Raw genomic sequence first — 57125 nt, 5'->3', positions numbered from 1 at the left:
TCGGCCGCCGACTATCAGGGCGGCGACGCGGCGTGGTTCGACTGGGACGCGCTGGTGGCGGATGCCGCACCCGCGGAGCCGGTTCCGGTGGCCGCGACGGACCCCCTGTACATCCTGTACACGTCCGGCACCACCGGGAAGCCGAAGGGCGTGATCCGCGACAACGGCGGGCACGCGGTCGCGCTCACGTGGTCGATGCGCAACATCTACGACATCGGGCCGGGCGACGTGTGGTGGACCGCGTCCGACGTCGGCTGGGTGGTCGGCCACTCGTACATCGTCTACGGGCCGCTCCTCGTCGGTGCCACGTCCGTGCTCTACGAGGGCAAGCCGGTCGGGACCCCCGATGCGGGGGCGTTCTGGCGGGTGATCTCCGATCACAGGGTGGCGGCCCTGTTCACGGCACCGACCGCGATCCGCGCGGTGCGCAAGGCCGATCCCGATGCGAAAGAGATCGAGAAGTACGACATCTCCTCACTGAAGACGCTGTTCGCGGCGGGCGAGCGCCTCGACCCCGACACGTACGCGTGGGCCACCCGCGTCCTCGACCGGCCCGTCGTCGACCACTGGTGGCAGACCGAGACGGGCTGGGCGATCTGCGCCAACCTGCGCGGGCTCGAACCGATGCCGCTGAAGGCCGGATCCCCCACCGTCCCGGTCCCCGGGTACCGGGTAGGCGTCGTCGACGGGCAGGGGAACGCGGTTCCGGCGGGGGCCGAGGGCAACATCGTGATCGGCCTGCCCCTGCCTCCGGGGACGCTGGCCGGGTTGTGGCGCGACCCGGAGCGGTACGTGAAGTCCTACCTGGCCACGTTCGAGGGCTACTACCTCACCGGCGACTCCGGGTACATCGACGAGGACGGGTACGTGTTCGTCCTCGGGCGCAGCGACGACGTCATCAACGTTGCCGGACATCGGCTTTCGACCGGCAGCATGGAGGCCGTCGTCGCCGGGCACTCCGCGGTGGCCGAGTGCGCGGTGGTCGGGATCCGCGACGAACTCAAGGGGCAGCGGCCCAGCGGTTACGTGGTGCTCAAGGCCGGCGTCGACATCGACCCCGAGACGCTCCGCACCGAACTGGTCGCGATGGTGCGCGACCAGATCGGGGCCGTCGCCACGTTCCGCGACGTGACGGTCGTGCAGGCGCTGCCCAAGACCCGCTCCGGCAAGATCCTGCGCAAGACCATGCGGCAGATCGCCGATCACGAGGAGTACACGGTGCCCTCCACCATCGAGGACGTCGCCGTCCTCGACGCGCTGAAGAAGCAGTTGGGCGGCTGACCGCTCAGACCCGCACGGCCGAGTCGAGTGCCTGATCCACCAGCACCCCGACGCGGTCCGCTTCGAGGGGGTCGAGGTCGAACAGGATGCGGTAGACGATCGGCGCCACCACGTGGTCGATCACGTGCTCGACCACGCTCTGACCACGCGAGCCGGCCGGCTCCCCGCGTCCGAGGATCGTCTCGATCTGGGTGCGGCAGAACGTCGCGCACTGGAGCGGATTGGTGTCGCCGCTCATCACGACGTCACGCAGCGCCGACCGCCCCACCGGCGAGGACATCTCCTCGAGGTACTCCTGTGCCCAGGCGACGAGGTCGCCTCGCACACTGCCGGTTTCACGCGGGGGCGCGTCGGGGCGCAGTCGCTCGATCGCGACGTCCGCGAACACCTCGGTGATGTCGCCCCAGCGCCGGTAGATGGTCGACGGGGTGACCCCGGCGTCGGCGGCGATCATCGGGACGGTGATCTCTGCTCGGTCGCGCTCGTCGAGGAGCTTGCGGGTGGACGCGTGCACCGCCTGCTGGATGCGGGCGCTGCGCCCACCGGGGCGTGGACCTGGAGCCGGACTCATGACCCCATGCTAACGCAAAGCTGTTGCATTAAGAATGACCGCGGCGTAGCGTCCATTAACGCAAACCTTTTGCTTTAACGTTCTCCGGGAGTACGCCCATGCCGACCCTTGCACCCGAAGCACCACCGACCTCTCGACCCGCGCTGCGCCGCGGCGCCGCCTTCACCCTCGTCGCGGTCGTGATCGCCACCCTCCTCGGCGCGTCCGCCGCACCGACACCGCTGTACGAGCTGTACCAGTCGAACTGGGGCTTCTCCTCGCTGCAGTCGACGCTGGTCTTCGGCATCTACGCCGTGAGCCTGCTGCTCGCACTGCTCACCGTGGGAGCCCTGTCGGACTACGTCGGCCGGCGCCCCGTCCTGATCACCGCGCTCGCGTTCGAGGCGGTCTCGATGATCATGTTCGCGACCGCCGAAGGCATCGGACTGCTGCTGCTCGCCCGGGTGGTGCAGGGATTCGCGACCGGCGCCGCGATCAGCGCCCTCGGTTCCACCCTCCTCGACCTCGAACGCACACCGGGACGCGGCGCCACCGTCAACAGCATCGCGCCCACCGCCGGTCTCGCGCTGGGCGCCATCGGATCGAGCCTGATCAGCGAGCACCTTCCCCGGCCCACCAGCACCGTGTTCCTGGTGCTCCTCGTGCTGTTCGTCGTCGAGATCCTCGGCATCTGGGCGGCACCCGAGACGGCGGTCCGGCAGAAGGGCGCGCTGGCGTCGATGCGACCGGCGCTCGCGGTCCCGTCCACCGCACGGAGAATGCTCGTCGCCACGGGACCGTGCCTGATCGCCGTCTGGGCGCTCGGCGGCTTCTACCTGTCGCTCGGACCGTCACTCGCCCGCAACGCCCTCGATGTGCACACGTCGCTGATCGGCGCAATCATGGTCGCGACGCTCACCGGGACCGGTGCACTCGCGGTGTTCCTGCTGCGCAACGTCGCGGCACGGCGCGTCCTGGTCGTCGGAGCGGCGGCCCTCGTCGCCGGTGTCGCCGTCACCCTGATCGGTGCCGAAACATCCTCGGCACCCTTGATTCTCGCGGGAACCGCGGTCGCGGGCATCGGATTCGGCGCCGGCTTCCAGGGCACCATCCGCACCGTCATGCCGCTCGCCGAACCGCACGAGCGGGCGGGACTGCTGTCGAGCATCTACGTGATCGCCTACCTCGCCAACAGCGTTCCCGCGCTGGTCGCCGGATACCTCGTCGGGCAGGTCGGGCTCGTCGACACCACCCGCATCTACGGCGGACTCGTCATCGTCCTCGCCGCGGCGGCCCTCCTGCGCAAAGCGCCCGTGAGTACTTCTTAACCGCCCGCGGTTAACAAGTACTCACGGGGTCTTGATCTCGCCGTACCTCGCCAGCGCCTCCTGGCGTTCGTGGGCGTGGTCGACGATCGGCGGCGGATAGTCTTCGGGGCGGCCGTCTTTCAGGGCGTGGACGGCCTTCCCGGAGATCCGGCGCAGTTCGGGCACCCACCGCCGCACGTATTCGCCGTCGGGGTCGAACTTCTCCCCCTGTGTCGTCGGGTTGAACACCCGGAAGTACGGCGACGCGTCCGTCCCCGAGCCCGCCGTCCACTGCCAGCCGTGCTGGTTGTTCGCCAGGTCGCCGTCGACGAGTTGGTTCATGAAGTAGCGGGCGCCCCGCCACCACGGCAGGTGCAGATCTTTGACGAAGAACGACGCGACGATCATCCGCACCCGGTTGTGCATCCAGCCTTCGGCTTTCAGCTGACGCATCCCGGCATCGACGATCGGGAACCCCGTCCGGCCCTCGCACCACGCCGTGTACGCCTCCTCGGCGTCGGGTCCGCTGTCGTAGCGGATCTGGTCGAAGCGGCGGTCGTAGTTGCCCCGTGCGCTGTCGGGGCGCTGGAAGAGGATGTCGGCGTAGAAGTCCCGCCACGCGAGCTGCCGCCGGTACTGCTCGGCGCTCTTGCTGCGGCGGCGGGCGAGATCGCGGAGCATCGTCCGCGGATGAATGTTGCCGTACTTCAGGTACACCGACATCCGGCTGGTCGCGTCGAGCCCGGGACGATCCCGCGCGTCCTCGTACCCGGCGAGGTCGTCCTCGCAGAACTCCGCCCACCGTTCCAGCGCCGCCGCCTCCCCCGCGGCGTACCCGTCGGATTCGGGTTCGGGGATCTGCACCCGCCGCGTCTTCACGTCGTCCGGGTCCATCCACTCCACCGTCCCGGGACCGGTGTCGATCGGCGCGCGCCACCCGTGCTCGAGCCACTGCCGGAAGTACGGGGTGAACACGCGGTACGGTTCCCCGTCCGCCTTGGTCACCCGGCCGGGCGCCACGGCATACGGCGAACCGGTGGCCACCAGGTCGATTTGCTCGGCGACGGCGGCATCCCGCTCGCGACCGTAGGGTCCGTAGTCGGCGCTGACGTGCACTTCTTCGGCCGACACCTTCTTCGCGATCCGCGGAACCACGTCGACGGGATCGCCCTTCACCACCAGCAACCGGCCGTCGAGTTGGTCGTCCAGTGCGGCGAGGCTGCGGAACAGGAAGTCCCGGCGGGCACCGCCCGACGTGGTCAGCAGCCGGTCGTCGAGCACGAACAGGCCGAGTGCACGCGCCCCCGACTCGGCGACCGTGTGGAGCGTCGGCAAGTCGCCGAGGCGGAGGTCGCGGCGGAACCAGACGAGTGCGGTGTCCATACCTGCCACGGTAACGAAGCGCGGGCCGCTCAGTTGGTGGAGCGGGCCGAAGACAGCACCGACAGGTACGGGGCATCGATGTCGTAGTGCGTGAACGCGGACAGCGCCGCGCGGGCGAACGTCCGCTGCACCGCCCACTGCCTGCCGGGCTTGGTCCGCGCGGTGATCCGCAGCGTGACCGATTCCGCAGTCACCGAGTTCACGCCCAGCAGTTCCGGGGGTTCGAGCACGTCGGCCGCGATCGCGTCGCCCTTGGCCGCCTCGGTGACCGCCTCCAGCGCCACCTCGCACGCCCGCTGCACGTTGGCGGCGTGCGCGATCGGCAGATCGACCACCGCGACGGCGTACCCCTGACTCATGTTGCCGACCCGCACGATCTCACCGTTGCGGCAGTACCAGAGCGTGCCGTTGACGTCGCGGATCGTGGTGACCCGCAGACCCACCGTCTCCACCGTTCCCACGGCCTCGCCGAGGTCGACGACGTCGCCGACCCCGTACTGGTCCTCGAGCAGCATGAAGATTCCCGACAGGAAATCCCGGACCAGATTCTGGGCACCGAACCCGAGTGCGACACCGATCACACCGGCGGACGCGATGAACGGCGCGACGTTGACGCCGAGGACGGCGAGCACCTGGAGCACCATCCAGACGAGCACCACGATCGACACCGTCGACTTGAGCACCGACCCGATGGTCCGGGCGCGTTGCGCGCGACGCTCGTTGACCATGGCTTCCTTGACGCCGCGCGGGGCGCGCTCCCGCAGAGGCCGGAGCATGGCCGGCTTGTCCGAGGGCTCCCGGGGACGTGTCATCCGTTCGATCATCCGGTGCAACGCGAATCGCAGTACGAGCGCCAGGACGACGTAGGCCGCGATCTCGGCCGGCCGGTGAATCAGCCAGTCACGGTTGGTTTCGGTCAGTTCGAATGCCTGCAGCGAAGGAAACATCCCCAACGAGTGTACGGACGAGACACGCTCTCACAACTGCCATCCGCACGCTCTGTGGTCGCGCCCACGGCACAATGCAGGAGTGACCGTCACCGACTCAGCCAGTGTCCTCGTGGTCGACGACGACGAGGACGTGCGGACGTCCCTCGAACGCGGCCTGCGCCTGTCCGGATTCACCGTCCTCACCGCCGTCGACGGCGCCGACGCACTGCGGGTGGTCAGCGAACAACGTCCGGACGCGATGGTGCTCGACATGAACATGCCGGTCATCGACGGCACCGGCGTCGTCACTGCGCTGCGCGCGATGAGCAATGACATCCCGATCTGTGTGCTCAGCGCCCGCGACACCGTCGACGACCGCATCTCGGGTCTGGAGTCGGGCGCCGACGACTACCTGGTCAAGCCGTTCGTCCTCGCCGAACTGATCGCCCGGATCCGGGCGATGCTGCGCAGGCGCGGCACGACCGCCGCGGCGCCGGCCGACTCGCCCGCGTCCCCGCCGATCCGCATCGGTGCGCTCGAGATCCGGCTGTCCGAACGGCGGGTCTTCATCGCGGGCGGGGAGATGACGCTGACCAAGCGGGAGTTCGAACTTCTCGAGGTTCTCGCCCGCAACGTCGGCATCGTCCTGAGCCGTGAGCGGCTCCTCGAACTGGTGTGGGGATACGACTTCGTCGCCGACACAAACGTGGTGGACGTCTTCGTCGGCTACCTGCGGCGCAAGTTCGAGGTCGGTGGTCAGCCGCGCCTCCTGCACACGGTCCGCGGAGTGGGGTTCGTGCTGCGGGAACCGTCGTGAAACGGTCGTTCTCCCTCCGGACCCGTGTGGCCGCCGCGACGGCGCTCGGGGCGACGATCATCGTCGTCGCGCTCGGCATCCTGGTGTCGCTGGCGATCAACCGGAACAACCTGGCGCAACTCGACCGGCGGCTGGAGACGGCCTCGGATGTCCTGGTGCCCAACGCGGCCACCGCCGGGCTGTTCCTCGGGGCGCTGGGCGACAAGGGCGCGTTCGCGATCACGATCCGTTCGGCAGACGGCGACACCGTGCTCGTCAGCACCCCCACCCAGCTGCCCGAACTCGACCCCGGCTCGCAGACGGTGCGGATCGACGACACCTGGTACCGGGCCTACACCGCGACCGTGCCTCTCCTCGGCACCCGGATCTCCCTGGCCGTGCCGTACGCCGAGGCGCAGGACGTGACGTCCGAGCAGCAACGGCAGGTGGCCCTGGTGGGGGTCCTCGCCGTCGCCGCCGCCAGCGGCCTCGGGTGGCTGTTCGGCGGTCGTGCGGTGCGACCCCTGGTCGACCTGACCGGCCGCATCGTGCGCCGCGAACCGAAACTGACACCCACGTCCTCCGGCGTCCGGGAGGCGGACGAACTGGCGTCCGCCGCCGAGTCAATGCTGCGCGACGTCGCCGAGGCGCAGGACGCGACGACCGCCGCGCTCGCGACCGCCCGCGACTTCGCCGCCGTGTCCGCGCACGAACTCCGCACACCGCTCACCGCGATGCGGACCGACCTCGAGGTCCTCACCACTCTCGACCTGACGCCGGAACAGCAGCACGAGATCCTCCGCGACCTCGCCCGCTCACAAGCCCGGGTGGAATCGACGCTGTCCGACCTCGAGCGCCTCGCCCGCGGCGAACTGTCCACCGACAAGGACTTCGTGGACTGCGACCTCGTCGACATCAGCGACCTCGCCGCGGAGGAGGCGATGCGTCACAATCCCGGCCTGCATGTGACCGTCGACGCGGCCCCCGTGACGGTCCGCGGCATGCCCGGCGGACTGCGCCTCACCCTGGACAACGCCATCAAGAACGCGGTCCGGCACGGCGGCGCCACCGCGGTGACGATCACACTGAGAGCAGCCGACGGCATCACCACCGTCGTCGTCGACGACAACGGTTCCGGGGTGCCCGAGGCTGAGCGGACCGCCGTGTTCGAACGGTTCCACCGCGGTTCCAACGCGACGAAGAGCGGATCGGGCCTGGGCCTCGCGCTCGTCGCCCAGCAGGCCGCATTGCACAACGGCAGCGCACGTTTCGAGGTCAGCCCGCTCGGCGGCGCAAGGCTCGTCGTGGAATTGCACACCGACACGACCCGGAAAGCGGAAAGCCCCGCCTCACCCTGAGGTGATGCGGGGCCTTCGGACCGCGGAGACTATTCCTTCACGTCCAGCAGGTCGATCATGAACACCAGCGTCTTGCCGGACAGCTGGTGTCCGGCGCCGGCGGGACCGTAGGCGAGCTCCGGCGGGATGGTGAGCTGACGACGTCCGCCCACCTTCATGCCGGGGATGCCGTCCTGCCAGCCCTTGATGAGGCCGCGCAGCGGGAACTGGATGGACTCGCCACGGCTCCAGGAGGAGTCGAACTCCTCGCCGGACTCGAACTCGACGCCGACGTAGTGCACCTCGACGGTGCCACCGGGGACGGCCTCGGCGCCGTCTCCGACCACCACGTCCTTGACCACCAGGTCGGTCGGGGCAGGTCCCTCTTGGAACTCGATCTCAGGCTTGGTCATGTGTCCTCCTCGATGAGGGCTCTATGGTTCGGCACAGGTGTTCGCGATCAGCGACCTGTGACGTCCTTGTAGTCACGCTCGGTGTAGCCGGTGTAGATCTGGCGCGGACGGCCGATCTTCGTAGCGGGATCTTCGTGCATCTCGCGCCAGTGTGCAATCCACCCGGGCAAGCGGCCCATGGCGAACAAAACGGTGAACATGCGAGTGGGGAAGCCCATCGCGCGGTAGATCAGACCCGTGTAGAAGTCGACGTTCGGGTACAGCTTGCGCTCGACGAAGTAGTCGTCGGTCAGCGCCGCCTCTTCGAGAGCCATCGCGATGTCGAGCAGTTCGTCGTCGCCGCCGAGCTTGTCGAGGATGGTGTGCGCCGTCTGCTTGACGATCGCCGCGCGCGGGTCGTAGTTGCGGTAGACGCGGTGCCCGAAGCCCATGAGCTTCACGCCGTCTTCCTTGTTCTTGACCTTGCGGACGAAGTCGCCTGCGTTGCTGCCGCTGGCCTTGATCTCGTCGAGCATCTCCAGCACCGCCTGGTTGGCGCCGCCGTGCAGCGGGCCCCAGAGTGCGTTGATGCCACCGGAAATCGAGGTGAACAGGTTGGCGTCGGAGGAGCCGACCAGGCGCACCGTCGACGTCGAGCAGTTCTGCTCGTGGTCGGCGTGCAGGATCAGCAGCATGTCGAGTGCCTTGGCGATCTCGGGATCGATCTCGTAGGGCTCCGCGGGGAAGCCGAACGTCATCCGGAGGAAGTTCTCGACGAGGTTCAGGGAGTTGTCCGGGTACAGGAACGGCTGCCCGACGGACTTCTTGTACGCGTAGGCCGCGATGGTCGGCAGCTTCGCGAGAAGGCGGATGGTCGACAGTTCGACCTGTTCCGGGTCGGCCGGGTCCAGGGAGTCCTGGTAGTACGCGGACAGCGCGTTGACGGCGCTGGACAGCACCGGCATCGGGTGCGCGTTCCGGGGGAACCCGTCGAAGAACCTCTTGAGGTCCTCGTGCAGCAGGGTGTGGCGCCGGATCCGGTCGGTGAACGACTCCAGCTGCGCCGCGGTGGGCAGCTCACCGTAGATCAGCAGGTAGCTGACCTCGATGAAAGTCGACTTCTCGGCCAGCTGTTCGATCGGGTATCCGCGGTAACGGAGGATCCCCTTCTCACCGTCGATATAGGTGATCGCGGAGCTGGTGGAGGCGGTATTGACGAAACCCGGGTCCAGGGTGGTGTACCCGGTGCTGGCGAGCAGCTTGCCCAGTTCGATACCGTCATTGCCCTCGGTTGCCCTGGCAATGGACATCGTGTGCTCACCACCAGGGTAGGTAAGCGTGGGCTTTGTGTCATTGTCAGGCACGAAGCATCCCTCTCAAGCTCAAACCAATGAGTAACAACTTCATTCAGGTAGAAACTAGCCCCACTCTGGCCTACCTGCCGAAGGCGGGTCCGCTCAGGGGCCGTGACGCGGCCTCCCCGCGGGATGCGTGGCGACCTCGGGGAAGGGTCGGCGAACGGGTTGGTCGAGTGTCCGATTTGCCCGCACGGCGCGGGAGCGGAATCCGTGAGGGCCAGTTGCCCGGGACTGGACTGGCCTCATTACCTGCACCGATGCCGAGGACGGCGGAGAACGCACGCCGCGTCACCCGATTCGGTGAGGGAAGTACAGAGGCTGGCACAAAGACCGTCGGCCGCGACGGAAGAACCCCCGCCGGACGTATCGACCGGACCGCGACCGGTGTTACACCGTCTCACCAAGTGGGCACCCAGCGGTCGAAAGTTGAATCGCTACGACCCCAGCGCCGACATGCCCCACACACCGGTCCACTGCTGTCCCGGAGCGAGCACCAACTGATCGATTCCGGAGTTGAACGCATCCGGTGGGCACGTCATCGGCTCCAGGGCCAGCGCCCGGCCGCGGCCCGGGTACGACTTGCCCGCATCGGGATCCGCGACGAACGCCTGCAGCCAGCCGAATTCCCGGGCCGCCCACAGGACCGTTCCGGTGCCGTCCGGTGCGCGCAATTCGTGCCGCGACCTGCCGTCCACGTCGACGTCCAGTGCGCTGAACGGGGTGTCGAGGGCCACACCCGACAGCGTGCGGGGGCTGGTGAAGTCGTATTCGGTGCCCGCGACGGCCTGCGAACCGCCGCTGGGCAGCATCCGCTCGTCGAGCGGCAGCCGGGTGCCCGCCGACAGGCGCAGCGTGCACTCGTCGAGGGGGACGTCGCCGGCGCGGACGTAGGAGTGGAAACCCATCCCGAACGGCGCCGGGATGGCCCCGGTGTTGGTGGCGGTGTGCGTCACGGTGAGGCCGTCGTCGCCGAGTGCGTAGTCGACGGTGAGCCGCAGCGGGTACGGCCACCCCTTGTGGAGGCCGACGTCGATCGACAACTCGATGCGGTCGTCGGCGTGATGTACGACACGCCAGTCCCGGCGACGGACGAATCCGTGGCTCGCGTTGGCGAACCCCGGCTCCGTGATCTCGAGCTGGTGGTCGATGCCGTCGAAGACGAACCGGCCGTCGCGGATCCGGTTGGGCCACGGCGCGAGGATCAGCCCGGCCGACAGCGGTGGCCGGGTGCCGAGGTCCCACGTCTCGGTGAGCGCCACAGGCCCGTCCGGACCGTCCCGTTCGAGTAGCCGGAGTCCGGCACCGGTGGCCGCGATACCGGCCCGGTAGCCGCCGCCCCGGATCTCGAATCCAGCCGTGGCAGGCCTGTCCGTCTTCGACGACTGCGATTCACCCATGCATTTCAGTGTGCACGAGATCTGCACGAGATATGTGATGGCGCACAGGAACCTAGCGCGTGACCTTGTACCGCATCAGTGCCGGGAACGCGAGCGCGGCGATCACCACGCCGATGACGACGAGGACGCCGCCACCCGCTGCGGCGACGCTTGTTCCGACCGCCGCGGCCGCTGCGCCGTGCAGGACGTCGCCGATCCGCGGACCCCCGGCGACGACGACGATGAAGACGCCCTGGAGTCGTCCGCGCATCTCGTCCGTGGCGACCTGCTGGAGCATGGTGCTGCGGAACGCGGCGGAGACCATGTCGACGGCGCCGCCGAACGCGAGGAACGCCAGAGCGATCCACAACAGCGCGGGACTGCCGTCCGGTGAGGCGAGTCCCACGACGACGCCGAAGCCCACCATCGCCAGACCCCACAGCGCGATGCACACGATCACGGCGCGGCCCTGACGCCGGACCCTCGGCAGCCAGCCGGAGAACACGCCGCCTGCCACCGCGCCGACGGACATCGCCGCGAACAGCAGGCCGAGCGCCACACCGCCGGAGGCCGGATCGCCGAACGTGTCGTGCGCGATCTGCGGGAACAACGCCCGCGGCATGCCGAACACCATCGCGATGATGTCGACGACGAACGACGCGAGCAGCACCTTCTGGGTGGCGAGGTAGGCGAACCCGTCGAACACCTCGCGCAGCCCGGCGCGCCGGGACTCCCCCGTCGGCGGGATGGCCGGCAGCCGGAGGACCGCCCACAGGGTGGCCAGGAGGGCGATCGAATCGACGAGATACAGCGTGGACAGCCCGACCACCGGGATCATGACCCCGGCGAGCAGCGGTCCGGCGATCGCGCCGAACTGCATGACCGTCATGTTGAGCGAGTTGGCCGCGGGCAGCTGTTCCGCCGGGATGAGCCGCGGGATGATCGCGCTGCGGGTCGGCTGGTTGACCGCGAAGAATGCCTGCTGCAGTCCCAGCAGCACGAGCACCAGCCACACGTTGTTCAGACCGAGCGCCGCCTGCACCCAGAACAGCACCGCGGTGAGACCGAGGCCGACGGTGGTGATGGTCAGCAGTTTCCGCCGGTCCATGACGTCGGCGAGCGCGCCGCCCCACAGCCCGAACACGATCAGCGGTACCAGCGCGAAGACACCGGTCAGGCCCACGTACGCCGAGTTGCGGGTGATCTCGTACACCTGCTGCGGCACGGCCACGACGCTGAGCTGCCCACCGATCACCGTCACGATCCCGGCCGCCCACAGGCGCCGGTAGTCCCGGTTCTGCAGCGGCGCCGTGTCGGCGAGCAGCCGCCGCTTCCTCTTCTCGGTGACGGTGTCGGTCATTCTTCCCTTAGCTCGTTTCCCATGCTCACTATTCCCGGGCGGTCACGGCTGCAGCCGCTCCACCGTCCACGAGCCGCCGGCCTGCGACGTCCGGATGCGGTTGTGCATCCGATTGGCGCGGCCCTGCCAGAACTCCACCACCGCGGGGCGGATCAGGATTCCGCCCCAGTCCGGCCGCACCGGGATGTCGACGTCGACGGGGAACCGCTCGCCCGCGTGCAGCAGCGCCGCGTCCAGTTCGGCCCGCGACGCGATCGGCCGCGACTGTTCGGACGCCCACGCGCCCAGCCGGGATCCTCGGGGCCTGCTGTGCCAGTACTCGTCCGTGACCTCGGCACTCACCCGCTCGACCGGGCCGCGGACGGTGATCTGCCGGGCGACGGGCACCCAGGTGAACGTCACCGACGCGTAGGGCACCGACTCCAGCTGGCGGCCCTTGTCCGATTCGTAGTTGGTGAAGAACAGCACGCCGTCGGCACTCAGTCCCTTGCACAGGACGGTGCGGGTGCACGGATGACCGTGCTCGTCGACGGTGCCGAGCGTCATCGCGTTGGGTTCGGTAACCCCGGCCTCCACGGCGTCCTCGAGCCACCGGCGCATCAGGGGAAGCCAGCCGTCGCTCAGCTGGTCGGCATCCAGATCGGCGTCGTCGTACCGTCCGTCGGCGCCCTGCTGCCCGTAGCCGACGCGCATGGCCGCGAGGTCCTTGTTCACCGGTTTCGGCTGTTCTGCATCTGGAGACACAGCCGAGAACGCTACTCCCGGGAATGCACTGATCTGCTCTCCGGTGACACCGGCTAAAGTTTTGGGGACCGAACCCGTCCCCTCGGATTGCAGCCGCGATCGTGCGATGCCCGGGGACGGCAAGTCGATTGCGCGGACGAGGGTGCCTGCCCATCCCGCATGCACGCCCAGCGCAATTGTCGAACGCCGAGACAGTGCCGCTCTGACCGGGGGGCACTCGAACGAGGAGAGTCCACGAGCTATGTCAGCTAGCGCGGCAATACCGGACGATTTCGTCAGCGGACTGGAAGGCGTGGTCGCGTTCACCAGCGACATCGCCGAACCCGACAAGGACGGCGGCGCCCTACGCTACCGCGGCGTCGACATCGAGGAACTCGTCTCCAAGCACGTCACGTTCGGCAACGTGTGGGCCCTGCTCGTCGACGGCCGCTTCGGCCCCGGACTGCCCCCGGCCGAACCGTTCCCCCTCCCCGTGCACACCGGCGACGTCCGCGTCGACGTCCAGGCCGGCCTCGCCATGCTCGCCCCCATCTGGGGATACCAGCCCCTCCTCGACATCGACGACGACACCGCCCGCGAACAACTCGCCCGCGCCTCCGTCATGGCCCTGTCCTACGTCGCCCAGTCCGCCCGCGGCATCTACCAGCCCGCCGTCCCGCAGCGGCGGATCGACGAGGCCAAGACCGTCACCGAACGGTTCATGGTCCGCTGGAAGGGCGACCCCGACCCCGCCCACGTCGCCGCCATCGACGCCTACTGGGTCTCCGCCGCCGAACACGGCATGAACGCCTCCACCTTCACTGCCCGCGTCATCGCCTCCACCGGCGCCGACGTCGCCGCCTCCCTGTCCGGGGCCATCGGCGCCATGTCCGGCCCGCTGCACGGCGGCGCCCCCGCCCGTGTCCTGCCGATGATCGAGGACACCGAGAAGTCCGGGGACGCCCGCGCCCTGGTCAAGGGCATCCTCGACCGCAAGGAAAAGCTGATGGGCTTCGGGCACCGCGTCTACCGCGCCGAAGACCCCCGTGCCCGGGTGCTGCGCGCCACGGCCAAACGCCTGAACGCTCCCCGCTACGAGGCGGCCGCCGCCCTCGAGCAGGCCGCGCTCGCGGAACTGCGCGAACGCCGCCCCGACCGGGCCATCGAGACGAACGTCGAATTCTGGGCCGCGGTCATCCTCGACTTCGCCGAGGTCCCGGCGCACATGATGCCCGCGATGTTCACCTGTGGCCGCACCGCCGGCTGGTGCGCCCACATCCTCGAGCAGAAGCGCCTCGGCAAACTCGTCCGCCCGGCCGCCATCTACACCGGGCCGGCACCCCGCACCCCCGAGTCCGTCGAGGGCTGGGACCAGATCGCCCACACCAGCTGACCGTCTCCCCCGCCTGAATCAGTAAGGAACAGAAAGTAGCGATGACCTCCACACCGATCATCCCCGCAGACCTCCTGCCCGCCGACGGACGGTTCGGCTGCGGACCGTCCAAGGTTCGCCCCGAACAGCTGCAGTCGCTGGTCGAGGTGGGCGCCTCGGTGTTCGGCACCAGCCACCGCCAGAAGCCCGTCAAGGACGTCGTCGCCAGCGTGCGGTCCGGCCTCGCCGATCTGTTCTCCCTGCCCGAGGGTTACGAGGTGGTGCTCGGCAACGGTGGCACCACCGCGTTCTGGGACGCGGCCGCGTTCGGCCTGATCCGGGAGAAGTCGCTGCACCTCACGAACGGCGAGTTCAGCTCCAAGTTCGCGTCGGTCGCGAAGAACAACCCGTTCATCGGTGACCCGATCGTCGTCTCCGCCGACCCGGGCAGCGCGCCCGAGCCGGTCTCCGATCCGTCCGTCGACCTCATCGGCTGGGCGCACAACGAGACGTCCACCGGTGTCGCGATCCCCGTCTCGCGTCCCGCGGGCTCGGAGAACGCGCTCATCGCCATCGACGCCACGTCCGGCGCAGGCGGCCTGCCGGTGAACGTCGCCGACGCCGACGTGTACTACTTCGCGCCGCAGAAGTGCTTCGCCGCCGACGGTGGACTGTGGATCGCGCTGATGAGCCCGAAGGCGCTCGAGCGGGTCGCGGAGATCAAGGATTCGGGTCGCTGGACCCCCGACTTCCTGTCGCTGCCCATCGCCGTGGACAACAGCTCCAAGGACCAGACGTACAACACGCCTGCGGTCGCGACGCTGCTGCTGCTCGCCAACCAGATCGACTGGCTGAACGGCAACGGCGGCCTCGACTGGGCCACGTCGCGTACCGCCGATTCGTCCTCGCGCCTGTACCAGTGGGCCGAGGCCAGCGATTACGCCACGCCGTTCGTCACCGACCCCGCGCACCGCTCGCAGGTCGTCGGCACCATCGACTTCGACGACAAGGTCGACGCCGCCCAGGTGGCGAAGATCCTGCGGGCCAACGGCGTCGTCGACACGGAGCCGTACCGCAAGCTGGGCCGCAACCAGCTGCGTGTCGGCATGTTCCCGGCGATCGACCCCGAGGACGTCTCGCAGCTCACGAAGAGCATCGACTGGGTCGTCTCCCAGCTCGGCTGAGTCCCGGCACCTGCACCGTCAGCCCCCGGCACCGAAGTGCCGGGGGCTGACGGCGTCTCCGGATCAGTCAGTGTCGAGGAAGCGGTGGAACGGCGCGAGGGCCTCGTCGCCGAGATGCGGCCCGCTCACCTGGATCTCGACGCTCGCCGCATCGAGCACGTCGGCGCAACCCAGCGTGAACCGCGGCCCGTCCGGGAGGATCCGGGAGAAGTCCGCGGACGAGGCCGCGTAGACCACCCGCGTGATCCCCGCCCACACCATCGCCGCACTGCACATCGGGCACGGCTCACCGCTCGCGTACATGGTGGCGCCGACGAGGTCGCCCGTCCGGCCTTCACCGCAGGCGGTGGTGATCGCGTCCAGTTCCGCGTGCTCGGTGACGTCGGCGGACGTCGCCACGGAGTTGGCGCCCTCACTGATCACGTGACCGTCGGCGCCGACCGCGACCGCACCGAACGGCCTGTTGCCCGCGTCCCCCGTCTCGTCGGCGAGCTCGATGGCCCGCCGCAGGTGGGCAAGGTCCACGTCGTCGACATCCCTCTGGCTCATCGACTCAGATCCACTTCTGTTCCGACGCCCCGTTGCCGGGCTGTGTCGATCAGTATGCGCGCCGCGGCGAGGTCCTGGAGGCCGATCCCGACGGAGTTGTACAGCGTGATGTCCCGATCGGATGTGCGGGCGACGGCGCGGCCCGCAATCACGTCGCCCAACTCCACGGCGACGTCGTCCGCGGTGATCGCGCCCTCGGCGAGCGCGAGCAGCGTCTCTCCCGATTTGGTCATCGTGGTGGCCACCGAGTCGACGACCACGCGGGCGCGTCGCATTCCCTCGCCGTCGATCTCCCGGTGGTCCGCGCGCGGCGGCGCCCCGACCGCGTTGACGTGCAGGCCCTCTCCGAACCAGGCGCCGAGCACGATCGGATCCCTGGACGGCGTGAGGGTGCAGAGGACGTCGGACGACCGGGTGACCGCCTCGGGTGAGGTCATCGGCTTGATCGAGACGTCGAGATCTTCTGTCCGGCTGCGGAATTCCTCGATCGTGGTTTCCGAGCGCGACCACACCAGCACCGTCTCGACGTCGGACACCCGGGCGATGGCCCGGACGTGTTCGACGGCGAGGGTCCCGGCGCCCACCAACCCCAGCACCCGGCTGCCTGGGCGCGCGAGGTGTTTCGTGGCCACCGCGCTGGCGGCGGCGGTGCGCACCGCGGTGATCAGGCGGCCGTCGAGCAGGGCCTCGCATTCGCCGGTGTCCGCGGAGGTCACGAGCACGGCGGAGCGTTGCACGGGCAGTCCGCGGGCGGCGTTGCGGGGCAGGTCGACGAGCATCTTCACCGCGGCGGCGCCGGCGGAGTGCGCCCCCGCGACCATAGGGATGAAGGCCGCACCGGCGGCGTGGCCCGGCGACTGCAGGGTCATGGCGGGCGGGGCGGGTGCGTACGCCGTCCCGGCCGCCAGGTCGGCGTGCGCCCGTTCCACCGCGGCGAACACCTCGGCGCGGTCGACGAGACCGGCCACATCGGAGTGGGAAAGGATCAGTGTCACAGGAGTTCCTCGCTGAGAGTTCGATCAGGACGTGCGCGCGAACGCGACGGTCAGGTTTGCGGGCGAGCGGCTGTTGCGGAGGAATCCGCTGACCGCGACGATCGCGATCACGTACGGCAGCATGACGAGCAGGGCGAACGGGACCCCGACACCAAGGGCGGGCAGCGCGAACTGGAGGGCCTGTGCGATCCCGAAGAACACGGACGCCCAGATCACGCCGAGCGCCCGCCACCGTCCGGCGATCACGGCCACCACCGCCAGGTACCCGATTCCGGCGGTCATGTTGTCGCTGAACGACCGCACCTCGGACAGCGCGAGTTGCGCACCGGCCAGTCCCGCCGTCAGTCCGGCGACGAGCACGCACAGGTAGCGGACCTTCCGCACCGGCAGTCCGCTCCAGTCGGCCGACTGCGCGTCCTCCCCGACCGCGTCGACGACGAGACCGGCCCGGGTCCGGCGCGACATGGTGACGGCCAGCAGTCCGACCACCGCGAAGCAGAAGTAGCCGAGTGCCGTCTGCGAGAAGAGTGCCGGTCCGAGGATCGGGATCCGGTGCAGCAGCGGGATCTCGAGGGTGGCGAATCCGGGGGCGTTGCGGCCCTTGCCGTCCGCGAGCAGCAGCCGGGCGCCGTAGGTGGTGGCGCCGAGAGCGAGGGCGTTGCTCGCGATGCCCACCACGATCTGATCGGCGCGCAGCGTGACGCTCAGCAGCGCCTGCAGCAGTCCGAACAGCAGTCCCGCCGCCAGCCCGGCCGCGAGACCGGCCACCGAGGATCCGGTGGTGACGGCGCCGAGCACACTGGCGAACGCTCCGGTCAGCATCATGCCCTCGAGGCTGAGGTTCAGCACGCCCGCCCGCTCGCTCACCAGTTCCCCGCTCGCGGCCACCAGGATCGGGAGTGCGAATCCGATGCCGCTGACGGCGATGTCCGACGCCGTGTTCATCATTGCTTCGCTCCAGCCAGGTCGGGGACGTCGTCGGTTTCCGCCGCCGTCGCTGCGGTCGCTCTCGCTCTCCGGCCGGTCGCGGTCCACAGCACCGCGCCCGCGATCAGGATGATCATGAGGGATTCCATGATCGACACGGTCGATGCCGGGACACCGGCTGCGAGTTGAAGGTTGATTCCGCCCGACACGAGGAAGCCGAGGAGCAGCGACACGGCACCGACGGCGAGCATGGAACCGCGGGCCAGGAGTCCGACGACCAGCCCGGAGAACCCGTAGCCGGAGGAGAATCCTTCGACGAGCACGAACGGCGCCGTCGCGACGAGGATCCCGCCCGCGAGTCCGGAGAACGCGCCGGCGCAGGACAGACTGAGGAAGCGCAGCCGCCCGACCGGCAGTCCCAGGCGCGCCGACGCGTCCGGGTTCAGGCCGACGGAGCGGAGCCGCACCCCGATCGCCGTGCGGCGCAGGACCACGCCGACGACCGGAACCGCGATCACCGCGATCCACAGCGCGATCGTCGCCGGCGACCGCTCGATCCCCAGCAGTGGCAACTGCGCGGCCTCGACCAGCGGCGCGGACTGCGGCAGGGTTTCCGAGGACGTGACGGGCTGGCGAAGGAGACTGGGCTCGTGGACCATCAGCAGCACCAGGGCTAGGCCGACGAAGTTGAGCAGCAGAGTCGTGATGATCTCGCTGGTGCCCCGGCGGACCCGCAGGAACGCGGCGATCGCCGCCCACGACCATCCGCCGCCTGCCGCCGCGAGGAGTACCGCAGTGACGGCGATCGGGGCGGGCGTGCCCTCTCCGAGGCCGGTGCCGACCGCGGTCGCGGCGATGCCTCCGACGCACAGCTGGCCCTCGCCGCCGACGTTCACCAGTCCGGCCCGGTGTGCGACGGTGAATCCTGCCGCCACGAGCGCCAGCACGGCGGCAGTGTTGAGGGAGACGCCGATCGCGTAGCCGCTGCCGAACATCCCTTCGGACAGTGCCTCGGCCGTCTCCGTCATGGTGGCGCCTGCGGCGGCGGCGAGGAGCAGTCCGACGAGTCCCGCGACCGCGATCGCGGCGATCGCCACCGGAAGTGGGTGATGCACCCAGATTCGAAGTCGATTCATGCCGCCGTTCCCGTCATCAGTTCACCGATGTGCTGCCGCGCCGTGGCCGCCGCCGTGTCGACGGGCCCGAGCAGGGCCCCTCGGTAGCTGACGAAGATGCGGTCGCAGAGCGCGAGCAGTTCGGGGATCTCGCTGGACACGACCAGCACCCCGGTTCCCGAGGACGCGCAGCCGCGGAGTCGGTTCAGGACGAATTCGACCGCCCCGATGTCGAGTCCACGGGTGGGTTGCGCCGCGACCAGGCACTGCAGCTTCTCCGTCGACAGTTCGCGGGCGAGGACGACCTTCTGCTGATTGCCGCCCGACAGCGAACCCATCGGTGTTGCCGGTCCGGGTGTCCGCACCGAGTACTGCTCGATCAAGGCCCGGGCCGCGGTGTCCATTCGCCGGCGGTCGAGCAGACCCATCCGGCGGAAGCGGTGCAGGCGCCCGAGGAAGAGGTTCTCCGACACGGACAGTTCCGCCACCATCGCCTCCCGGTGACGGTCCTCCGGCACGACCCCGAGACCGAGCCGGGTGCGTTCGGCCGGCGAGGCCGACGTGATGTCGGCGTCCCCGAGCGTGACCGTGCCCGACTCGGGTCGGGTGGCCCCCGACAGCACGGCGACCAGTTCGCTCTGCCCGTTCCCTTCGACGCCCGCGATGCCGACGATCTCACCGGCGCGCACGTCGAAGTCGAGGCCGGACAGGGCGACGCTGCCGTCCGCCCGGGTGGCGTGGATGCCGTCCAGCGCCAGGACGACGGGTCCGGTCGCCCGCCGGTCGGGCACCGCGGCGAGCACGGGGTTCAGGTCCGGCACCGGTCGTCCGACCATCGCGGTCGTCAGCTGGGGAATCGTCAGCTCCGACATGCGGCCCCCATCTGCCACCTCGCCTCCGCGCAGCACGGTCGCGGCGTCCGCGACGCGGGACACCTCACCGAGTTTGTGGGTGACGAGGACGACCGCCTTGCCCGCCGCCGCGACGGCCTGGCACGTCTCGATCAGGGCGTCGATCTCGGCGGGATCGAGCACCCCGGTCGGCTCGTCCAGCAGGATCAGAGAAGGGTCGGTGAGCAGGGCCTTCACGATCTCGACCTTCTGCCGCGCACCGATCGGCATGGCGGAGACCAGCGCATCCGGATCGATCCGCAGGTGATAGTCGTCGGCGAGCCGGTCGAGCCGGGTCCGCAGTGCCGCGCGCCGCAGTCGCAGCCCCCGCCCGGTCAGCAGCAGGTTCTCGCCGACGGTCATCGTGCCGATGAGACTGAAGTGCTGGTGCACCATCGCCACGCCGTCCGCCATCGCAGACGCGGGCGATCCCGGGGCGTAGGCGCGACCGGACAGGGTCATCGTTCCGGCGTCGGGTCGCAGACCCCCGTAGACGACGTTGCAGAGCGTCGACTTCCCGGCCCCGTTCTCCCCGAGAATGCAGTGCACGGTTCCGGGTTGCACCGACAGGTCGACGTCACGGAGGGCCCGAACGTCGCCGAAGGTCTTCCCGATTCCCGTGAGTTGCAGTGCTGGTGTGCTCATGTCAGCCCGCTCGATAGGGCTCGACGGCACCGGTGGCCAGGGCGGTCTTCGCCTTGTCGAGTGCGTCGGCGACGGCGGGGTCGGCGCTGCACAGCAGGAAGTCGGTGCCGCCGTTCGGCGACGTGAGACCGAACGCCACGTTCTCGGCCTTCCACGTTCCGTCCAGGATGGACTGGACGGCGTACTCCACTTCCTTGCCGATGTCGGTGTGCACGTAGCCGACGTAGGCGGGACTCGAGCAGTCGCCGGGAATCGGCCCGCCCACCATCAGCGCGCCCGACTGCGCGGCGGCCTGTTCCAGGCCGGACTTGCCGAGGTTCACGATCTGCCCCACGGCGCCCGCGCCGGCGCCGTAGTTGGCGAGCGCGGCCTGCTTCGCCTTGGCCGGGTCGTTGAAGTCGCCCAGGTACTGCGGGGTGAGCACCTGGGTGCCGGGCCGCGCGAACTCGGCGCCGTTGCCGAAGGCCTTCGCGGCGTTCACGATGGCGGGCAGTTCGACACCGCCGACGAACGACACGGACGGGGTCTTGGACGCCGTCGCCGCCACCGCTCCGCTGAGGAACTCGGCCTCCGCCTGCTGCGGGTCGTAGTAGGCGAGGTTCGGCAGCGGGGACGCGTCGGCGGGTCCGCCGATCTCGACGAACTTCACGTCGGGGAACTGGGGTGCGACCTTGCGGACGTCGGCGTCCGTCTGACCGCCGAGCGAGACGACGAGGTCGTTCGCGGTCGCGAACCGCACCAAGGCCTGCTGGTAATCGGCGGCGGCGACCTGCTCGACGTAACTCAGTTCCACCCGGTCGCCGACGGCTTCCTCGAGTCGCTGGTAGCCGAGGTATCCCGATTCCATGAACCCGGTGTCGGAGACCGATCCCGGGAAGAACACCCCGACGCGCAGGATGTCGCCGGAGGCGGTGCCGGCGTCCGAAGACCCGCAGGCCGTCAGGGTTGCCGCGACTGTTGCGACCGCGCACAGCGCGGGGACGAGGGCTCGGGCGGAGAGGGTCGTGTTCACGCGCTGGACTCCTTGACTCAGGAACCGCCACAGTTAGCGGTATACCGTTATTTGAATTTTGGAGGCGCGTCATTTCCGCCGTGTTACACAGACGTAAGGACCCGCATCCAGCCGAGGGCGGCGCACGGGTGCGCTCTACGGTGGCTGACGTGGCCACCACGACGACAGGAGACCGGGTGAGCGGTGCAACCGACGCGTCGGCGCCGAAGTCACTGCGCGAGACCGCGTACAACGAACTGCGCAAGCGAATCGTCAACCTGCAACTCACCCCCGGCCAGCGTCTGATCGAACGCGACCTCGCCGCGGAACTGCAGGTGTCCCGGATCCCACTGCGCGAGGCCCTGCACCTGCTCCAGACCGACGGACTCGTCGTGATCGTCCCCCGCCGCGGCGCCATCGTCGCCCCCTTCGGCGTCGACGAGGTCCGTGACCTCTTCGACGTCCGCGAGAGCCTCGAAGTGCTCGCGGCCCGCCTCGCCGCGCAGCGGGCCGACGACTCCCACCTCACGGCACTGCGTGACCAACTCGCCGCGGCACGAGCCGCCACCGCCCGCGACGACAAACCCGCCATCGCCGCCGCGAACGCCGCCTTCCACGCCGTCATCGTGGACATGTCCGGCAATCCCCTGCTGCAGTCGATGCTGCAACCGCTCGCGACGCGCGTGCAGTGGTTGTTCCACCTCACGAAGGAACGCGATCCCGGACAGCAGTGCGACGAGCACGCCGAGCTCTACGACGCCATCGCGGCGGGCGACGCCGACCACGCCGCGGAGATCGCGTACCGGCACGTGGCGTCGGGTCGCGAACCCAGCCTCGAGCTGGCCGAACACTGGTCTGCACCGGCGATCGACCCGGTGGAGGCCACCCGCACGAGGCAGCGCACACCCCGCAGGAAGGAACGATCGGGAAACGAGGAAGCGTAGCGCGCAGCCGAATCCGGGACGGGATTTACCCGCGCGTGTCCTGCCGCGCGGGCTGTCACGAATGAATTACAGTTGCCGGGGTGCAGAGTCGCGAGCCGGCGCGATAAGGAGGTCAACGTGCGAGAGCTTCGAGTGATCGGTCTCGAGCCCGATGGATCGCACGTCGTGTGCGCAGATGCCAGTACCGGCGAAAAATTCCGGCTTCCCGCCGATGACAAACTCCGCGCCGCATCCCGCGGGGACATCGCTCGACTCGGCCAGATTGAGATCGAAATGGACAGTCAGCTCAGGCCCCGAGAAATCCAGGCCCGCATCCGTGCCGGCGCCTCCGTCGAACAGGTTGCCGACGAGGCCGGTATCCCCCTGGCGAAGGTGGAGCGTTTCGCGTACCCGGTTCTGCTCGAACGTTCCCGTGCAGCCGAGATGGCGCAGGGCGGACACCCGGTGCGCGACAACGGCCCCGCCGTTCCCACTCTCGCCGAGATCGTCACGCAGGCGTTCCGCGCGCGGGGCCACAACATCGACGACGCCACCTGGGACGCGTGGCGCGACGAGGACAATCACTGGGTCGCCCAGCTGCAATGGCAGGCCGGTCGCACCACCAACGCGGCGCACTGGCGGTACCAGCCGGACGCGCACGGTGGCACCATCGTGGCCCTCGACGACACCGCGTTCGACCTGATCGACCCCGACTTCGGCCGTCCGCTGCGCGGATTGGCGCCGGTGGCGTCCGACGAACCGGAGCAGCTCGAGCTCGCCGAGTTCCCCACCGAGGTGGAGGTGCCGACGATCGAGCCCGAGGAGATCATCGAGGCCGACGTCGCCGAGCAGCCCGAGGACGAGCCCGCTTCGCCCGAGGAGCCTGCCGCACCCAAGATCGCCCCACACCAGACGAACAACAAGGACAAGCGCGGCAAACCCGCCCTCCCCTCCTGGGACGACGTCCTGCTCGGCGTCCGCAGCAGCGGACGCTGACCGTCGGCGCGGTAAGCAGGCCGAGAACACGGTCGGGGTCGTACTCTTTCAGGAAGACACCGGAAGAGGGGGATGACCGTGGGGGCCAAGGTATCAACGATCTGGTACGTCGACGTCCCCGACCCCTCGGCTGTTCTGCGCGCTCACCCCGAGCCCGACCTCGCTGCGGCGCGGCGACTCGCCGCCCGCCTCCATCCCGATCTGGCGGCCACCCCCACCGGCCCGGTTCCGCTGGCCGAGGCCGCGCGACTCGACGCCGCCGGGACCGTGCATATCGGTACCTACGCCGGCGTCACCGTCGTGTGCGGGCCCGACCTTGCCGTTCCCCGGCCGTCGACCCTGCCCGGAACCCGCATCCGGCCCACCGAATCCGCGAAGACGTACTACGTCGCATCCAAGCCCGACATCGCGTGGGGCTCGTTCGCGATGTGGGAGGACGGGCACCTGATCCGCGCGTTCAGCGCGACGCCGGTGCACATCCACGAGGACCTCGGCATCCCCCTGGTGTGGGAGCGACCGTTCTGGGCGGGCGACTTCCCGCTCGAGCACCCGCCGGGCGTGCTGCCCGACCCGCAGTCGCTGCCGTTCCACCCGCAGCAGTTCGCCGAGGGCGCCAACCGGGAATGGCTGAACTTCCGGTACACGGGCGCCCCGGAGGGCACCGAGATCGACCCGAAGGAGATCACCGTGCTCGGGTTCGCCGTCCACCTGCCCGGTGAGGGTCCGGTCGAATCTCCCGCCGAGGTAGAACAACCTGCTGAGGTGGAACAACGCGCCCCCGAGCCGGTTCCCACGCCCGCTCCACCGCCGCCCGCTCGAAAGGGCGGACTGCTCCGCCGCTACTTCGGCTTCTGACGCCTGCCGGAGTCAGGCGGCCCCGACGAGCAGCGCCGACCAGCCGGCGAGAACTCCGGCCGCGGCGCCGTACACCAGCCACCGCCACACCGGTGTCCGGCGCAGTCGCCACACCGACGGCGCGACCCCGGCCACCACGATGAGTTCGAGGACCACCGCCAGCGCGGGATTGATCCGGGCGAGCTGCGAGCCGAACGCCATGATCGCGACGGCCACCACCGCCGCGGCGAACGCTGCCACGAGAAGTCCGGTGAACCACGGTGTTTCCGCCGGCGGCGGATACGCGGAATGAGGGGGCAGCATCCTCACCTGCCCGTGCGGACGCGCTCGTAGAACGCCATCGCCGCCGCCGTCGCGACGTTGAGCGAATCCGTTCCGGGCGCCATCGGGATGCGGGCACGAATGTCGGTGGCCCGCATGGCATGTTCGGTGAGTCCGGGCCCTTCCGCGCCCAGCAGCAGCGCCACCTTCTCCCCCGTCATCGCCTCGGCCAGCGTCACCGCCTCGGGGTTCGGGGTCAGCGAGATCAGTTGGAACCCCCGCTCCCGCAACGCGTCCAGATCGTGCGGCCACTTCGTCACGTGCGCGAACGGAACCCGGAGGACGTGCCCCATCGACACCCGGACCGCCCGGCGGTACAGCGGGTCGGCGCACCCCTTGCCGAACACCACGGCGTCGACGCCGAGCCCCGCGGCGTTGCGGAACATCGAGCCCAGGTTCTCGTGATCGTTGACGCCCTCGAGCACCGCGACCGTGCGGGAGTGCTCGAGCACGTCCGACAGTTCGAGGGGTGCGGGGCGACGCGCCGCCGCGAGCACACCCCGGTTGAGGTGGAACCCGACGACCTCGGCCATGACGTCCGCCGTCGTCCGGTAGAACGGCACGTCCACGCCGTCGAGATCGTCTGCCAGTTCCTCCAGCCGCCGATCGACGCCGAGCAGACCGATCGGGTCGAACCGGGACGCCAGCAGTCGCTGCGCCACCAGCACACCCTCCGCGATCACCAGACCCTTGCCCTCGGGGAGGTCGGGACGCCGGTCCGAGGAGTTGAGATCGCGGAAGTCGTCCAGCCTGGTGTCGGCCGGATCTGTTATGTCGATGACGTGAACCACCGGTCCATATTGCCGTATGCGGGGCGTCACAGCGTTGACTCCCCTCCGCGGGGCGCGAAAGCTCGAAGGAATGAAGCACCTGCACGGACGCACGGCTCTGGTGACCGGCGCCTCCGGCGGTCTCGGCCGCGTCGTCGCCCGGGCTCTGGCCCGCGAGGGTGTCGCCGTCGCGGTGTCCGGCCGGCGTGAGGACCGACTCGCGGAACTCGTCGCGGAACTGCGTGCGCTCGGTGCGCGCGCCGAGGCCGTGCCCGGGGACCTGAACCGACTGGACCTGGTCGATACGCTGATCGAACGCACCGAGGCGGCGGTCGGCCCCCTCGACGTCCTGGTGAACAACGCGGGTGTGGAGAACGTCTCGGCCTACACCCGGCTGGATCCCGCCGAGCTCACCGCCATGGTCGACGTAAATCTCACCGCACCACTGCTTCTCACCCGCCGGGTGCTGCCCGGGATGCTCGACCGCGGCCTCGGTCACGTCGTGTTCGTGTCGTCGCTGGCAGCGAAGATCGGTCCGGCGTACTGCGCGCCGTACGCCGCGACGAAGGCCGGCCTGGTCGGTCTCACCCAGTCGCTGCGCGCGGAGTACGCGGGCGCACCGGTCGGCTTCTCCGTCGTGTGTCCCGGGTTCATCGCGGGCGACGGCATGTACCAGCGGATGACCGAACGCGGAATCAGGGCCGGCCGGATGGCGGGCGAGACCAGCATCGACAAGGTCGCCGCCGCCGTGATCCGGGCGATTCGGCGGGACCTGCCGGAGGTCGTCGAGAGCGGAGCACCGATCCGCCCCCTGCTCGCCCTGGCCCAGATCGCGCCGGGACTCGCCGAGCGGGTGGCCGCGCGGTTCGGCGCCACCGAGATGTTCCGGCGGTTGAGCGAGGACCGCGGCCGGGTGGAGCCGGATGGTTGACGGCATGCTCGGTTGACGGCGTGCACCGTGGCCCGAGTCGGGTACCGGGGCGTGGGCACTGATCTAGGCTCGCGGACGTGAGTGATTCCACGCCGACGGTCGGTTCGCCTTCGGAACTGGCGCGGGCGCTGGACGCCACCGGTTACCTCGCCGACGACGGCGTCGCGATGGCCGCGTTCCTCGCCATACGTATGGGACGGCCCCTGTTCTGCGAGGGCGAACCCGGCACCGGCAAGACGTCGCTCGCGGCCGCGCTGTCGGAGGCGTTCGGCCTGCCGCTGATCCGGTTGCAGTGCCACGAGGGCATCGACGCCGCGCAGGCGCTCTACGACTGGGACTTCCCGCGGCAGCTGCTGCACCTGCGGACGCTGGAGGCGGCGAGCGACGGATCGCTCGAGGCCGACACCGTCGAACGCTCCCTGTACACCGAGCGATTCCTGCTGGCGCGGCCCCTGCTGCGGGCCCTCACCGAAGCGCCGTGTGTGCTGCTCGTCGACGAGATCGACCGCGCCGACGACGAGTTCGAGGCGTTCCTGCTGCAGGTCCTCGACGAGAACGCCGTCACCATCCCCGAACTCGGCGACGTGCGGGCGGCGACACCGCCGCTGGTGGTGCTCACGTCCAACCGCACCCGCGAGGTGCACGACGCCCTCAAGCGCCGCTGCCTGTACCACTGGCTCGAACATCCGGATCTGGCGCGGGAGGTCGCGATCCTGCGCCGCCGCCTCCCCGGCATCGGGGCCGAACTCGCCGGTCAGGTCGCCCACGCCGTCCGCTCCCTGCGCGAGATGGAACTGCTCAAGCCGCCGGGGGTGGCCGAGTCGCTGGACTGGGCGCGTGCACTGCAGGAACTCGATCGGGACGTGCTGGACGCGGAGACCGCAGCCGCGACGCTCGGCGCCGTCCTCAAGTACCGCGAGGACCTCGAACGCGTGGCCCGGGCGGGACTGGACCGGCTCCTGGCGGGGTGAGCACCGTGCCCGCGGCCCCGGACGCCGGCGACCCGCTGGTGGGGTTCGCCGGGTTCGCGCACGCCCTCGCGGCGGCGGGACTGCCGGTCGCGTCGGACGCCGTCGCCGCATTCACGCGGGCGCTCCGCCAGGTGGATGTGGGCGACCCGGGTCAGGTGTACTGGGCGGGTCGCGCGACCCTGTGCCGCGGCCCCGACGACATCCCGCGGTACGACGCGGCGTTCGAGGGCTGGTTCGGCGGTACCGTGCCGTTGCACACGCCGCGGTCCGGGGAGCAGCCCCGACGGGCCAAAACCGCCGCTCTGACCTCGACGGACGGCGGCGACACCGGTGGGGACGCACCGCGGCTGAGGGTCGCGGCCGACGACGCCGAGGTGTTGCGCCACCGGGACATCGCCGACCTCACCGCGGCCGAGCGCGCGCACCTCGCCGAGCTGATCGCCACCCTGCCCCCGCGGCCCCCGACCCGCCCGGCCATCCGGATGCGCCCCGCCCGCCGGGGCGCCGTCGATCCGCGGCGCACGGTGCGGGACATGCTCGCGGCGGGCGGCGAAGCGGTTCGGCCGAGCCACCACCGCAAGGCCACCCGGCCGCGCCGGATGGTGCTGCTGATCGACGTGTCCGGATCGATGAGCCCGTACGCCGACGCGCTCCTGCGGTTCGGTCACGTCGTCGCGCGGAGCAACCCGGCGGGCACCGAGGTGTTCTCGCTGGGCACCCGGATGACCCGGCTGTCCCGGGCGCTGCGGGTCCGCGACCCGGAAGTGGCACTGGCCGCCGCGAGCCGGGCCGTGCCCGACTGGGCGGGCGGCACCCGCCTCGGCGAGACGCTGTGCGCATTCCTGGACCGCTGGGGGCGCCGCGGCGTGGCCCGCGGCGCCGTCGTGGTGATCTTCTCCGACGGCTGGGAGCGCGGCGACCCGACCCTGCTCGCGGAGCAGATGGCTCAGCTGCGCCGGCTCGCCCACGCCGTGCTGTGGGTGAATCCGCACGCCGGCGCGGACGGATACGAACCGGTGCAGTCCGGGATCGTCGCCGCGCTGCCGTATGTCGACCGGCTCCTCGCCGGCCACAGTCTCGCAACGCTGCAGGAATTGCTCGAGGTGGCGCGCCGGACGTGACCGATCCGGAAACGGTTCCCCGATTCGGGGTGTTGTTCGGGCCCGGTCGGCGCAGAGTAGGACGTATCACCTGAGGCTCTCGGCTTTGGAGGCGCGATGCGCATCACCGTCACCGTCGACGGAACGGCATACACGGACGACGTCGAACCACGACTACTCCTCGTCCATTATCTTCGGGACCGGCTCGGCAAGGTCGGCACCGTCATCGGCTGCGACACCGGGAACTGCGGGGCGTGCACCGTTCATCTGAACGGTCACAGCGTCAAGTCCTGCTCGGTGCTCGCCGTGCAGGCCGACGGCGGTGACGTCCTCACCATCGAGGGCCTGTCCCGCAACGGGAAATTGCACCCCGTGCAGCAGGCGTTCCGCGACAACCACGCCCTGCAATGCGGCTACTGCACACCCGGCATGATCATGCAGACCCTCGACCTGCTCGCCGAGGAACCCGACCCGGACGAGCGGACGGTGCGGCTGGGGTTGGAAGGCAACCTGTGCCGCTGTACCGGGTACCAGAACATCGTCAGCGCGGTGCAGGACGCGGCGCAGCGGTTGCGCGGCGGCAGCACCGCCGAGGCACCGAAGGACGCGAAGACCGACACCGCGCCGGGAGGTGTGCGATGACCGCCACCACCGAACCGGAAATCGGCAAGGCCCGCAGACGCAAGGAAGACGAACACCTGATCACGGGCCGCACCCGCTGGACCGACAACCTCGTCCTGCCCGGCATGCAGCACCTGGCGATCCTGCGCAGCCCGTTCGCGCACGCCCGCATCACCGGAATCGACACCTCCGCCGCCCGCGACCTGCCCGGGGTCGTCGCCGTCCTCACCGGCGCCGACCTCGCCGACGAACAGGGCAGCCTGCCGTGCGCCTGGCCGATCACCCCGGACATGAAGTCGCCGCCCGCCCCGTCCCTTGCGGTCGACCGGGTGAACTTCGCAGGCGAGGCCGTCGCGGTCGTGGTGGCGCGCAGCGCCTACGAGGCGCACGACGCACTCGAGGCGATCGACGTCGAATACGACGACCTGCCGGTCGTGCTGGACCTCGCGGCCGCGGCCGCCGACGGCGCCGACCTCGTGCACCCCGATCTCGGGACGAACGTCAGCGCCACCTGGACCTTCGATTCCGCGGAGGCCGGTACCGGCGGCGACGTGGAGGACGCCATCCGCGACGCCGAGGTACTCGTCGAACGCACGTTCCGGCAGCAGCGGCTCATCCCGGCGTTCATGGAACCCCGCTCGGTGGTGGTCGACCCGACCGGCGCCCAGATCACGATGTGGTCGGCCACGCAGATCCCCCACATCCTGCGGCTCATGCTCGCGATGACGCTCGACATCCCGGAGCACAAACTGCGCGTCGTCGCCCCGGACGTCGGCGGCGGTTTCGGCGGCAAACTGCAGGTGACACCCGAGGAGGTCATCGCGCTGCTCGTCGCGCGGCGACTCGGCAAACCGGTCAAGTACACCGAGTCCCGCAGTGAATCGATGGTCGCGGCCCATCACGGTCGCGACCAGATCCAGAAGCTGACGCTGGCCGCCCGCCGCGACGGCACCGTCACCGGCATGAAGGTGGAACTGCTCGCCGACATGGGCGCGTACCTGCGGCTGGTGACCTCGGGGGTGCCGATCCTGGGCGCGTTCATGTTCAACGGCATCTACAAGTTCCCGGCGTATCACTTCACGTGCACCAACGTGTTCACCGACAAGGTGCCCACCGACGCGTACCGCGGGGCGGGGCGACCGGAGGCGACGTTCGCGATCGAACGGATGATGGACGAACTCGCGACCGAGTTGTCGCTCGACCCACTGGAGTTGCGGGCGAAGAACTGGATCACCCACGAGGAGTTCCCGTTCGACACCGTCGCGGGCCTGACATACGACTCCGGCAACTACGAGGCCGCGACCGCGCACGCGCGGGAGTTGTTCGACTACGACGGCCTGCGCCGCGAGCAGGCGGAGCGCCGCGAGCGGAAGGACCCGGTGCAACTGGGCATCGGGGTGTCCACGTTCACCGAGATGTGCGGGCTGGCGCCGTCGCGCACCCTCGGTGCGCTGGCCTACGGGGCCGGCGGGTGGGAGCACGCGGCGATCCGGATGCTGCCCACCGGCAAGGTCGAGGTGGTCACCGGTTCCTCCGCGCACGGCCAGGGCCACGAGACCGCGTGGAGCCAGGTGGTCGCGGATCAGCTCGGGGTTCCGTTCGAGGACGTCGAGGTGCTGCACGGCGACACCCAGACCTCGCCACGCGGGATGGACACGTACGGTTCCCGGTCGCTGGCGGTCGGTGCGATCGCGGTGGTGAAGGCCGCCGAGAAGGTGATCGCGAAGGCCAGACCCATCGCGGCGCACCTGATGGAGTGCGCCGAGGACGATCTCGAGTTCACCGACGGCCGGTTCCGGGTGAAAGGCACCGAGAAGGCGGTCGGCATCGCCGACGTCGCGCTCGCGGTGTTCGCCGCGCACGATCTGCCCGACGGTGTGGAACCGAACCTGGACTCGGAGGCGGCGTACGACCCGGAGAACTTCTCGTTCCCGCACGGCACGCACCTGTGCGCGGTGGAGGTCGACACCGAGACCGGGAAGGTCGGCATCCGCTCCTACGTGTGCGTCGACGACATCGGGCACGTGGTCAACCCGCTGATCGTGGAGGGGCAGGTGCACGGCGGACTCGCGCAGGGCATCGCGCAGGCCCTGTACGAGGAGGCGGTGTACGACGAGTCCGGCACCCTGCTGTCGGGTTCGTTCGCCGAGTACTCGGTTCCGTCGGCGGCGGATCTGCCGTCGTTCACCACGGGCCGCACCGAGACCCCCGCCACCGGTAACCCGCTGGGCGTCAAGGGGGTAGGCGAGGCGGGGACGATTGCGTCCACCCCGGCCGTCGTCAACGCCGCCCTCGACGCGGTCCGGCAGTTCGGGGTGCGTGACATCGAGATGCCGTTGACGCCGATGCGGGTATGGCGTGCCGTCCACACCGCTCAGGAAGGTGCCCGATGATTCCGTCGAGCTTCGATTACGTCGCCCCGACCTCCGTCGACCAGGCAGTGGCCGCGCTCGCCGAGGCAGGCGAGGACGCCAAGATCCTCGCGGGCGGGCAGAGCCTGCTGCCGGTCCTGCGGCTGCGGCTGTCCTCGCCGAGCGCCCTCGTCGATCTGGGCCGGATCGGTGAGTTGCGCGGCGTGCGCGAAGACGGGGACAGCATCGTGATCGGCGCGATGACCACGTACTACGACGTGATCCGCAACCCGCTCGTGCACGAGCACGCACTGCTGCTCGTCGAGGCCGGCCGCACCGTCGCCGATCCGCAGATCCGGCACCGCGGCACGCTGGGCGGTGCTCTCGCGCATGCCGATCCGGCGGGTGACCTGTGCGCACCCGCGCTGGCCCTGGACGCCACCCTGACCGTGGCGGGCACCGCGGGCAGACGAACCATTCCGGTCGCCGACTTTTTCGAGGGTTACTACACCACCACGATGCGACCGGACGAGATCCTCGTGGACGTGCGGATCCCGAAACACACCGGCTGGGAGGCGCGGTACGAGAAGTTCAACACGGTCGCGGAGGCCTGGTCGATCGTGGGGGTGGCCGCGACGATCCAGGTGGACGGCGGCACGATCCGGCAGGCGCGGGTGGCGCTGACGAACATGGGGTCGGTGCCGGTGCGCGCCCGCGGCGTCGAGGACGCACTCGTCGGCAAGGCCGCGGACCCGGAGTCGATCCGGGCGGCGGCCGAGCACGCCGCCGAGGGCACCGACCCCGTCACCGACGGCAACGCCGACGCCGAGTACCGCACCCACCTCGCGAGAGTGCTCACCCGGCGGGCCGTGGCGACGGCGGTCGGCGTCTGAACGGCCCCGGCCGTCAGGACCGTGGGTCGCGGCTCGCCTCCACCGCCTGTTCGGTGGCGTCGCAGACCACGACGGGGCGCGGTTCGGGCACGTTGCGCAGTTCGATCACCGGGAGGTGGCGTCCGGCGACCGGTCTGCGCACCTTGATCCACACCCGCTGGTGCCGCATCAGGTACAGCGCCGCGCCGATCCCGCTGACCAGGGAGATCGCGCCGCCGATCACAAGCGGGGCGCGGGGGTCGAGGACGTCGGCCAGCCATCCCAGAACAGGACTGCCCAGCGGGGTGCCGCCGAGGAAACAGAGCATGTAGATGCCCATCACCCGGCCGCGCATCTCGGACGGCACGGACATCTGCAGGATGTTCATCGCCGCCGTCGTGAACGTCAGGGTGAGCGCACCGGTCGGGACGAGCATGATCGCCACCAGCGCATACGTGGGCATCACTCCGACCAGGATCTCGAACGCCCCGAACGCGGCGGCGGCCCCGAGGAACGTGCGCAGCCGGGGCGGGGTCCTGCGTCTCGCGGCGATCGTGGCGCCGGCGAGCGTGCCCACGGCAAGGGTGGTCGACAGCAATCCGTACGCGTCCGCACCGCGCTCGAACGTGTTGCGGGCGAGGACGGCGAGACTGATCGGGAAGTTCAGCCCGAACGTCGACACCATGAAGATCGCCACCATCAGCACCCGCAGGTCGGCGCGGCTCCACACGTAGCGGAAACCCTCCCGGACCTGCCCTTTCCCGCGTTCCGCCTGAGGTGCGGTGAACAGGTCGCGGGCGTTCATCATCAGCAGGGCGATCAGCACGCCGGTGAACGTGCCGACGTTGAGCAGGAACACCCAGCCCGTGCCGATGAGGGTGATCAGCACACCGGAGATCGCCGGGCCGATGATCCGGGCCGTGTTGAACGTCATGGAGTTCAGGGCGATGGCGTTGGGCAGCGAGTCCTTGCCGACCATCTCGATGGTGAACGACTGCCGCGCCGGCGCGTCGATCGCGGACGCGCAGCCCATCAGGAACGCGATGAGATAGACGTGCCACAGGGCGACCAGTCCGCCGACGTCGAGCAGGCCGAGCACCAGTGCGCACAACGCCATCGACACCTGTGTCGCGATGAGGATGCGCCGCTTGTCGTACCGGTCGGCGAGGACGCCGCCCCACACGGACAGAAACAGGGTCGGGCCGAACTGCAGTGCCATCACGATCCCGACCGCGAGAGCGTTGCCGTTCGACAACGTCAGGACGAGCCAGTCCTGCGCCACCCGCTGCATCCACGTGCCGACGAGGGAGACGATCTGCCCCGACGCCCACAACCGGTAGTTCCGGGTGCGGAGAGCGACGAACATGCCGGTCTTCGGCTGGTCTGGGGCAGTGGTCTCGGGTTCGGGCGGCACCCTTCCATCTTGCTCCCGTCACCGGAGTGCCTTCGACCTGCCCCTGCGCGCGCCTCGGTGGCCGGGCGACTGGAGGTGCCGATTGCGTTCTCCGGCAGATGATTTGCTGCGCGACTTCGCGGGAATGAAAACCTACCCGGGATACGGGGAGCCGAATGCCGTTGTACTACTGGGCAGCTGCCGATCAGCCGCGGCGGTTCACTCCGAGTCGGCGACGATGGACGTGATGATGCCGACCGCGTCGCGGAGGGTCTTCAGCTGAGACTCGTCGAGCCCGGACAGCCGCTCGTTCATCCACGCCTCGCGGGCGTGGGTCTCGTCGGCGATCAGCGCGTGACCGGCGTCCGACAGCGTGACGATGATCTGGCGTCCGTCGGTGGGATGCGGTGCCCGCTCGACCAGTCCCAGTTCGACCAGCGACGCGATGACCCTGGTCATCGACGGCGGCTGCACCTTCTCGCGGGCCGCGAGATTGCCCGGCGTCATGGCGCCGTCGCGGGCGAGGGTGGCCAGTGCCGACAGCTGGGTCAGCGATACCTGGGCGTCGACGCGGCGCCCACGCAGGTGACGCGTGAGGCGCACGACAGCCAGGGAGAGGTCGCTGGCGAGTGCTCGCGTATCCGTGGTCACGGGAATGACAATACGGGACCGATCGGCCGCCGTTTACGTTACTGCGTCGGTGATCGGACCGACCGCGAAGTAGGCCACGAACAGAAGCGCCACCACCCACATCAACGGGTGAATCTTCTTGATACCACCGCTCGCAGCATTGAGCACGACCCACGAGACGAATCCGACGCCGATGCCGTTGGCGATCGAGTACGTGAACGGCATGACGATGATGGTGAGGAACGCGGGCAGCGCGATCGAGAACTTCGTGAAGTCGATGTCCCGGACCTGGCCGATCATCATCGCGCCCACCACGACCAGCGCGGGCGCGGCCGCCTCGATCGGCACCACCGAATACAGCGGGGTCAGGAACATCGCGGCCAGGAACAGCAGTCCCGTCACCACATTCGCGAGTCCGGTGCGGGCGCCCTCGGCGATACCGGAAGCGGATTCCACGAAAACCGTGTTGGACGACGCGGAGGCCCCGCCGCCGACGATCGCGCCGGTGCCCTCGACGACGAGGGCCCGTCCGATGTTGGGCAGGTTGCCGTCCTCGTCCGTGAGGCCCGCCTCCTTGCCGAGCCCGGTCATCGTGCCCATGGCGTCGAAGAAGTTGGCGAGCACGAGCGTGAACACCAGCAGGCTGGCTGCGAGCACGCCGATGCGGGTGAACGCCCCGAAGATGCTGACGTCGCCGACGAGGCTGAGGTCCGGAAGTTCCGCCAGCACTTCGGGAGCAGCCGGGACGCTGAGGTTCCAGCCGTGGGGGTTCACGCCCAGCGACGGTCCGACGCCGGCGACGGCCTCGATGATCGCGGCCAGCACGGTGGTGACGACGATGCCGATCAGCAGACCGCCGCGCACCTTGCGCACCACCAGGACACCCATCAGCAGCACGCCGAACACGAACGTCAGGGTCGGCCAGGAGGAGATCGATCCGTTGATGCCCAGGCCGACGGGGACGGTGGTGCCCGCGACGTCGGGGATGCGCCGCACGAACCCGGCGTCGACGAGACCGATGAACGCGATGAACATGCCGATACCGGCGGCGATGGCGGATTTCAGCTCGGCGGGAATGGCATTGAAGACGGCCGTCCGGAAACCGGTGAGCGCCAACACGACGATGATGACACCGTCGATCACGACGAGACCCATCGCCTCGGGCCAGGTGACCTGCGGCGCGATGGTGACGGCGAGGAGACTGTTGATGCCGAGGCCCGCCGCGATCGCGAAGGGGTAGTTCGCGACGACCCCGAACACGATGCTCATCAGTCCCGCCACCAGGGCTGTGACCGCGGCCACCTGGTTCACGGGGAGGATGTTGCCGAGGACGTCCGTCTTGGCGACGGCGTCGTCCGGGGAGAAGCTGCCGAGGATCAGCGGGTTCAGCACCACGATGTACGCCATCGCGACGAACGTCACCACACCGCCGCGAATCTCCGCGCCTACCGTCGAACCACGCTCGGTGATCTTGAAGTAGTTGTCGAGCAGTTTCGGAGCAGCACCCATTGTTCAGTCCCCATCGCCAGAAGTCGCGCGTCGCCCTTGGAGATTAGGGCACCACGGCGAGGGTAGCGTTCATTCGGTGAACGAAACCGCAGATCGCCGACCCCTCACTCAGCGCCTCGCCGACCCGCGACCTGCGCTGATACTGGGCACCACTCTGTGGGCGGTCGCAATGGTCGTGGTGATCGTCACGGGCGGCCGGTGGTCGGATGCGCTTCCGACGTGTATAGCCGGTGTCGTCGTCGGATTCCTCGGGTACGGATTGTTCGCGTTGCAGAGGCGGGCGGCGCGGCGCGGCAGCCGCGGGGCCCAGCAGGGACTGCTCGAGTGATACAGCAGGGACTCGATCTGTCCTAGGCGCGGCGGGGCCGGGTGCGGGTCAGCAGGATCCAGAACGCCGCCCACAGCGCGCCGAAGGCCCACCCGGCGAGGACGTCGGTCATCCAGTGCGCGCCCAGGTAGACGCGCGACAGCCCCACCGCCAGCGGGTACAGCACCAGCAGGAAGACGAGCGTGATCCGGACGTGCCGCACCAGCACGTCCCGGAGCACGACGGCGACGAGCACGCCTGCGAGGATCGCGGTCATCATCGCGTGACCGGACGGGAACGAGAACGACGAGATCTCCACCAGCCGATCCGGCAGTGGGGGACGCTGCCGCTCGAACAGATTCTTGAGCGCGGTCATCACGGCCAGACCCGACAGCATCGCGCCGGCGACGAGGACGGCCTCCCGCCGGCGGTCCTGCAGCAGGAGGGCCACCGTCAGGACGGTGGACACGATCCAGGCTGCGACCGTTCCGCCGCTGTGCGTGATGACGGTGACGACGTCGATCAGCCAGGGTGTGCGCTCCTCGACCGCGCTGTCGAGAATGCTCTGGTCAAACGACACCGGCGGCGCCCCACGTGCCCTCGGCCCAGGACTCGGAACAATGCGTGGTGCCCTGCTCGTCCACCCACCACGGGACCGAGATCTCGGCGTCGACGGCGCCCGTGAGCTTGACCGTGAGCCGGGGATGGACGGCGACGCGCCCGCGGGGCAGGTCGCGGCCGAGTGCGGCGAAGGCGAGCACCGCGGCGGGTTCGCGATCCCACGTGGATTCCCGTCCGGAACCGGTGACGGTGCCGCGGATCGCCGCGGAGGCGAGCGGGACGTCCAGCAGATCGGCGAGCGACTCGGCGGTGTCCAGGCTCCCCACCACCAGGCGCTCGCGCGGCACGGCGGCGGCCAGCCACGGTTCGTCCAGGACCAAGGAGTCGGCGGGGTCGACCAGGGTGCCCGTCAGGCCGCGCACGTGTTCGGGCAGGTGAAGTTCCTCGAGGTCGAGGAGGTGCCCGGCCGCGGCCGCCGCCAGCAGGCTGTGGGTCCGCGCCGTCACCGCCGGGGTCGGCTCGCGATCCGGATCGGCCAGTCGGTCCAGCAGTAGCTGCGCGAGTTCCGGTGAATCGACCGTCGCGGGCGCCAGCGCGGCGGCGAACACGGCGGATTCCGGGTGCTCGACGGGGTCGAGCAGACCGGCGAACGTCTCGTCGGCGGGGTCGCGGAGCAGACCGAGCACCTGACCGTCCAGTTCGGCGTTGTGCCGCAGCCACCAGGCCGTGTACCCGGCGCGGTCGGCGAGCAGCGGACGCGTCGCCGGGTCCCGGGCGAGCATCGTCAGCGCCTGCGGCCAGCGGTCCTCGTCCACCAGGTCCAGGTCGCGTACCGCCCCCATCACGTCGGGGTCGTCGTCGAGCGTGTCCCACCAGCGGTCCTCGTCGTCGAGGTCGTGGTCGGGACCGGTGGGGAGTTCGGCGCGCAGCACGGTGAAGCCCCAGCCGACGCCCACGGCGCGGAGGGCGTCCTCCCCCACCCGCTCGGCGAACGCGGAGTCCACGCACGTGAACGGCGAGTCGTCCACCAGGACCTCGGCGAGTGGCGCACCGGGCAACAGCAATTCGTCCGCCCCGCGCAACTCCCCGTCGACATCCGGCAGGGGCAGCAGACCGAGCCACGACGGCAGAACGCCGGGATCGACGCGGCCCGCGAGGGCGAGCACCGCGACCGACAGTTCCTCGGCGGCCGCCGCGTCGTCGTGGTCGAGGTCCTCGATCTCGGCGCGCAACGCCGGATCCGAGAGCAGGTCGACGGCCGTGGCCGTCTTCGCGCCGAGCCGCGACAACAGCGGGTGCGCGGCGTCGGGGTGGACGAGCCTCGTCCAGTCGACACCCAGCACTCCGTCGATGTCGTGACCCAGCAACACCGTTCGCGGGCCGGTCACCGTGCGGCCGTCGGACAGCGGAACCGGGATCGACGCCAGTTCCTCCGCCGCGAGGGCGTCGACGGCCAGCGGTTCGAGCGCCGCGTACAGGCGCTGCCACCAGGACGGTTCCCGTTCGATGCCACTGAGCAGTTCGGTGAGGCGGGCCAGACCGAGGCGGTGGGCGTCGACCGCGGCCAGTGCAGGCGCCCAGCGGGGGCCGGACAGATCCGGGACGACCAGGCCGTCGACGATTTCGGCGAGCAGTTCGGCGAGTTCGTCGGTGAGCCCGGGGACCACCGACGCCCGGCCGGGGGCCTTGTCCTTGCCGTCGACGGTCGGCAACCAGGGGTGCTCGCGGAGTTCGGCGACGAGATGGTCGCGCAGCGCCGAGTCGACCTCGCTGCGTGCGAACGCGGGGACGGGAACCAGCGACAGTCGCTGCTCGGGCGGCACCGCGGCCACGAACTCGGCGTATCCGGTGGCCAACTCGGCGATCGCGGCGCCCGGCAGGATGCGTCTGCGGTCGGGTTGCATGGCGATGTCCGCGACGAGGATCGCGGGTACCGACAGTTCCTCGTCCGAGCGGGTGGGGGCGCGCAGCACGTCCTCGGTGACGGGTGCGACGACGCCGTCCCGGACCGGGACGAGCCAGCGTGCGCGCCCGGACTCGTACTGCCACCAGCGGTCGTCGCCGATCGCGACCTCGGTCAACCCGGACTCGAGTGGCCGTTCGCGTCGGCGGAACTGCTTGTCGCCCACGGTGATCGAGACGAGCGCCGGGAGCTCGAGCAGAAGGTCGGGGGCCTCGCGCGCCATGTACGCGAGCAGCGACTCGCCGTCCACGTCCTCGCGCAGCGTCAGCACGACTTCCGACGCCGCACCAGCGGCCGGGCGGGTCTCGGTGGGCCAGGCCAGCCGGAGGGCAGGCACACCCGCGCCCGGGTCGGCGCCGTCGAGGTCCCGCAGTTCCGACCTCGTGCGGTCCGCCGAGAACAGCACCGAACCGGACGTCGACCGCAGTTCGACCTCGTCGCTCACCGACAGCACCGCCGTGAAACCGACGCCGTAGCGGCCGACGGTCGCCCCGGACTTGTTCGACGCCCGCAGCGCGACCAGCGCCTGCACTCCCGGCTCGTCGAGCGGTGTGCCGGTGTTGGACACGCTGAGGACGCGTCCGTCGAGGTGCACGGACAGCTCGCCGGGCACTTCGGCGCGGGCCGCGGCGTCGGCCGCGTTCTGCGCCAGCTCGGTGAGGAGCCGGTCGCGGTAGCCGGCGCGGGCCAGATCGGATTCGGCCGCGGCGTCCTCCCGCAGGCGGGTCGGGGACGTGCGCCACGCGAGGAGCGTCGAATCCCTCAGGGCGGCGGTGCCGAAAGGATCGGCTAGCTGGTCGATGCGGATTCCTCGGCGTCGGTGACCTCGGCAGCAGCTTCCGTCTCGGGTGCGGCCCGCTCGACGACCTCGACGGCGCCGTCGTCGTACGCGTCGTACTGCGGCGAACCGGCGCCCGTGGGCAGCAGGGTGTCGGAGTGGGCGCCGCACCCGTAGGTCACGTCGACGACGTGCCCGTCGGCGGCCATCTCGTTGCCGCACACCCCGAACGCCCCGTGCAGGGAGCCGGCGAGCGGAAGGTAGAAACCGCACAACCCGCACGTCGACGGCGCGGCCTTGGCCATCTCGGAGTCGGGGCCGTAATCGCCGTCGTGCCAGCGCTGGGCGGCATCGAGACGACCCTCGAGGCTCATCGTCTGCTTGCGGCCCAGGCCCAGTTCGAGGGCGGCGTCGTCGATCTCGGGGTCGCCCGTCGCCACGTAGCCGGGGACGAGGCGGGGGTCACCGGCAGGCGGTGCCAGGAGATCGCCCGCGGACAGGTCACCGGGCCGAATCCGCTGGTCCCACGGAATCCATTCGGGTGCGACCAGCGCATCGGGTCCCGGGAGGAGGGCGAGTTCGCTGACGGTGGCACGGTCCGACTCGGGATCGGCGGCCACCACCACCGCCCACTGCCAGCCCCGGTAGCCCGGAAGGTCCGCAACGAAACGGTGAGTCGCGGCGCACTCGTCCTCGGACGTGACGCCCAGATAGTCGCCGACTCCCCCTTCCTGCAGTTCGACCACTGCGGTTCGGGCGAGCTCGACGGCGTCGGTCAGTACGGGACGCGCCACTGCGCGCTCGTCGGAAGAAGCAACACTCACACCACCAGTTTGCCGCACCACCGCAAGTGCGTGCCCACCTGGGCTGTCATGCTGGTCCGATGACCGGCCGGAGGCACCTCGTCCCAGCCCTGCTCGCGGTGGCGTGGACGGTCACCGCGTGCTCCCCGCAGAGTCCGGCGGCGGCGGGCGCGGCGGGCGCGAACCTCCGCGCGGAGATCGTCCGCACCGTCGACCACGACCCGAATGCGTTCACCCAGGGACTCGAGATCGACGGCACCGAACTGCTCGAGGGCACCGGCCGCCCCGGCGAATCCTGGGTGCAGGCCACCGACCTCGACAGCGGCACCGTCCGGGCGCGCGCCGAACTGCCGTCTCCCCTGTTCGGCGAGGGCATCACGGTGAGCGGCGACACGATCTGGCAGCTGACGTGGCGTGACGGGGTCGCCGTCGTCCGCGATCGCGCGACGCTCGCCGAACAGCGGCGGGTCCCGTTCGACGGCGAGGGGTGGGGCATCTGCGCATTGCCCGGCGCCCTGGTCACGAGCGACGGCTCCCCCACCCTCACGTTCCGCGACCCGGTCACGTTCGCGCCCCTGCGCACCGTGCAGGCGATGCAGGACGGAAACCTCGTCTCCCGGCTCAACGAACTCGAATGCGCGGACGACGGCGCGATCTACGCGAACGTCTGGACCACCGACGCCCTCGTCCGCATCGATCCGTCGGACGGACGGGTCACCGCGGAGATCGACGCCTCCGCCGTCCGCGACGCGCTTCCGCCCGGCCCGCGGGACGTCGACGTCCTCAACGGCATCGCCCAGATCCCGGGGACGGACCGGTTCCTCGTCACCGGAAAGTACTGGCCGGCCATGTTCGAGGTGCGGTTCGTTCCCTGACAGGCCGATCTGACCAGCATTGGCCGGGGTTGCTGTGGTCGCATGTCTCCCGACTAGGACAGAATTAGGGAGTGACCGGACCGCGCGAACCCAACGAGCCTGACGGCGGTCGGGCTCCTGACGAGAATCCCGGGCCCCCCGTCCATCCCGGCTACGACAAATACCCGCCCGCGGCACGCCCCGGCGGCCGGCGCACGCCGCTGCCGCCCCTGCATCCGGTCGGCGGCGGGCAGCGTCCCCGGTCCGACGAGGAGCGGGCGGACGCCCCCAAGGCGCCCCCGATGCCGCGCAAGCTCACCGTCACCCGGGTGGCGGCGATGCGCAGCCGGGAACTCACCAACAAAGGCATCGCGACGTTCCACCGGGCCGCCAAGGCGGACGGTGCGGACAAGTCTGGGCTCACCGCGCTCACCTACGCGGTGATGGCCAACAACGCGACCGACGCGGCCATCGCCGTCGCCTTGGCGAACACGCTGTTCTTCTCGGCCGCGACGGGCGAGGACAAGACGAAGGTCGCGCTGTACCTGCTGATCACGATCGCCCCGTTCGCCGTCATCGCTCCGCTGATCGGTCCGATGCTCGACCGCCTCCAGCACGGTCGCCGCGTCGCGCTGGCCACGTCGTTCGGACTCCGGACGATGCTGGCGATCGTTCTCGTCTTCAACTTCGACAGCTGGGTGCTGTATCCGGCGGCGCTCGGAATGATGGTGCTCAGCAAATCGTTCTCGGTGCTCAAGAGTGCGGTCACCCCACGTGTGCTGCCACCGGAGATCGACCTCGTACGCGTCAACTCCCGGCTCACCGTGTTCGGGCTTCTCGGCGGAACCATCGGTGCGGGCGCCCTCGCGGGAGCTCTCGCCATGGCCACCGGTTCCGTCGGCGCGCTGTGGCTGGCGGCCGTCATCACCGCCCTCGGCGCGTACCTCAGCATGCGGATCCCGTCGTGGGTCGAGGTCACCGAAGGCGAGGTTCCCGCGACCCTCACGTACCACGGCGACGAACACCCGACCGAGGTGATCGGACGCACCCGCGTGCTGCAACCCGAGGCCCCGGCCGCCGCGAAGACCGGCAAACGTCGGCAACCACTGGGCCGTGCGGTCATCACCGGGTTGTGGGGCAACAGCACCATCCGTGTGCTCACCGGGTTCCTCACCCTGTACATCGCGTTCGTCGCGAAATCGAAGACCGACCACGAACCGCTGGTCCAGGCCGCCATGCTCGGCCTGGTCGGCGCGGCCGCCGGCATCGGCAACTTCGCGGGCAACGCCGCGGGCGCCCGGATCAAGCTGGGCCGCCCCGCACTCATCGTGCTGCGCTGCACGGGCGCAGTGTGGATCATCGCCGTCCTCGCCGCGATCACCGACAATCTCCTGACCGCCGCCCTCGCCACGCTCGTCGCATCGGCCGCCAGCGCCCTCGCCAAGGTGTCGCTGGACGCGTCGCTGCAGCACGACCTGCCCGAGGAGTCGATCGCGTCCGGATTCGGGCGGTCGGAGACCGTTCTACAGCTGAGCTGGGTCGTGGGCGGGGCGCTGGGTGTCCTGCTGCCCACCGAATACTGGATCGGGTTCTCGGTGGTCTCCGCCGTCATGACCGTGGGGCTCGTCCAGACCGTCCTCACGTACCGCGGCAGCACCCTCCTGCCAGGGCTCGGAGGAAAACGCCCCGACCTGGCCGAACAAGAAGTGACCACCGAGCACCACTCGACCCACCGGGCCGACCGATCGACGGGAAATGTGAAGTAAGTGAGAATGCAGGCGCGAACCAAGAAGATCCTGGCACTGATCGCAGTGGGCCTGATAGTGGTCCTGGTGGCCTTCGTCGGAGTCGTCTACACACTGGTCCGCAACTCCTCGCCCCGCCTGCCCGAGATCACGGCCTTCGCGCACGACCGGGCCGAGCAGGTCGCCCCGCTCGGCTACTGCAACCTGTATCTCGAGGACTGCCAGACCGGCGACATCGCCGAACTCGACGTACCCCCCGGCTCGTCGCTGCAGCTGTCGTTGCCGCAGGAGATCGTCGACGCGCCGTGGCGCATGCTCATCGTGTACCAGGATCCTTCGGGCCAGCTCCTCGTCCAGGAACAGGCGCACCGCGCCGGTGAGACCCGCGCCGTGACCGTGCCGTCCTCGGAAGACCTGCAACTGGCCGGCGTCGAGATCCAGCTGCCGTCCGCCGTCGTCGACGAGCAGGGGCTCACGCAGGCCCGGGCCGCCTGGTCGATCAAGACCGCCTAGAACGACACGCTCACGAAAAAGGGCCCCGCGCTGTCACAGCGCGGGGCCCTTCTCGTCGGAGAAATCAGCTGTCGAGTTCGCGTGCGACGGCGCGGACCACCTCGGAGATGCGCTGGGCGGTCTTGCGGTCGGGGTACTTGCCCTTGCGCAGGTCCGGCTGGACCTTCGCCTCGAGCAGCGTGATCATGTCCTCGACCATGCCGTGCAGTTCGTCCGGCGTGTGCTTCTTGGCGGACGGCTCCTTGCGCGCGGCGTTCTGACGCAGCGACGGCGCAGGGTCGAGCACCTTCAGGCTCAGCGCCTGGGGTCCGCGTCGACCGGCGGCCATGCCGAACTCCACACGCTGACCGGCCTTGAGGCCCTCGACGCCCTCGGGAAGAGCGGACGAACGCACATAGACGTCCTCCCCCTCCTCCTGCGACAGAAAGCCGAAGCCCTTTTCGACGTCGTACCACTTCACCTTGCCGGTCGGCACCGCGTTCACCCGCTCATCACTTGGAGTGCAGTTGGTTGCACTTGGTATTTGTTGCACTTGGTATGCAAAACAGCGCGCCCCACCTCTGGTGCGGGACGCGCAGTGCCCACAGTCTACCTTGCACAGACCCCCTCCGGCATTCGGGTTTCCAGGCACTATCGTTGCTGGTGTGGCCCACGAATCGACTCCTTCGAGCACTCCTCAGACACCCCGGAGGGGCGACGGACTCCTGCGGGTCGCGCTCGCCCTCTTCGCGATCGGCTTCGTCGCGATCGTGGCGATCTTCCTGACCCCGGTGGTCTCCGATTCCGAACCGGGTCTCGTTCTCTACCTCATCGCCCTCGCCTGCCCGATCGGGTTCCTCCTCGGAATCGTCGCGGCACTGAGGCAGGGCAGACGCTCGCGCTGACACACCCGACCACCGGGGCATTCCCAACCACCGAGGGGACGATCATGAGAATTCTGCTCAACATCATCTGGCTGATCTTCGGCGGTCTGTGGCTGGCGCTGGGGTACTTCGTCGCCGGAATCCTGTGCTGCATCCTGATCATCACGATCCCGTTCGGCATCGCGTCGTTCCGCGTCGGCGTCTACGCGCTGTGGCCGTTCGGGAAGACCGTGATCGACAAGCCGACGGCCGGGGTCGCCTCCGTGATCGGCAACGTCATCTGGTTCATCATCGCAGGTCTGTGGCTCGCGATCGGGCACGTCGTCACGGCCGTCGCCATGGCGATCACGATCATCGGGATTCCCCTCGCCGTCGCGAACATCAAGATGATTCCCATCTCGCTGATGCCCCTCGGCAAAGACATCGTCGACGCACCGCGGTGATGTGAGCTTACTCACATAACGGCCCGATAACGGAAGGGCAACGGGACGGCGATACGCGCGTCCCGTCGCTACTAGCTGGGAAGAGTCCCGGCGTGCCCAATGAGGCCCCGCAACAGGCGAAGACACACCGCGTTATCAAATGGTGACACTGCGGCCTCGGCCCGTTACCGTCGTCACCGGCCGATGAAACATCGACCACGTCCGGCCCGCCGCGCCAAACCTCGTCCCGCGGGTACCGGAGTCCCGACGAAGCATTCCAGGGACGAGGACGGGGGACCCAAAGTCCTCCAGGGAACGCAAGTTCCCAGACGGACACCGGTCCGAATGTGCCTCGCACAGTCGGATCTTGGGGTGAAGCCAGACCCTCTCCAGCCAGGAGAGGCGAGGCCGGGCGACCTCTCAGCCCGAACCCGACAGCTGACCTCGCAGGCGCGTGTGGAGAGGATCTCTACCATCATGAGCGGACGCCATCGCAAGCCCACCACCACCGGCCGCACCGTCGCCAAGGTCGCCGTCACCGGCGCCATCATGGGCGTCGCCGGAGCAGCCTTCTCGGGCACCGCGAACGCGGCACCCGACTCCGACTGGGACCGCCTCGCGCAGTGCGAGTCCGGCGGCAACTGGGGCATCAACACCGGAAACGGCTTCCAGGGCGGACTCCAGTTCTCCCCGAGCACCTGGAACGCACACGGTGGAACCCAGTACGCAGCCACCGCCAACCAGGCCTCGCGTGAACAGCAGATCGTCGTCGCCGAGAAGGTCCTCGACTCCCAGGGCTGGGGCGCATGGCCGTCCTGCTCCTCGAGCCTCGGCCTGAGCAGCGCACCCACCCAGCGCACCGCCCCCGCCACCGTGCCCGAGGCCCCCGCGGCGCCGGCACTCCCGACCTCACGGGCGGCGTCCCCAGCACCAACGGCACCTCGCAGTACGCGGGCGTCGTCGACAGCGCGATCGAGGCCGTCAAGGCCCAGGGCATCGCGATCGATCCCCAGATCCTGCAGCTCATCGACGCGAACAAGGGACTGCTCGCGCAGTAATCCCCGCAATTCACAGAAGAGGGGCCCTGCACCGATCCGGTGCAGGGCCCCTCTTCTGTCGCGTGGTCAGCGGTTGATCACCGTGTGCGGGTGCGCGTACGGCAACGACTCCGCCGGCAACGGGAACTCGGTGTCCTCGCCGAACGGGGACAATCCGCCCGCACGGGTCGACGACAGTTCGGTCACGGCGTGATCTCCATCGGCGGTTTCGGGCCACCCTGGATCCACATACTGCTTCTTCGAATTGTTAGCCACGGTGCCATTTTGACAGGAGCATTCGGCGACGTACAGCCCAGGTCTCTAATCTGATAGTCGATGACCGACACCGACGACACCACCGCGAGCACCAACGGCACCGCAGTCTCCCCCCGCGGCGCCGCGACGCTCGCGGACTGGCTGGCCGCGCGCAGCGACGCCGAACTGACGGATCTGCTGCGCAGGCGCCCCGATCTCGCGGTCCCGCCGCCGGCCACGATCGTCGTCCTCGCCGGTCGTGCCGAGCAACGGGCGTCGGTCGCCCGTGCGGCCGACAACCTGACGTCCCTGGACTTCGGTGTCCTCGAACTCCTGGCGCTGGGGCGTGCCGACGAGGTGCCCGTGCCCCGGGCCACCCTGCAGGAGGCGGTGCGGTCGCGGGCGACGAAGAAGACCGTCGACGCCACCCTGGACGGCCTGCGGTCCGTCGGGATCGTCTGGGGCGACAAGACGACGCTGCGGATCGTTCCCGCCGTCGTGGCCACCATCCCGTGGCGCGTCGGGCGGAGCGCCGAACCCGTCGAGACGCTCGACGAGGCCGGCATCACGGCGGCGCTGGCCGGGCTGCAGACCGCCGAGCGGGACATCCTCGAGACGCTGGCGAAGTCGAGTTCGATCGGACGCACCCGGGACGCGGCCCCCGGGACCCCACCCGACCGTCCTGTCCAGCGGCTCCTCGCCGCCGGGCTGCTGCGGTGGATCGACGACGAGACCGTCGAATTGCCGTTCCAGGTGCGGCAGGTGCTGCGCGGCGAGGCCGTCTTCGACCCCACCTCGCTGGCCGCGCCCACCGTGACGGGCCGCAAACACAAACCGGCCGACATCAATGCGGCCGCCGCGGGTGAGGCCATCGAATTGGTCCGCCACTGCGAGGACGTCGTCAAGGCGCTCGGCGAGATACCTGCACCGGCTCTGCGGGCGGGTGGTCTCGGGGTCCGGGAACTGCGGCGGATCGCCAAGACGTCCGGCATCGACGAGAACCGGCTGAGCCTGCTCGTCGAACTGCTGGCGGCCGCGGGACTGATCGCGAGCGGCACGCCGGACCCGGCCCCGACGTCCGACACCGGAGAGAACTACTGGGCCCCGACCACCGTGGTCGACAACTGGCTCACCTCCCCGGTCGCCCGGCGGTGGCACGCGCTGGCCGCGGCGTGGCTGGAACTGCCGCGCATGGCGTGGTTCATCGGCATGCGCGACGCCAACGACAAACCGGTCGCCGCGCTGTCCGAGGAAGTGCGCGCGCCGTCCGCGCCGCGGGACCGGCAGGCGATCCTGGGGTTGCTGGCGGAACTGGGCAGCGGGCACTCCGCAGACCCCGCCGAGGTCAGTCGCCTGCTGGCGTGGCGCCGGCCCCGCTGGGGTGCCCGGCTGCGCGTCCACGCGGTGGAACGCACCCTCGAGGAGGCCGCGACACTCGGACTCGTCGCCCGCGGCGCGCTCAGTTCGCCCGGACGTGCGCTGCTCCACGGCGGCGACGCCGAGGCCGAGATGCACGCGTCGCTGCCCGAACCCGTCGACCACGTCCTCGTCCAGGCCGACCTCACCGTCGTCGCCCCGGGACCGCTGACCCCGGAACTGCTGGAGCAGGTCACCCTCGTCGCGGACATCGAGTCCGCCGGTGCGGCGTCCATGTACCGGATCAGCGAGGACAGCATCCGGCGCGCCCTCGACGTCGGGATGACGGCGGCGGAACTGCACAGCCTCTTCGCGACCCGGTCGCGCACACCGGTCCCGCAGTCGCTGTCGTATCTGATCGACGACGTCGCGCGGCGGCACGGCCGGCTCCGGGCCGGTGTCGCGGCGTCGTTCGTCCGCTGCGAAGACCCCACGCTGCTCGCGGAGGTCCTGGCGTCACCGGTAGCGGCGTCCCTGGCCCTGCGCGCGCTGGCGCCGACGGTGGCGGTGTCGCAGGCACCGCTGCGGGAAGTGCTCGGCGAACTGCGGGCGGCCGGTTTCGCGCCGGCAGGCGAGGACTCGTCCGGCGCCCTCGTCGACCTGCGCCCGCGCGGCGCCCGCGTCCTGACCCGGCGCAAGGCCCCCGCGAGCCGCACCCCGGCCGTCGCCACGGACGCCCAGCTCGACGCGGTCGTCCGGACCCTGCGCGCCGGTGACCTGGCCGCCTCCACCCGAGGGTCCGGCAGCATCCGGTCCGACGGGTCGCGGGCCAGCAGTGCCGCGACCATCGCCCTGCTCAACGCCGCGGCCCGCGAACGCTCCAGCGTGACGATCGGTTACGTCGACGCGCAGGGTGTGGCGACGCACCGCATCGTCGATCCCGTCAGCGTCGGCGGCGGCCAGCTCGACGCCTTCGACCCGGCGAGCGGCGCGGTCCGCCGGTTCACCCTGCACCGCATCACGTCGGTGGCCCGCGTCGACTGACCCGTGAGTACTTGTTAACCGCGGGACGTTAACAAGTGCTCACAGGTCGGATAACGATTCTGCGCAAACGCCGAGGAATTCCGGGCCGCGCAATACCGTGTTGCTGGTATGTACCTGGCCGGGGACGACTTACCAGGAGGCAGAACCATGGGTGTCGCAGCAACGAAGCCGTTACACGGTTGGTTACGAGGCGTCGTCCGGCTGATGATTGCGGTGGTGGTTCTGCCCCTCGCGTTCGTCCTCGTCGGCGGCGGGACGGCGTCCGCGGACCCGTACAGCCGTCTGCGTGAACACTGGGTCGACGCGCCCGGCGGGGTCGGGCAGATCAAGATCCGCATGTGGCTCGCGAACAACGGCAGCAACAAGGCCGTCTACCTCCTCGACGGACTCCGCGCGACCAACGACGTCAGCGGGTGGGAGCACGAGACCAACGCCGCGTGGCTGTCCGACCACGGGATCACCGTGGTCGAACCGGTCGGCGGGCAGTCCAGTTTCTACACGGACTGGTACGCGCCCAGCAACACCAACAACCAGCCGTACACGTACAAGTGGGAGTCGTTCCTCACCCAGAACCTGCCCGACTTCCTGGCGAACAATTACGGCATCAGCCGCACCAGCAACGCCATCGCCGGACTGTCGATGGGAGGCAACGCGGCGTTGATCCTCGCCGCCTACCACCGCGACCAGTTCACGTTCGCCGGGTCGATGTCGGGGTATCTGAACCTGTCGGCGCCGGGCATGCGTGAGGCGATCCGCATCGCGATGCTCGACTCCGGTGGCTACAACGCCGACTGCATGTGGGGCCCGCCGTGGGATCCGGCGTGGCTTCGTAACGATCCGTTCGTCGCCGCCCCTCTGATGCGAGGACTTCCGATGTGGATTTCGGCGGGCGCAGGCCTCCCCGGCCCGCACGATCAGCCTCAGTCCGCGATCGACGTGTTCAACGTCGGCACCGGCATGGGTCTGGAGGCCATCGCGCTGGCCCAGAACCGTGCGTTCCAGGTGCGGCTCGACACCCTCGGCATCGGCGCGCACTACGACTTCCCGGCGACGGGAACCCACAGCTGGGGCTACTGGCAGGACCAGCTGTGGGCGATGCTGCCGATGATGAAGGCGTCGATCGGCGCCTGACCATGGCCTTCGGCCCCGTGAGTACTTATTAACGTCCCGCGGTTAACAAGTACTCACGGGTGGCGAAGCCGCATAGGCCTCCCAGAGTTCCCGGTAGACGCCGCCCCGGTCCAGCAGCTCGTCGTGCGTTCCGACTTCCGCGACCCGGCCGCCGTCGAGGACCACCACCCGGTCGGCTCGCGCGGCGGTGCTCAGCCGGTGCGCCACGACGACGGTGGTGCGCCGCCGGGACAGGTTCTCGGTCGCGCGGCGGACCCGGTCCTCGGTGGCCAGGTCCAGTGAGGCGGTGGCCTCGTCGAGCAGCAGGATGTCGGGGTCCACCAGTTCGGCGCGGGCCAGTGCCAGCAACTGGCGCTGTCCGGCCGACAGGTTGCGCCCGTGTTCCCCGATCGGTTGCAGGTATCCGAAGGCCAGCCCGGACACCATGTCGTGGGCGCCGACGGCCCTGCTGGCGGCCTCGACCTCGGCGTCCGTCGCGTCCGGGCGTCCGTAGGCGACGGCGTCGCGGACGGTGGCGCCGAACAGGTGCGGTTCCTGCGGGACCACGCCGAGTCGCTGCCGGAACGACGCGAGGTCCAGGGTGCGGGTGTCGATGCCGTCGACGCGCACCGCCCCTGCGGTGGGGTCGTAGAAGCGGGCGAGCAACTTGAGCACCGTCGACTTTCCCGCGCCGGTCTGGCCGACGAGGGCGACCGTCTCGCCCAGTTCGATGTGAAGCTCCACCCCTCGCAGCGCCTCACCCTTGCCGGATCCGTACGCGAAGTGGACGTCGTCGAACACGATGCCGCCGCGGATACGGTCGAGGACGATCGGATCGCCGGCCTGCGGTGTGGTGGTCGGCGTCCGCATCAGTCCCCTCAGCCGTCCCAGCCCGATGACCGCCTGCTGGTAGCCGTCGAACACCTGCGAAAGTTGTTGCACCGGAGCGAAGAACAGTTCGACGTACAGCACGAACGCGATCAGTGTGCCGACGGTGAGGGTCCCGGTATGGATCCGCGCGGTCCCCGCCGCGAGCACCAGACCGGTCGCCACCACGGACAGGAATTCGACGAACGGGAAGTACAGCGCCATGTACCGCTGGGCCCGGAGCCGCGACTCCCGGAAGTCCCAGGCCCGCCGGGCGAACTGGGCCGCGTTGTAATCCTCGCGCCGAAACGCCTGTGTGACGCGGATGTTCGTCACGTTCTCCTGCAGGTAGGCGTTGACGATTCCGACGCGGTCGCGGGCCTCGGCGTAGGCGGGCACCGACTTCCGGCGGAACACGACGGTGGCCGCGACGAGGACGGGCACCACGAGAACCAGCACGAGGGCCAGTTCCGCGTCGATCACCAGCAGTGCCACCAGCACACCGGAGATGGTCAGCCCGCTGACGACCGCGGTGGCCAGACCCGTCTGCAGGAAGTTGGACAGGCTGTCGACGTCGGTGGTCATGCGGGTCATGATCCGGCCGGCGAGTTCCCGCTCGTAGTACTGCAGTCCGAGCCGCTGCAGTTGCGCGAACGTCTTGACCCGCAACGTGTACAGGAGCCGCTCGCCGGTACGTCCGGTCACCCGGGTCTGCGCGACGTTGACGGCCCAGTCCAGCAGCACCACGACCACGGTCGCGGCCGCCGCGAGCAGCAGCAGGTCGCGGGCGCCCTGCAGCACTCCCCGATCCACGCCGGTACGGACCAGGACCGGCACCGCGATCTGCGCGACGGCGTCCAATCCGACCAGCACCAGTCCCGCGACCAGCGGCAGCAGGAGGGGCCGCAGCAGTGAGCCGAGCCCGAACGCGGGGTCGGCGGCCCGGGCCTCGTCGGCGGCGACGTCCGGGTCTCCGGTGAGCGGTGGCAGGTCGTCGAGTCGGGCCATCACGTCGGGTCCGGGTGGTGCCGACGACAGGATTCCCCCTGCCGCGCCGCCGCGCGAGGGTCCGCTGGCACCGGCCGCCGCGGTCGCGAAAGCCGCTGCGGCCCTGGCGTCGAACACCCCGGACGCCTCGTCACCGTCCTCCCGGCGCCACAGCTCGGCGGTGACGCCGTCGACGTCCGGCAGCGGCGGCGACGGGTCCGGGGCGGCGACGTCGTCCGCACTCGACAGCAGCGCACGGAACAGCGGGCAGCGTTCGTCGAGTTCGGCGCTCGTCCCCACGTCGACGATGCGGCCGTCCGCCAGCACGGCGATGCGGTCGGCCAGGGCGAGCGTCGACCGGCGGTGCGCGATGATCAATGTGGTCCGCTCCCGGGTGGCGACGCGCAGTTCGTGATGGACGGCGGCCTCGACCCGGGCGTCGACCGCAGAGGTCGCGTCGTCGAGCACCAGGATCCGCGGATCGGTGACCAGTGCCCGGGCGAGGGCGATGCGCTGCCGCTGACCACCCGACAACGTCACCCCCTGCTCCCCCACGACGGTCTCGAGGCCGTCCGGCAGCGTGTCGACGAATTCCTCCGCCTGCACCACGCGCAGTGCCTCCCGCACCGTTGCCTCGTCGACGTCCGGCCTGCCGTACGAGACGTTCGCGCGAATGGTCGCGGACATCAGGTAGCTGTCCTCGAAGACGACGCCGAGCGCGGAGCGCAGCGAGTCGAGCGACAGCCTGCGGGTGTCGATCCCCCCGACGGTGACCGCACCCGCGTCGACGTCGTACAGCCGCGGAACGAGCATGGCCAAAGTCGATTTGCCCGAACCGGCGGCACCGACCACCGCCACGGTCTCGCCGGGTGCGATTCGCAGCGACAGTCCGTCGAGCAGTCGGTTCGACGGGTCGTAGCCGAAGGCGACGTCGTCGAATTCCACCGCGAGCGGCCCGTCCGGCAGTTCCACGGCGTCGGGCGCGGTGGTGACGGCCGGCGCGTTGTCGATCACCTCGCGGACGCGTTCGACGCTCGCACGCCCCTGCTGGCTCACGGTCAGCAGGGTGGCGAGTTGACGGACGGGCGACGCGAACGCCGCCAGGTACGTGGTGAACGCGACGAACGTGCCCAGCGACAGTGCGCCGTGCAGCGCCAGCCACCCGCCGAGGGCGAGCACCAAGGCCTGGCCGAGCATCGGGACCGCCTGCAGCGCAGGGTTGTACCGACTGGTCAGCCGCGCGACGCGCAGCCGGGACCGGAAGAGCTCACCCGCCCGCTTCTCGAGGTCTTCGAGTTCGCGGTCCTCCTGGCCGAATCCCTTGACGACGCGCACCCCGGTGACGGCGGCTTCCACCCCGCCTGCCACGACGGCCGCCTGTTCCTGCGCATGCCAGTTGGCGGGGAACAGGTCGACGCGGCTGCGCAGGGAGATGAACCACAGCGCGGGCAGCACGGCGAGGGCGACCAGGGTGAGGATCGGCGACAGCACGGCCATCACGCCCAGCGAGATCGCGAACATCAGCAGGTTCCCCGCCATGTGCGGCAGTAGCTGCAGGAGCATCTGGATCAGCGTGATGTCCGAGATCGACCGGCTCACCACCTGCCCCGTCTGCAGCCCGTCCTGTTTGACGCCGTCCAGCCGCAGCAGTGATCGGAAGGCGTCGCCCCGCAGGTCGTACTGGACGCCGAGGGACAGCTGCCCGGACCGGTACCGCCGCGTGTAGGCGGCGGCGAAGCGGATCGCCGCGAGGGCGACGAGCACCGCGATCCACGGGGCCAGTGCATGATTCGCGTCGACCGCGGCGTTGTCGATCACGTGCCGGACGGCCAGCGGGATGGTGGCGGTGGCCGCGGCCGCCACCGCCGCCGCCCCGTACGCGAGAACGAGATTGCGGCGCTGGCGCAGACAGTAACCGAACAGGTACCGCAGCCAGCCGGTGTTCTCCGGAGCTCCCGTCGTCACTGCGCAGACACCAACGTGGAATCCTTCTCGACCGCAAACTGATTCGCGGGCCGCGGCAGGCCGTAGTGCCCACGCAGCGTGGTCTCGGTGTAGTCGGTGCGGAACAGTCCGCGTTCCTGCAGGATCGGGACCACGGAGTCGACGAACTTCTCCAGCCCGGACGGCAGGACGGCGGGCATGATGTTGAACCCGTCCGCGGCGCCGTTGCGGAACCAGTGCTCGATCGTGTCGGCCACCTGGACCGGGGTGCCCGCGAACGTGCGGTGCCCGCGACCGCCACCGAGTCGCCCGATCAGTTGCCTGACGGTGAGCTTCTCCCGGCGGGCGAGGTCCACGATCAGCGTGTACCGGCTCTTCGCGCCCTCGATCTCGTCCTCGGACGGCAGGTCGTCGGGCAGTTCCTCGTCGAGCGGGAGTTGCTCGGGTTCGAGATTGAACCGCTGCGCCAACTGCTTCCGGGCGTATTCCGGCGAGATCAGCCGCTCCAGCTCGGCCTCGAGTTCGAGGGCCTCCTCTTCGGTGTCCGCGATGACCGGCACGATGCCGGGCAGGATCAGCACCTGCTCCGGGTCCCGGCCCACTGCGGCGACGCGGTCCTTGACGTCGGCGTAGAACGCCTTCCCTTCGTCCAGGGTGGGCTGGGCGGTGAAGATGGCCTCCGAGTAGCGGGCGGCGAAATCCTTTCCGTCCTCCGACGATCCCGCCTGCACGAGCAGCGGGTATCCCTGCGGCGACCGCGGCACGTTGAGCGGTCCCCGCACCTTGAAGAACCGGCCCTCGTGTTCGATGACGTGGACCTTGTCGGAGTCGGCGTGGATCGCGACGTCCTTGTCCGCGACGATGGCGTCGTCCTCCCAGCTGTCCCACAACTTGGTGGAGACGTCCACGAACTCCGCGGCCCGCTCGTACCGGCTGCGGTGGGCGGGGGTGTCGTCGAGCCCGAAGTTCTGCGCTGCGTCGGCGCCGGCCGTGGTGACGATGTTCCAGCCGGCGCGGCCGCCGCTGACGAAGTCGAGGGACGCGAACCGCCGCGCCAGGTTGTACGGCTCGTTGTAACTGGTCGACGCGGTCGCGATCAGGCCGATCTTCTCGGTGGCCGCGGAGATCGCGGTGAGGATGATGGTCGGCTCCAGCTTGCCGCTCGGCCTGCGTTCCGGGTTGCTGAACAGCACCGGGCTGTCGGCGAGGAACACCGAGTCGAACTTTCCGCGTTCGGCGGTCTGCGCCAGCGAGATGTAGTGCTTGATGTCGAGGTTGGCGTTCGGGTCACTCTCGGGCAGGCGCCAGGCCGCCTCGTGGTGTCCGATCGCCATCAGGAATGCGTTGAGATGCAGCCGGCGCTGGGGTGACGAACTCATGGTGTAACTCCTCACTGTGCCGCTACCTCGACGCCGAGGGCGCCGAGCAGCGTATTGCGAAACTCGTGGAACTTGCTGTCGCCGAGCGCTCTCGGCCTCGGAATGTCGACGATCTCGTCGACGACGATCTGCCCGCGGTCGAGGACGAGCACCCGGTCGGCGAGCGCGATCGCCTCGTCGACGTCGTGGGTGACGAGCAGGACGGTCGGGCGGTGGCGGCGGATCAACTCCTGCAGCAGCGCGTGCATCTTGATCCGGGTCAGCGCGTCGAGGGCGCCGAACGGCTCGTCGGCGAGGAACAGCTGCGGCTCGCGGACCAGCGCCCGCGCCAGCGCCACCCGCTGTTGTTCGCCGCCGGACAATTCACTGGGCCAGGCCTTCTCGCGGCCGGCGAGCCCCACCTCCGCGAGGGCGGAGGCGCCCGGGCTCGTGCCGGTGCGGCCCAGCCCGAGCGTCACGTTGTCCAGCACCCGCAGCCACGGCAGCAGCCGTGAGTCCTGGAACGCCACCGACACTTCCGCGGGCACGGTGAGCGTTCCGCCGCGGCCCTCGACGTCGTAGTCGAGGCCCGCGAGCGCGCGAAGCAGTGTGCTCTTGCCGGACCCGCTCTTGCCGAGCAGGGCCACGAACTGGCCTTCGGGAATGTCGAGGTCCAGGTGGTCGAGGACGGTCTTGTCGCCGAATCCGCGGACGAGGGACCGCACCTGCACGGCGGCGGGTTCTAACCGGCGAGTGTCTTGCGCCATGACAGCGACCGCCTTTCGATGTAGCGGAGGACGGCGTCGGACAGCAGACCGAAGATGCCGTAGACGGCGAGCCCCACGAGAATCACGTCGGACTGTCCGTAGTTCTGGGCGTTGTACATCATCTTCCCCAGACCGGTCACCGCGTTGATGCCCTCGACGACGATGAGAGTGAGCCAGGCACCGGTCACCGAGAGACGCAGTCCGAGAAAGAATCCCGGCATCGCACCCGGCAGCACCACCTTGCGGATGAACGTGGCCCGGGACAGCCCGAGGACCTCGGCGAGTTCGACGTACCGGTTGTCGATCGACGTCAGCGAGTTGTGGGTCTGGATGTACATGTGGACGACGACGCCGAGCGCGATGATCACGATCTTGAACGTCTCGCCGATGCCGAGCCAGAGGATCAGCAGCGGGATCAGGCCGAGCGTCGGGATGGCCCGTTTGAGCTGGATCGGTCCGTCGATCAGGGCGTCACCGGAACGCGTCAGACCAGCGACGACGGCCAGGGTCGTCCCGATCACCACACCGAACGCGAACCCGACGGCGGCGCGACTCAACGACGCGGCGATGTGCTCCTGCAGGATGCCGGTGGAGATCAGGTCGACAGCCGTGGTGACCACAGTCCACGGCGCGGACAGCTTTCGCGGGTCGATGAGGCCCGCCAGGCTTCCCGCCGCCCACACCGCGAGGAGGAGCAGCACCCCGGCCAGCCGGGAGAACGGGAAACCCTTGCGCAGGCCCAGTCGCCGGATCGGCCGCTCGGCGGCACCGGACCCGGACCTGTCGGCACCGGCGGCGGTCGTGCGCGCCGGCACGGCTGCGGGCGCGGAGAGAATACTGGTCATCGCTGCACACCGCCTCGGTACTCGGCCGGCACGGCGTCTGCGGCGACGGTTTCGAATCGGCGGTCGAACAGCTCGTTGGCGTCGAACTCACTGAAGTAGCCGGCGTCGGAAAGCAATTGGACGGTGTCCTGCGTCCACTCGACAGCCGCGTCCCAGTTGGCCGGGTACGACGGTCGCTGCCCGACGGAGGCGACGATGCGCTTGCCGTCCTCGGCCGACACCTGTTCGCTCTCCACGTAGTACTTCTGGATCCACGCGTCCTGGTTCTCCCACGCCCAGATCTCCCCGCGCGCCCAGAACGGAATGAACGCCTTGATCGCCGCCGCCTTGGCCGGATCCTGCAGGACCTCCACCGGCGCCCAGAGCACGGTGAGCGCGTCCACCGCGTCGGTCTGCAACGCCTTCGCTCCGTCCGGTCCGTACTGGTTCAGGTACTTCGTCACCGTCGGCTCCGACAGCGGCGCGACGTCCACCTGCTTCGACTGCAGCGCGGTGAGGAACTGCGGGCTGGGCAGCTCGACGAGCTGGACGTCGTTCGTGGTCAGGCCCTGTGCCTTCAGCGTTCGCAGGATCACCACGCCCTGCGCCTGCCCGGGCGAGAATGCGATCTTCTTGCCCCGCAGGTCCGGCAGTGCCGCGATGTCCGAGCCGGGGGCGGTGGCCAGCACGTACTGCGGCTGTTCCTTCTCCCGGACCGCGACGATCTTCGCGTCGAGCCCCGTGGCGTGCGCCTGGATCGGCGGGATCGCGGCGTTGGTGGCCAGATCGACCGCGTTGCCGCGGAAGGCCTGGATCACGTCGGGACCGGCGCTGACGTCCGGCCAGTCCGACACGGTGAACGGGAGATCGGCGATCTTGCCGGTCGCCTCGAGCTGCAGCCGGGTGGTCTTGATCGACACACTGAGCGAGGTTCCTTCCGGAACCTGATCGGGCACAGCATCATCGAGTGCGAGCCCGCCGGAGGAACCGGAGGAGCAGGACGCGAGCCCGAGCGCCACGACGCCGGCGAAGGCAGCGCGCGTGAGGCGCCGGTACCCGGCGGA

At 69.7% G+C, this 57125-nt stretch carries 52 protein-coding genes, 1 pseudogene and 1 riboswitch (2 of these 54 only partly in view); of the genes and pseudogenes, 24 read left to right on the top strand and 29 right to left on the bottom strand.

Features of this window, described 5'->3' with window-relative positions:
* A protein-coding gene (locus I1A62_RS35250) for a propionyl-CoA synthetase (protein WP_219456873.1) crosses the window boundary here: on the top strand, nucleotides 1–1281 show its 3' portion. It extends 654 nt beyond the left edge of the window; the window shows 1281 of its 1935 coding nt (coding positions 655–1935); the start codon falls outside the window, past its left edge; the stop codon is at nucleotides 1279–1281.
* Nucleotides 1282–1285: 4 nt separating this feature from the next.
* Here the strand turns inward: I1A62_RS35250 and I1A62_RS35245 are convergent, their stop codons facing one another.
* Nucleotides 1286–1852: a TetR/AcrR family transcriptional regulator gene (locus I1A62_RS35245; protein WP_219456872.1), complete on the bottom strand. Its 567-nt coding sequence runs from the start codon at nucleotides 1850–1852 to the stop codon at nucleotides 1286–1288.
* 98 nt (nucleotides 1853–1950) lie between these two features.
* On the opposite strand from I1A62_RS35245, the gene I1A62_RS35240 reads away from it, so the two are divergent.
* The gene (locus tag I1A62_RS35240; RefSeq protein WP_219456870.1) at nucleotides 1951–3159 is read left to right on the top strand and encodes an MFS transporter; all 1209 of its coding nucleotides are present in this window, start codon (nucleotides 1951–1953) and stop codon (nucleotides 3157–3159) included.
* A gap of 21 nt (nucleotides 3160–3180) precedes the next feature.
* On the opposite strand, the gene I1A62_RS35235 is transcribed toward I1A62_RS35240, so the two are convergent.
* Nucleotides 3181–4521, bottom strand: coding sequence for a deoxyribodipyrimidine photo-lyase (locus I1A62_RS35235; protein ID WP_219456868.1), 1341 nt, complete (start codon nucleotides 4519–4521; stop codon nucleotides 3181–3183).
* Nucleotides 4522–4550: 29 nt separating this feature from the next.
* Nucleotides 4551–5468, bottom strand: a complete 918-nt coding sequence (locus tag I1A62_RS35230) for a mechanosensitive ion channel family protein (protein ID WP_124394970.1) — start codon at nucleotides 5466–5468, stop codon at nucleotides 4551–4553.
* An 82-nt stretch (nucleotides 5469–5550) separates the two neighbouring features.
* On the opposite strand from I1A62_RS35230, the gene I1A62_RS35225 reads away from it, so the two are divergent.
* Nucleotides 5551–6267 carry a response regulator transcription factor gene (locus tag I1A62_RS35225; RefSeq protein ID WP_219456866.1) on the top strand — a complete coding sequence of 239 codons (717 nt, stop codon included), beginning with the start codon at nucleotides 5551–5553 and terminating at the stop codon, nucleotides 6265–6267.
* The gene (locus I1A62_RS35220; RefSeq protein ID WP_219456864.1) at nucleotides 6264–7604 is read left to right on the top strand and encodes a HAMP domain-containing sensor histidine kinase; all 1341 of its coding nucleotides are present in this window, start codon (nucleotides 6264–6266) and stop codon (nucleotides 7602–7604) included. The genes I1A62_RS35225 and I1A62_RS35220 overlap by 4 nt, the downstream gene beginning before the upstream one ends.
* A gap of 29 nt (nucleotides 7605–7633) precedes the next feature.
* Here the strand turns inward: I1A62_RS35220 and I1A62_RS35215 are convergent, their stop codons facing one another.
* From I1A62_RS35215 to pdxH, 5 genes are all read right to left on the bottom strand, one after another.
* Nucleotides 7634–7996, bottom strand: coding sequence for an FKBP-type peptidyl-prolyl cis-trans isomerase (locus tag I1A62_RS35215; RefSeq protein ID WP_015888813.1), 363 nt, complete (start codon nucleotides 7994–7996; stop codon nucleotides 7634–7636).
* 47 nt (nucleotides 7997–8043) lie between these two features.
* Nucleotides 8044–9339 carry a citrate synthase gene (locus I1A62_RS35210; protein ID WP_124394967.1) on the bottom strand — a complete coding sequence of 432 codons (1296 nt, stop codon included), beginning with the start codon at nucleotides 9337–9339 and terminating at the stop codon, nucleotides 8044–8046.
* 428 nt (nucleotides 9340–9767) lie between these two features.
* Nucleotides 9768–10730: an aldose 1-epimerase family protein gene (locus I1A62_RS35205; protein ID WP_219456862.1), complete on the bottom strand. Its 963-nt coding sequence runs from the start codon at nucleotides 10728–10730 to the stop codon at nucleotides 9768–9770.
* Nucleotides 10731–10782: 52 nt separating this feature from the next.
* Complete coding sequence (locus I1A62_RS35200; protein WP_124394965.1) at nucleotides 10783–12069, bottom strand: MFS transporter; 1287 nt, start codon at nucleotides 12067–12069, stop codon at nucleotides 10783–10785.
* Between the two features lie 42 nt (nucleotides 12070–12111).
* Complete coding sequence (gene pdxH, locus I1A62_RS35195) at nucleotides 12112–12783, bottom strand: pyridoxamine 5'-phosphate oxidase (RefSeq protein ID WP_219461603.1); 672 nt, start codon at nucleotides 12781–12783, stop codon at nucleotides 12112–12114.
* Nucleotides 12784–13054: 271 nt separating this feature from the next.
* On the opposite strand from pdxH, the gene I1A62_RS35190 reads away from it, so the two are divergent.
* Together I1A62_RS35190 and serC are read left to right on the top strand one after the other, a co-directional pair.
* On the top strand, nucleotides 13055–14185 hold the full coding sequence (locus tag I1A62_RS35190; protein ID WP_005244097.1) for a citrate synthase 2: 1131 nt from the start codon (nucleotides 13055–13057) through the stop codon (nucleotides 14183–14185).
* Nucleotides 14186–14226: 41 nt separating this feature from the next.
* Nucleotides 14227–15348 carry a phosphoserine transaminase gene (gene serC, locus I1A62_RS35185; RefSeq protein WP_124392709.1) on the top strand — a complete coding sequence of 374 codons (1122 nt, stop codon included), beginning with the start codon at nucleotides 14227–14229 and terminating at the stop codon, nucleotides 15346–15348.
* A gap of 63 nt (nucleotides 15349–15411) precedes the next feature.
* Here the strand turns inward: serC and I1A62_RS35180 are convergent, their stop codons facing one another.
* Genes I1A62_RS35180 through I1A62_RS35155 form a run of 6 tightly spaced genes read right to left on the bottom strand, consistent with a single transcriptional unit; the run spans nucleotide 15412 to nucleotide 21481 of the window.
* A complete protein-coding gene (locus I1A62_RS35180; protein WP_124392708.1) occupies nucleotides 15412–15897 on the bottom strand; it encodes a nucleoside deaminase in 486 nt (161 codons plus the stop codon).
* Nucleotides 15894–16892, bottom strand: coding sequence for an ornithine cyclodeaminase family protein (locus I1A62_RS35175; RefSeq protein ID WP_124392707.1), 999 nt, complete (start codon nucleotides 16890–16892; stop codon nucleotides 15894–15896). The genes I1A62_RS35180 and I1A62_RS35175 overlap by 4 nt, the downstream gene beginning before the upstream one ends.
* 24 nt (nucleotides 16893–16916) lie before the next feature.
* The gene (locus I1A62_RS35170; RefSeq protein WP_219456861.1) at nucleotides 16917–17840 is read right to left on the bottom strand and encodes an ABC transporter permease; all 924 of its coding nucleotides are present in this window, start codon (nucleotides 17838–17840) and stop codon (nucleotides 16917–16919) included.
* Nucleotides 17837–18955 carry an ABC transporter permease gene (locus tag I1A62_RS35165; RefSeq protein ID WP_219456859.1) on the bottom strand — a complete coding sequence of 373 codons (1119 nt, stop codon included), beginning with the start codon at nucleotides 18953–18955 and terminating at the stop codon, nucleotides 17837–17839. Before I1A62_RS35165 ends, I1A62_RS35170 begins: the two co-directional genes overlap by 4 nt.
* Nucleotides 18952–20469: an ABC transporter ATP-binding protein gene (locus tag I1A62_RS35160; protein ID WP_219456857.1), complete on the bottom strand. Its 1518-nt coding sequence runs from the start codon at nucleotides 20467–20469 to the stop codon at nucleotides 18952–18954. Before I1A62_RS35160 ends, I1A62_RS35165 begins: the two co-directional genes overlap by 4 nt.
* Before the next feature lies 1 nt (nucleotide 20470).
* Nucleotides 20471–21481, bottom strand: coding sequence for a BMP family protein (locus I1A62_RS35155; protein WP_219456856.1), 1011 nt, complete (start codon nucleotides 21479–21481; stop codon nucleotides 20471–20473).
* A gap of 176 nt (nucleotides 21482–21657) precedes the next feature.
* On the opposite strand from I1A62_RS35155, the gene I1A62_RS35150 reads away from it, so the two are divergent.
* The 3 genes from I1A62_RS35150 to I1A62_RS35140 all read left to right on the top strand — a co-directional run bounded on the left by I1A62_RS35150 (nucleotide 21658) and on the right by I1A62_RS35140 (nucleotide 24234).
* Entirely contained in the window at nucleotides 21658–22404 is a 747-nt protein-coding gene (locus I1A62_RS35150; RefSeq protein WP_124392702.1) for a GntR family transcriptional regulator, read from the top strand.
* Nucleotides 22405–22521: 117 nt separating this feature from the next.
* Complete coding sequence (gene sepH / locus I1A62_RS35145; protein ID WP_124392701.1) at nucleotides 22522–23379, top strand: septation protein SepH; 858 nt, start codon at nucleotides 22522–22524, stop codon at nucleotides 23377–23379.
* 72 nt (nucleotides 23380–23451) lie between these two features.
* Entirely contained in the window at nucleotides 23452–24234 is a 783-nt protein-coding gene (locus tag I1A62_RS35140) for a hypothetical protein (RefSeq protein ID WP_219456854.1), read from the top strand.
* A gap of 12 nt (nucleotides 24235–24246) precedes the next feature.
* Here the strand turns inward: I1A62_RS35140 and I1A62_RS35135 are convergent, their stop codons facing one another.
* Nucleotides 24247–24537 (bottom strand): DUF2537 domain-containing protein, encoded by a 291-nt coding sequence (locus tag I1A62_RS35135; RefSeq protein ID WP_219456853.1) that lies wholly within the window; start codon nucleotides 24535–24537, stop codon nucleotides 24247–24249.
* 2 nt (nucleotides 24538–24539) lie between these two features.
* On the bottom strand, nucleotides 24540–25346 hold the full coding sequence (locus I1A62_RS35130) for an RNA methyltransferase (protein ID WP_124392698.1): 807 nt from the start codon (nucleotides 25344–25346) through the stop codon (nucleotides 24540–24542).
* A gap of 70 nt (nucleotides 25347–25416) precedes the next feature.
* Here I1A62_RS35130 and I1A62_RS35125 point away from each other — a divergent pair, with 70 nt between their 5' ends.
* The 6 genes from I1A62_RS35125 (at nucleotide 25417) to I1A62_RS35100 (ending at nucleotide 32192) form a co-directional block, all read left to right on the top strand.
* The gene (locus I1A62_RS35125) at nucleotides 25417–26256 is read left to right on the top strand and encodes an SDR family oxidoreductase (RefSeq protein ID WP_124392697.1); all 840 of its coding nucleotides are present in this window, start codon (nucleotides 25417–25419) and stop codon (nucleotides 26254–26256) included.
* 77 nt (nucleotides 26257–26333) lie between these two features.
* On the top strand, nucleotides 26334–27227 hold the full coding sequence (locus I1A62_RS35120) for a MoxR family ATPase (protein ID WP_124392696.1): 894 nt from the start codon (nucleotides 26334–26336) through the stop codon (nucleotides 27225–27227).
* Nucleotides 27224–28348, top strand: a complete 1125-nt coding sequence (locus I1A62_RS35115; RefSeq protein WP_257890613.1) for a VWA domain-containing protein — start codon at nucleotides 27224–27226, stop codon at nucleotides 28346–28348. Before I1A62_RS35120 ends, I1A62_RS35115 begins: the two co-directional genes overlap by 4 nt.
* Nucleotides 28349–28444: 96 nt before the next feature.
* A complete protein-coding gene (locus I1A62_RS35110) occupies nucleotides 28445–28969 on the top strand; it encodes a (2Fe-2S)-binding protein (protein ID WP_124392695.1) in 525 nt (174 codons plus the stop codon).
* Nucleotides 28966–31341 (top strand): xanthine dehydrogenase family protein molybdopterin-binding subunit, encoded by a 2376-nt coding sequence (locus tag I1A62_RS35105; protein WP_219456851.1) that lies wholly within the window; start codon nucleotides 28966–28968, stop codon nucleotides 31339–31341. Before I1A62_RS35110 ends, I1A62_RS35105 begins: the two co-directional genes overlap by 4 nt.
* Nucleotides 31338–32192, top strand: a complete 855-nt coding sequence (locus I1A62_RS35100) for a xanthine dehydrogenase family protein subunit M (RefSeq protein WP_218270437.1) — start codon at nucleotides 31338–31340, stop codon at nucleotides 32190–32192. The genes I1A62_RS35105 and I1A62_RS35100 overlap by 4 nt, the downstream gene beginning before the upstream one ends.
* 13 nt (nucleotides 32193–32205) lie before the next feature.
* Here the strand turns inward: I1A62_RS35100 and I1A62_RS35095 are convergent, their stop codons facing one another.
* From I1A62_RS35095 to I1A62_RS35085, 3 genes are all read right to left on the bottom strand, one after another.
* On the bottom strand, nucleotides 32206–33537 hold the full coding sequence (locus I1A62_RS35095; protein WP_219461598.1) for an MFS transporter: 1332 nt from the start codon (nucleotides 33535–33537) through the stop codon (nucleotides 32206–32208).
* A 246-nt stretch (nucleotides 33538–33783) separates the two neighbouring features.
* Complete coding sequence (locus I1A62_RS35090; RefSeq protein WP_072944816.1) at nucleotides 33784–34215, bottom strand: MarR family winged helix-turn-helix transcriptional regulator; 432 nt, start codon at nucleotides 34213–34215, stop codon at nucleotides 33784–33786.
* Nucleotides 34216–34248: 33 nt separating this feature from the next.
* A complete protein-coding gene (locus tag I1A62_RS35085; RefSeq protein ID WP_087557600.1) occupies nucleotides 34249–35703 on the bottom strand; it encodes an NCS2 family permease in 1455 nt (484 codons plus the stop codon).
* A 76-nt stretch (nucleotides 35704–35779) separates the two neighbouring features.
* On the opposite strand from I1A62_RS35085, the gene I1A62_RS35080 reads away from it, so the two are divergent.
* Nucleotides 35780–36031, top strand: a complete 252-nt coding sequence (locus tag I1A62_RS35080) for a DUF2530 domain-containing protein (RefSeq protein WP_219456849.1) — start codon at nucleotides 35780–35782, stop codon at nucleotides 36029–36031.
* A 22-nt stretch (nucleotides 36032–36053) separates the two neighbouring features.
* On the opposite strand, the gene I1A62_RS35075 is transcribed toward I1A62_RS35080, so the two are convergent.
* The 3 genes from I1A62_RS35075 to I1A62_RS35065 form a co-directional block, all read right to left on the bottom strand.
* Nucleotides 36054–36590 carry a phosphatase PAP2 family protein gene (locus tag I1A62_RS35075; RefSeq protein ID WP_124392691.1) on the bottom strand — a complete coding sequence of 179 codons (537 nt, stop codon included), beginning with the start codon at nucleotides 36588–36590 and terminating at the stop codon, nucleotides 36054–36056.
* Complete coding sequence (locus I1A62_RS35070) at nucleotides 36580–39147, bottom strand: ATP-binding protein (RefSeq protein ID WP_124392690.1); 2568 nt, start codon at nucleotides 39145–39147, stop codon at nucleotides 36580–36582. The genes I1A62_RS35075 and I1A62_RS35070 overlap by 11 nt, the downstream gene beginning before the upstream one ends.
* A 176-nt stretch (nucleotides 39148–39323) precedes the next feature.
* The gene (locus I1A62_RS35065; protein WP_219456847.1) at nucleotides 39324–40157 is read right to left on the bottom strand and encodes a DUF3027 domain-containing protein; all 834 of its coding nucleotides are present in this window, start codon (nucleotides 40155–40157) and stop codon (nucleotides 39324–39326) included.
* 38 nt (nucleotides 40158–40195) lie between these two features.
* Here I1A62_RS35065 and I1A62_RS35060 point away from each other — a divergent pair, with 38 nt between their 5' ends.
* The 3 genes from I1A62_RS35060 to I1A62_RS35050 all read left to right on the top strand — a co-directional run bounded on the left by I1A62_RS35060 (nucleotide 40196) and on the right by I1A62_RS35050 (nucleotide 43227).
* On the top strand, nucleotides 40196–40990 hold the full coding sequence (locus I1A62_RS35060) for a glutaminyl-peptide cyclotransferase (protein ID WP_219456845.1): 795 nt from the start codon (nucleotides 40196–40198) through the stop codon (nucleotides 40988–40990).
* Nucleotides 40991–41061: 71 nt separating this feature from the next.
* Nucleotides 41062–42735 (top strand): MFS transporter, encoded by a 1674-nt coding sequence (locus I1A62_RS35055; protein ID WP_124392687.1) that lies wholly within the window; start codon nucleotides 41062–41064, stop codon nucleotides 42733–42735.
* 6 nt (nucleotides 42736–42741) lie between these two features.
* Nucleotides 42742–43227 carry a DUF2771 domain-containing protein gene (locus tag I1A62_RS35050; protein WP_072944833.1) on the top strand — a complete coding sequence of 162 codons (486 nt, stop codon included), beginning with the start codon at nucleotides 42742–42744 and terminating at the stop codon, nucleotides 43225–43227.
* A gap of 64 nt (nucleotides 43228–43291) precedes the next feature.
* On the opposite strand, the gene I1A62_RS35045 is transcribed toward I1A62_RS35050, so the two are convergent.
* Nucleotides 43292–43702, bottom strand: a complete 411-nt coding sequence (locus I1A62_RS35045; RefSeq protein WP_005255275.1) for a cold-shock protein — start codon at nucleotides 43700–43702, stop codon at nucleotides 43292–43294.
* A 169-nt stretch (nucleotides 43703–43871) separates the two neighbouring features.
* Between I1A62_RS35045 and I1A62_RS35040 the strand changes: the two genes are divergently transcribed.
* The 3 genes and pseudogenes from I1A62_RS35040 (at nucleotide 43872) to I1A62_RS46905 (ending at nucleotide 45570) form a co-directional block, all read left to right on the top strand.
* The gene (locus tag I1A62_RS35040) at nucleotides 43872–44111 is read left to right on the top strand and encodes a hypothetical protein (protein ID WP_124392685.1); all 240 of its coding nucleotides are present in this window, start codon (nucleotides 43872–43874) and stop codon (nucleotides 44109–44111) included.
* A gap of 44 nt (nucleotides 44112–44155) precedes the next feature.
* On the top strand, nucleotides 44156–44533 hold the full coding sequence (locus I1A62_RS35035; RefSeq protein WP_124392684.1) for a YccF domain-containing protein: 378 nt from the start codon (nucleotides 44156–44158) through the stop codon (nucleotides 44531–44533).
* Nucleotides 44534–44767: 234 nt separating this feature from the next.
* A riboswitch (cyclic di-AMP (ydaO/yuaA leader) is annotated at nucleotides 44768–44981 on the top strand.
* An 8-nt stretch (nucleotides 44982–44989) separates the two neighbouring features.
* A pseudogene (locus tag I1A62_RS46905) lies at nucleotides 44990–45570 on the top strand (transglycosylase family protein).
* 66 nt (nucleotides 45571–45636) lie between these two features.
* Here I1A62_RS46905 and I1A62_RS35025 read toward each other — a convergent pair.
* Nucleotides 45637–45825 carry a hypothetical protein gene (locus I1A62_RS35025; protein ID WP_015888783.1) on the bottom strand — a complete coding sequence of 63 codons (189 nt, stop codon included), beginning with the start codon at nucleotides 45823–45825 and terminating at the stop codon, nucleotides 45637–45639.
* Nucleotides 45826–45885: 60 nt separating this feature from the next.
* Here I1A62_RS35025 and I1A62_RS35020 point away from each other — a divergent pair, with 60 nt between their 5' ends.
* Both I1A62_RS35020 and I1A62_RS35015 read left to right on the top strand, forming a co-directional pair.
* The gene (locus tag I1A62_RS35020; RefSeq protein WP_219456843.1) at nucleotides 45886–48204 is read left to right on the top strand and encodes a helicase-associated domain-containing protein; all 2319 of its coding nucleotides are present in this window, start codon (nucleotides 45886–45888) and stop codon (nucleotides 48202–48204) included.
* A gap of 147 nt (nucleotides 48205–48351) precedes the next feature.
* A complete protein-coding gene (locus tag I1A62_RS35015; protein ID WP_219456841.1) occupies nucleotides 48352–49335 on the top strand; it encodes an alpha/beta hydrolase family protein in 984 nt (327 codons plus the stop codon).
* Nucleotides 49336–49377: 42 nt separating this feature from the next.
* Here the strand turns inward: I1A62_RS35015 and I1A62_RS35010 are convergent, their stop codons facing one another.
* The 5 genes in view from I1A62_RS35010 to I1A62_RS34990 are tightly spaced (at most 11 nt apart) and all read right to left on the bottom strand, a layout consistent with a single transcriptional unit that may run on beyond the window.
* Complete coding sequence (locus tag I1A62_RS35010; protein ID WP_219456839.1) at nucleotides 49378–53133, bottom strand: ABC transporter ATP-binding protein; 3756 nt, start codon at nucleotides 53131–53133, stop codon at nucleotides 49378–49380.
* Entirely contained in the window at nucleotides 53130–54491 is a 1362-nt protein-coding gene (locus tag I1A62_RS35005; RefSeq protein ID WP_219456838.1) for an LLM class flavin-dependent oxidoreductase, read from the bottom strand. The genes I1A62_RS35010 and I1A62_RS35005 overlap by 4 nt, the downstream gene beginning before the upstream one ends.
* A gap of 11 nt (nucleotides 54492–54502) precedes the next feature.
* Nucleotides 54503–55237 (bottom strand): ABC transporter ATP-binding protein, encoded by a 735-nt coding sequence (locus tag I1A62_RS35000; RefSeq protein WP_219456837.1) that lies wholly within the window; start codon nucleotides 55235–55237, stop codon nucleotides 54503–54505.
* On the bottom strand, nucleotides 55213–56082 hold the full coding sequence (locus tag I1A62_RS34995; RefSeq protein ID WP_124392678.1) for an ABC transporter permease: 870 nt from the start codon (nucleotides 56080–56082) through the stop codon (nucleotides 55213–55215). The genes I1A62_RS35000 and I1A62_RS34995 overlap by 25 nt, the downstream gene beginning before the upstream one ends.
* Nucleotides 56079–57125: the 3' portion of a PhnD/SsuA/transferrin family substrate-binding protein gene (locus I1A62_RS34990; protein WP_219456835.1), read on the bottom strand. It continues 21 nt past the right edge of the window; 1047 of the gene's 1068 nt are visible here — the last part of the coding sequence; the start codon falls outside the window, past its right edge; it ends in the stop codon at nucleotides 56079–56081. Before I1A62_RS34990 ends, I1A62_RS34995 begins: the two co-directional genes overlap by 4 nt.

This window comes from Rhodococcus sp. USK10 (genome assembly GCF_019378875.1).
Lineage (GTDB): Bacteria > Actinomycetota > Actinomycetes > Mycobacteriales > Mycobacteriaceae > Rhodococcus_F > Rhodococcus_F pseudokoreensis.
This window is presented reverse-complemented; position numbering and strand designations above follow the sequence as displayed.

What these genes read in the sequence shown, in the direction of transcription:
- I1A62_RS35180 (WP_124392708.1), bottom strand. Translation starts at nt 15,897, where the DNA reads ATGAGCCAGAGGGATGTCGACGACGTGGACCTTGCCCACCTGCGGCGG.
- I1A62_RS35140 (WP_219456854.1), top strand. Translation starts at nt 23,452, where the DNA reads ATGACCGTGGGGGCCAAGGTATCAACGATCTGGTACGTCGACGTCCCC.
- I1A62_RS35190 (WP_005244097.1), top strand. Translation starts at nt 13,055, where the DNA reads ATGTCAGCTAGCGCGGCAATACCGGACGATTTCGTCAGCGGACTGGAA.
- I1A62_RS35200 (WP_124394965.1), bottom strand. Translation starts at nt 12,069, where the DNA reads ATGACCGACACCGTCACCGAGAAGAGGAAGCGGCGGCTGCTCGCCGAC.
- I1A62_RS35135 (WP_219456853.1), bottom strand. Translation starts at nt 24,537, where the DNA reads ATGCTGCCCCCTCATTCCGCGTATCCGCCGCCGGCGGAAACACCGTGG.
- I1A62_RS35205 (WP_219456862.1), bottom strand. Translation starts at nt 10,730, where the DNA reads ATGGGTGAATCGCAGTCGTCGAAGACGGACAGGCCTGCCACGGCTGGA.
- I1A62_RS34995 (WP_124392678.1), bottom strand. Translation starts at nt 56,082, where the DNA reads ATGACCAGTATTCTCTCCGCGCCCGCAGCCGTGCCGGCGCGCACGACC.
- I1A62_RS35160 (WP_219456857.1), bottom strand. Translation starts at nt 20,469, where the DNA reads ATGAGCACACCAGCACTGCAACTCACGGGAATCGGGAAGACCTTCGGC.
- I1A62_RS35235 (WP_219456868.1), bottom strand. Translation starts at nt 4,521, where the DNA reads ATGGACACCGCACTCGTCTGGTTCCGCCGCGACCTCCGCCTCGGCGAC.
- I1A62_RS35170 (WP_219456861.1), bottom strand. Translation starts at nt 17,840, where the DNA reads ATGATGAACACGGCGTCGGACATCGCCGTCAGCGGCATCGGATTCGCA.
- I1A62_RS35100 (WP_218270437.1), top strand. Translation starts at nt 31,338, where the DNA reads ATGATTCCGTCGAGCTTCGATTACGTCGCCCCGACCTCCGTCGACCAG.
- I1A62_RS35215 (WP_015888813.1), bottom strand. Translation starts at nt 7,996, where the DNA reads ATGACCAAGCCTGAGATCGAGTTCCAAGAGGGACCTGCCCCGACCGAC.
- I1A62_RS35245 (WP_219456872.1), bottom strand. Translation starts at nt 1,852, where the DNA reads ATGAGTCCGGCTCCAGGTCCACGCCCCGGTGGGCGCAGCGCCCGCATC.
- I1A62_RS35050 (WP_072944833.1), top strand. Translation starts at nt 42,742, where the DNA reads ATGCAGGCGCGAACCAAGAAGATCCTGGCACTGATCGCAGTGGGCCTG.
- I1A62_RS35095 (WP_219461598.1), bottom strand. Translation starts at nt 33,537, where the DNA reads ATGTTCGTCGCTCTCCGCACCCGGAACTACCGGTTGTGGGCGTCGGGG.
- I1A62_RS35230 (WP_124394970.1), bottom strand. Translation starts at nt 5,468, where the DNA reads ATGTTTCCTTCGCTGCAGGCATTCGAACTGACCGAAACCAACCGTGAC.
- I1A62_RS35125 (WP_124392697.1), top strand. Translation starts at nt 25,417, where the DNA reads ATGAAGCACCTGCACGGACGCACGGCTCTGGTGACCGGCGCCTCCGGC.
- I1A62_RS35000 (WP_219456837.1), bottom strand. Translation starts at nt 55,237, where the DNA reads ATGGCGCAAGACACTCGCCGGTTAGAACCCGCCGCCGTGCAGGTGCGG.
- I1A62_RS35005 (WP_219456838.1), bottom strand. Translation starts at nt 54,491, where the DNA reads ATGAGTTCGTCACCCCAGCGCCGGCTGCATCTCAACGCATTCCTGATG.
- I1A62_RS35035 (WP_124392684.1), top strand. Translation starts at nt 44,156, where the DNA reads ATGAGAATTCTGCTCAACATCATCTGGCTGATCTTCGGCGGTCTGTGG.
- I1A62_RS35240 (WP_219456870.1), top strand. Translation starts at nt 1,951, where the DNA reads ATGCCGACCCTTGCACCCGAAGCACCACCGACCTCTCGACCCGCGCTG.
- I1A62_RS35060 (WP_219456845.1), top strand. Translation starts at nt 40,196, where the DNA reads ATGACCGGCCGGAGGCACCTCGTCCCAGCCCTGCTCGCGGTGGCGTGG.
- I1A62_RS35165 (WP_219456859.1), bottom strand. Translation starts at nt 18,955, where the DNA reads ATGAATCGACTTCGAATCTGGGTGCATCACCCACTTCCGGTGGCGATC.
- I1A62_RS35105 (WP_219456851.1), top strand. Translation starts at nt 28,966, where the DNA reads ATGACCGCCACCACCGAACCGGAAATCGGCAAGGCCCGCAGACGCAAG.
- I1A62_RS35020 (WP_219456843.1), top strand. Translation starts at nt 45,886, where the DNA reads ATGACCGACACCGACGACACCACCGCGAGCACCAACGGCACCGCAGTC.
- I1A62_RS35015 (WP_219456841.1), top strand. Translation starts at nt 48,352, where the DNA reads ATGGGTGTCGCAGCAACGAAGCCGTTACACGGTTGGTTACGAGGCGTC.
- I1A62_RS35085 (WP_087557600.1), bottom strand. Translation starts at nt 35,703, where the DNA reads ATGGGTGCTGCTCCGAAACTGCTCGACAACTACTTCAAGATCACCGAG.
- I1A62_RS35110 (WP_124392695.1), top strand. Translation starts at nt 28,445, where the DNA reads ATGCGCATCACCGTCACCGTCGACGGAACGGCATACACGGACGACGTC.
- serC (WP_124392709.1), top strand. Translation starts at nt 14,227, where the DNA reads ATGACCTCCACACCGATCATCCCCGCAGACCTCCTGCCCGCCGACGGA.